Raw genomic sequence first — 57,671 nt, forward strand, 5'->3', positions numbered from 1 at the left:
AACGTGCAGTGGAAGATCGAGGCGGTCGTCGACCCCTCCGGCGGCTCGGCGCCCCCGCCCCCGGCCGGCCCCTCCGGTGGCTACGGCGGACCCGGCGGCGGCTTCGGGGGCGGCGGCTTCGGGAGCGGCGGGGGCGGCGGCGCGTCCGCGCAGCGTCCCGCACCCGCGCCCGCGGAGCAGTCGTCGGCACCCGCGCCGTCGTCCGCGCCCGCCGCACCGGCCCCCGGCCCGGCCCCGGCTCCCGCACCCCGGCCCCCGTCCCCCGAGCGGCGTCCGGTCTCCCCCGAGGACGACATCCCCGAGGACGACGACCCGGACCTCGACGAGTCGGCCCTCTCCGGCAAGGAACTGCTGGTACGCGAGCTGGGCGCGACCGTCGTCGAGGAGATCGCGCACGAGTAGCGGGGTGGCCGGGTGCCGGGTGGCTGACCGGCCGGGTGGCCGGTCCGAGCCGGGCAGGCCGACCCGGTCGCGGAGGTGCGCTGGAGGAAGCCACAAGCCCTCCTGCCCCCTCCCTTCGGAAGGCCGCACAAACCGGCCCGCCCCGTTCCCATTAGGCTGACCCCGTGAAGGTCCTTGTCATCGGCGGCGGCGCCCGCGAACACGCCCTGTGCCGTTCCCTGTCCCTCGACCCCGACGTCACCGCGCTGCACTGCGCCCCCGGCAACGCCGGTATCGCCGAGGTCGCCGAACTGCACCAGGTCGACGCCCTCGACGGCGCGGCCGTGACGGCGCTGGCCAACCGGCTCGGTGCCGAGCTGGTCGTGGTCGGTCCGGAGGCGCCCCTCGTCGCCGGGGTCGCCGACGCCGTGCGCGCGGCCGGCATCCCGGTCTTCGGTCCGTCCGGCGAGGCCGCCCGACTGGAGGGCTCCAAGGCCTTCGCCAAGGACGTCATGGCCGGCGCCGGCGTCCCCACGGCCCGCTCCTACGTCTGCACGAACGCGGCCGAGGTCGACGCCGCCCTCGACGCCTTCGGCGCCCCGTACGTCGTCAAGGACGACGGGCTGGCCGCCGGCAAGGGCGTCGTCGTCACCGACGACATCGAGGCGGCCCGCGCGCACGCGGCGGCCTGCGACCGCGTCGTCATCGAGGAGTACCTGGACGGCCCGGAGGTCTCCCTCTTCGCCATCACCGACGGCGAGAACGTCCGCCCGCTCGTGCCCGCCCAGGACTTCAAGCGCGCGCTCGACGGCGACGAGGGCCCGAACACCGGCGGCATGGGCGCGTACTCGCCGCTGCCCTGGGCCGACCCCAAGCTGGTCGACGAGGTCGTGGAGAGCGTCCTCCGGCCGACCGTCGACGAGATGCGCCGCCGGGGCACCCCGTTCTCCGGGCTCCTCTACGCGGGCCTCGCGATCACCTCGCGCGGCGTCCGCGTCATCGAGTTCAACGCCCGTTTCGGCGACCCCGAGACGCAGGTCGTACTGGCCCGTCTGAAGACCCCGCTCGCGGGCCTGCTGATGGCCGCCGCCACCGGCAACCTCGCCGACCTGGAACCCCTGCGCTGGAGCGACGACGCGGCCGTCACCGTGGTCGTCGCCTCGCACAACTACCCGGGCACCCCGCGCACCGGCGACCCGATCACCGGCCTCGACGAGGTGGCCGCCGAGGACGCCCCGCACGCCTACGTCCTGCACGCCGGCACCCGCGGCGAGGGCGGCGCCGTGGTCAGCGCGGGCGGCCGCGTGCTGTCCGTCACGGCCACCGGCACGGACCTCGCCGAAGCCCGCGACCGCGCCTACCGGGCCGTCGCCCGCATCGGCCTCGACGGCTCCCAGCACCGTACGGACATCGCGGCGAAGGCGGCCGCGGAAGCCGCGGCGGGGGCCTAGCCCAGTCCCGGAGGACGCCCTCCGCGCAGAACCCGACAGGCCCCGGTTCCGTCTCAGGAACCGGGGCCTGATCGTTGCTGTCCGTCATCCACCTTTCCCCAAAGCCATTCCATCGAGTGACCGATGGTCCATACGGCTGACGGGCGCGAAGGCCCCAACTATGGTGCCGCGCAAGCGTTCCGGCACTTGGCCCACCGGCATTGCGATGTCAGTGGCGGGTGCCACAGTGGGGAAGTGAGCAAGCACGGAAGAACAGCAGGACAGCCCGGAACAGACAGGACAGCGAGGAGGGGGTGAGGTCCGGCCGTGACCGTCACCGGTGGTGTGGAGATGGGCGCGCAGGCCGCGCGCTCCCGGGCTCTTGCCGTGCTGCGCGTCCGCAGCCGTGCGCTGGCCGTCGCCCTGTTGCCGGCCGCCGCCGCCGTGATCCTGTTCGTCGGCGACTCCACCGGGCACCTCACGGGCGGTGGCTGGGCGGTCGTCCGCTGGGCCGCCCTCGTGCTCACGCTTCTCGTCCTGCCGGCCGCCGCCGGTGTCGCGCTGGTGGTGGCCCGTTCCCGGCCCGCCGTGACCCCCACGGTCACGATCGCCGAGGAGTCCGCTCCGGACCTCTACCGGATGGTGCGTGACCTGGCCGACCGGCTGGACGTGCCGGCCCCCTCGGCGATAGCGCTCACACCGGACTGCGACAGCTGGCTGGAGGACCGCACCCACCCGGCCCACGGCCCGCCCCCCGCCGAGAAGCACGACGACGTCACCGGTGTCGACGCGTCCGCCTCCCGCCGGACCGTCGCCGCCCCCGTGCTGGTCATCGGCTCGCCCTTCCTCTGGTGGATGCGCGTCGGCGAGCTGCGCGCCGTCCTCGCCCCGGTCGTCGCGGGCACGGGACCGTCCGCGCACCCCGACATAGCCGCGGCCCGCCGCTTCATACGGGGCCTGGACGCCGCGGTCGCGGTGGCCTCGGCGGACCGGCGCGAGCCGTTCTCCCGCGCGGTGTGCGCGGGGATCGGCCGGGTGTGCCGGCTGCTGCTGCGCAGCTGTCGCGTGCACGCGGCGGAGATGGAGCGCGGAGTCGCCGCGGCGGCCGCCGAGCGCGCGCAGGCCGTCGACTACGGCCTGCGGATCGTCGCGCAGGACCAGGTCGGGCTCGCCTACGCGGGCTGGGACCGGCTGCTGACCCGGGTGGCGCTGCCCGCCTGGCGGATGGGCCGCTGGCCCTCCCGGCTGGACGTGGGCGTCGTCGCCGCCCTCACGGAGCTGTCCCGCCGCGACCGTCTGGCCGAGGGCTTCGCCTCCCGTCTGGGCGAGCGCCCCGCCTGCGACCTGCTGGAGGAGCCCGGGGTGATGGACGAGGCGGTCTCCCTCCTCGCCGCGCGCCTCTTCCACGGAGGGCCCGCCGAGACCGGCGCCGACTGGTCGCCGGTCGGGTGGGACGAGTATGCCGAGGAGGTCGTCGACCGCACCTGGCGCACCGACGCGGCCCGCCTCCACCGTGTGCTGGACACCCTGGGCGTCCGCCGCGCCACCGAGGACGCCGCACCGGGCGCCGAGGGCCCGACCCTGGCCCGCGTCCTGGACCACCTCACGACCACCCCGGCCCCGCCCCCCGACTCCCCGCACGCCGGACCCGGCCCCCGTGACGGGACGGACGGCCCGTACCCGGCGCACACCGAGCGGGACACGCACCCGGGCCATCCCGGCCATCCCGACCACCCCGACCTCCGCACCCCAGGCCCCGGCGGCCACCCGGACAGCCCGGACCACGTGGATCATCCGCACCATCCGCACCACCCGCCGCATCCGGACCAACCGAACCTCGCCACCCCCGACGACGATGACGACCTCGCCGGCACCACCGCCCGCGGCGCCGCCCTGGCGGCCGGGCTCAGTGCCCAGCTGGCCCGCGAGGAGGCGGAAGCCCGGCCGGCCGGAGCAGGGCCCGCGGCCACCGCCCCCGGAGCAGCCGTGGCGCCCCCCGGCCCCGACGCGGCCGCCCTCTGGGACGACCGCGCGCTCCCGCTCCTCCCCCTGCAACCCCCGCGCACCGCCCGCGAGATCCTCACCGCCCACGTCACGGCGATGGTGTGCTGCGCGGCCATGGACACCGCCGGCGCGGCCCCGGGCCTCGACTGGCTCGACGGTCCCTCCCTGCTGATCGACGGCGCCCGAGCCGCCGAAGTGGCCCCCTGCGTCAGGAGCCTCGTCGAGACGGGCGACCCGGGCCCCCTGCGCACCTGGATGACCGAGCGCGGCATCCGTCCGGAGAAGCCGGTGCGTCTGGTCTGACCCCTGACCCCTGAGCCCTGACCCCTGACCCCTGAGCCCTGAGCCCTGACCCCTGCCCCCTGCCCGGTGCCCCCGCCCCCTGCCCCCGGCTCGGCACGCCGTGCGACCCCCGCCCATCAACGAAGCGGACACCGCGATTCCACTTTCGGCCACTTCGCAACGAACAGTGACAGCACGCGCGCGAAATGTGATGTGCTGGAGACCGAATCGCGCACATGGCAAAGGCGTTCGTCATACGCACGACCACGGGGGCACGAGGGAGGGGACTGTCCCATGGGGCCCGAGCAGATCCGCCGCTGGGAGTCGGGAGCACTCGCGCACGCCGTGACGGACCCCTTCGGACAGGGGCCCGTCCCCTGGCTGCGCGGCGGCGAGACCTACTTCGGCGACACCGGCCAGGTCGTCCCCTGGTACGCGGACCCGGACGCCGTACCGGACCCGGACGGCAGGCCCGGCACGCGGACCCGCCCGCGCGCCGACGGCGGCGGCCCGCGCGCGGCCGACGACGTCCGCCGCCAGATCAAGGGCTTCACCGCGACCGGAGCCGCCGCCCCCGGCGAGGCCATCGACTTCCACATCACCGTCGACCCGCCGCAGGAGTTCAGCGTCGACGTCTACCGGATCGGCCACTACGGCGGTGACGGCGCCGCCAAGATCACCACCAGTCCCCGCCTGTCCGGCATCGTCCAGCCCCCGCCGCTGACCGCCGACCGCACGGTCTCCTGCCACCACTGGTGGCTGTCCTGGCGGCTGCAGATCCCGTCGTACTGGAACATCGGCGCGTACGTCGCCGTGCTCACCACGGCCGACGGCTACCGCTCCCACGTGCCGTTCACGGTCCGCGACGGCCACCCCGCCGACCTGCTGCTCCTGCTGCCGGACATCACCTGGCAGGCGTACAACCTCTACCCGGAGGACGGCCGCACCGGCGCCAGCCTCTACCACGCCTGGGACGAGGAGGGCCGGCTGCTCGGCGAGTCGGACGCCGCGACGACCGTCTCCTTCGACCGGCCCTACGCGGGCGCGGGCCTGCCCCTGCACGTGGGCCACGCCTACGACTTCATCCGCTTCGCCGAGCGCTACGGCTACGACCTCGCCTACGCCGACGCCCGCGACCTGCACTCCGGCCGCATCGACCCGACCCGCTACCGCGGCCTGGTCTTCCCGGGCCACGACGAGTACTGGTCCGCCGCCATGCGCCGCACCACGGAAGCCGCCCGCGAGCACGGCACGTCGCTGGTCTTCCTCTCCGCCAACACCATGTACTGGCAGGTCGAGCTGGCCCCCTCCCCGTCCGGAGCCCCCGACCGCCTCCTGACCTGCCGCAAACGCCGGGGGCCCGGCCGGCCGGCGCTGTGGCGGGAGGTCGACCGCGCCGAACAGCAACTGCTCGGCATCCAGTACGCCGGCCGCGTACCCGACCCGCACCCGATGATCGTCCGCAACGCCGGACACTGGCTCTGGGACGCCACCGGCGCCCACGAGGGCGACGAGATCGAGGACCTGGTCGCGGGCGAGGCCGACCGCTACTTCCCGCGCACCCCGCTGCCCGAGCACGAGGAGCGGGTCCTGCTCGCCCACTCCCCGTACACCGACGTGGACGGCGCCCGGCGCCACCAGGAGACGTCGCTGTACCGGGCGCCGTCCGGCGCCTGGGTCTTCGCGTCCGGGACGTTCGCCTGGTCCCCGGCCCTGGACCGTCCGGGCCACGTCGACCCGCGTGTCCAGCGCGCCACGGCCAATCTCCTGGACCGCATCTGCAAACGCGACTGACGGCGGACGCGACCGCCCCGCTGTCCCCGGCGACCCCTCCGTACGGGACAATCGGAGGCATTGGACAGAACCACGGGGAGGAACCGTGTCCGGATTCGTCGAAAAGCCCGAGCCGCTCCAGGTTCCGGGTCTGGTGCATCTGCACACCGGCAAGGTGCGCGAGCTGTACCGGAACGAGGCGGGCGACCTCGTGATGGTCGCCAGCGACCGCATCTCCGCCTACGACTGGGTGCTGCCGACCGAGATCCCCGACAAGGGCCGGGTCCTCACCCAGCTCTCCCTGTGGTGGTTCGACCAGCTCGCCGACCTCGCCCCGAACCACGTCCTGAGCACCGAGCTGCCCCCCGGCGCCCCCGCCGACTGGGAGGGCCGCGCCCTGGTCTGCAAGTCCCTGCGGATGGTCCCCGTGGAGTGCGTGGCCCGCGGTTACCTCACCGGCTCGGGCCTGGCCGAGTACCAGCAGACCCGCACCGTCTGCGGCCTCGCCCTGCCCGAGGGCCTCGTCGACGGCTCGGAGCTGCCCGCCCCGATCTTCACCCCGGCCACCAAGGCCGAGGTCGGCGAGCACGACGAGAACGTCTCCTACGAGGAGGTCGCCCGCCAGGTGGGCGCGGACACCGCGGCCGCCCTGCGCCAGGCCACGCTCGCCGTCTACTCCCGGGCCCGGGACATCGCCCGCGAGCGCGGCATCGTCCTGGCCGACACGAAGTTCGAGTTCGGCTTCGAGGGCGAGGACCTGGTCCTCGCCGACGAGGTCCTCACCCCGGACTCCTCCCGCTTCTGGCCGGCCGACCAGTGGCAGCCGGGCCGCGCGCAGCCGTCGTACGACAAGCAGTTCGTGCGGGACTGGCTGACCTCGGCGGAGTCCGGCTGGGACCGGAAGAGCGAGCAGCCCCCGCCGCCGCTGCCCGAGCAGGTCGTGGACGCCACCCGCGCCAAGTACGTGGAGGCCTACGAGCGCCTGACCGGACTCAGCTGGTCGTAGGGCACCGGTTCGCGCACACGAAGAAGCCCCCGGCCGGAACCGGGGGCTTCCTCATACGGAGCGAACGACGAGGTTCGAACTCGCGACCTCAACCTTGGCAAGGTTGCGCTCTACCAACTGAGCTACGTTCGCACTGCGCCGTGCGGGTCCTCGACCGGAGTCGCGGGCTTCGCCGTGGCGCGAGAGCCACTATACCCAACCGCGCTCCCGGGCGAGCCGCACGGCCGCGTGCCGGTTCTCGGCTCCGAGCTTGCCGACGGCCGACGAGAGGTAGTTCCGTACGGTCCCCTCGGCCAGCGCGGCACGCTCGGCGATCTCCGCGACGGACGCCCCGTCGGCGGCGTGCTCCAGCACCTCGGCCTCGCGCGCGGTCAGCGGCGAGTCCCCGGCGGAGATCGCGTCGGCGGCCAACTCGGGGTCGACGTACCGGTTTCCGGCGTGCACCGTGCGGATCAGCTCGGCGAGCCGCTGGGCGCTGACCGTCTTGGGGACGAACCCCCGCACCCCCGCCGCGAGCGCCCGCTTCAGATGGCCGGGCCGTCCGTGACTGGTCACGATCAGCACCTTGCAGCCGGGCAGCTCGGCCCGCAGGGATGTGGCGACCTTCACACCGTCCGCGCCGGGCATCTGGAGGTCCAGGACGGCCACGTCCGGCGCGTGGGCGCGGGCCATCGCCAGCGCCTCCGGACCGGTGGCCGCCTCGGCGACCACGGTGAGGTCCTCCTCCAGGGACAGCAGGGCGGCCAGCGCCCCGCGGATGAGGTGCTCGTCGTCGGCGAGCAGCACCCGCACCGGGGTCGTCACGACGCGGCCTCCCGCACGGTCGCGGCGGCGGGGGGCAGCGGCACCTCGGCCGTGAGCCGGAACACGCCCTTGCCGGGCGACCCGGTCCGCAGGGTGCCGTCCACGGCGGACAGCCGCTCCCGCAGCCCCGCGAGCCCGGACCCCCCGCCGGAGGGAACCGGCCCGGCCCCCTCGGCCACCCCGTCGTTCTCCACCGTCAGCACCACACGTCCTTCCGACAGCCTCACCGTCACGGAGCACCTCTCCGCGTCACCGTGCCGCAGCACGTTGGTCGTCGCCTCCCGCACCACCCAGCCGAGCGCCGACTGCACCTCGGCGGGCAGGCCCGCCGTCTCACCCGTGACCCGGGCGTCGATGCCGGCCGCCGAGAGCACACCCCGGGCGCCGGCCAGTTCGACCTCGAGCACGACCTCCCGGTACCCCCGGACGACGTCCCGGACCTCGCGCTGCGACTCCTGCGCGATGCGCTGCACCTCGATCATCTGCTCCACCGCCTCGGACCGCCCGCGCCGGGACAGCTGCACGGCCAGCTCGCTCTTGAGGGCGATCACGGCCAGGTTCCGCCCCATCACGTCGTGCAGGTCCCGCCCGAAGCGCAGCCGTTCCTCCGCGACCGCGAGCCGGGTTCGGGTCTCCTTGGCCTCGTCGAGCGCGTAGACGGCGTTGAGCAGCCAGACCGAGAAGACCGAGGTGAAGGCCATGAACGCGCCGGCCACCAGCACGGCGCAGGCCATCGCGAGCGCGGCGAGGGCGGGCGTGCCCACCGCGATGGACAGGAGCCCGGCGCCGAGGGCGAAGCCGCCGACGACAGCGGCCACCCGCAGCCGGCTCCGCACCCCGAGCGAGATGACGCCGGCCCCGAAGCACAGCACCACGCTGAAGGTCGTGCCGGCCACGGTCTCCACCGCGTCGCCCCCCGGACCGCGTTCCGCGAGACCGATCGCGCCGAGGGCGATCACCGAGGTGAAGGCGGCCAGCCCCCACAGCAGCCGCACCGGCTGCGCCCGTCGGCCCAGGGTCCAGTCCAGGGACCGGGAGGCGACCAGCATGCAGGCCGAGGCGTGCGCCACGACCACCAGGGACGCCCCGGCGGCGAGCCGCGGTCCACCCTGTTCGACGCCGGTCAGGAGGATCACGAGAAGTTCGATGACCCCGAAGAAGTGGAACGACCACCGCGTGTACGTCTCCACCTTCGCCGGTGTGCTCTTCCGGCCCCACCAGCGCGTCGGCCTGCGCATGTCCCCGTTCGCCCCGCTCTCCCTGGTCCTGGCCCCGGTCCGGGTCCTCCCGTACGTCAGTGCCGCGGCTCCCAGCGGAACCACCGCCGTACAGCAAACACCGACACCACGGTCCAGGCCACCGCCGTGGCCACGGCGCCCAGGGCCTCGTAGGCCGACAGGTCACCGGTCCAGCCGCCGCGCACCAGCGTGATGACGGGCGTCAGCGGCAGCAGCTCGCACACGGAGGCGAGCCGGTCCGGGAGCAGCTCCAGCGGGATGAACAGGCCGGAGCCGAACAGCGCGACGAACATGAACGGCAGCGGGGTGACCTGCGCGCTCTCGCCGGTGCGGGTGAAGCTCGCGGTGACCGCCGCGAGCGCGGCGCACATCACGAGGCCCAGCAGCAGTCCGAGGACGGCGAGGTGGGGGGCCGAGGGCGCGGAGAGGTCCAGCAGGACGAAGCAGCCCACCGTGAGCAGCACGCTCTGGACGAGCCCGCTGAGAACGGCCGGCAGCGCGGACCCGCTCAGGATCTCCACGTCCCGCAGCTCGCCGGTGCGCAGCCGCTTGAGGACGAGTTCCTCGCGCCGGACGACGAAGACGCCGACGAGGGCGGAGTAGACGGCGAAGAGCAGGGAGAAGCCGATCGCGGCGGGCAGCACGAGGGTGCCGGTGGTCAGCCCGGCCGACGCGAGGTCCATCTCCTTGGACGCCTGCTGCACGCTGAACGGCAGCATCAGCGGTACGAACAGGGCGGCGAAGAGGGTGCCCTTGTTCCGTCCGAGCAGGATCATCTCGGCGCGGGCGAGGGCGGCCATGCGCCGTGTCGGCGTGGTGGCCGGCGCATGCGCGGCGCGTGCCGGGGGGTGCTCCGTGGCCGTGGTGTTCATGCCGCGTACTCCTTGGTCGTCGTTCCCTCGGCCGTCCTCGCGGACGCCTCCCGCGCGATCCCGAGGAACGCCTCCTCCAGGGATGCCGACCGGACGTCGAGGCGGTGCAGTTCCACGCCGGCCTGTGCGGCCCACACGAGCAGCCCGGTGGCCGCGCGCTGCAGTTCACGGGTGCGCAGCCGGACGATCCGGCCGTCGATCTCGTGGTCGCTCACTCCCAGCTCGCCGAGCGGCGGCAGGTCACCCACGAAGTAGCCCGCGGGCAACTCGAAGGAGATCCGGGAGGGCTGGGCGGCGGTCACCTCGGCAGGGGTTCCGGTGGCGGCGATCCGGCCCTCGTGCATGATCGCGAGCCGGTCGGCCAGGTTCTCGGCCTCTTCCAGGTAGTGCGTGGTCAGCAGCACGGTGGTGCCGCCGTCGCGCAGCGCGCTCACCAACTCCCAGGTGTCCCGGCGGCCTTCGGCGTCCAGTCCGGTGCTGGGCTCGTCCAGGAAGAGCACCTCGGGGTCGCCGAGCAGCGCGAGCGCCAGGTCCAGGCGGCGCCGCTGGCCCCCGGAGAGCTGCTTCACCCGGGTGCCGGCCTTCGTCTCCAGGCCGACCACGGCCAGCACCTCGGCCGGCGGCCGGGCCCCGCTGACGCACCCCGCCCACATCCGGGCGGTCTCGGCGACGGTCAGCTCGGAGGGGAAGCCGCCCTCCTGGAGCATCACGCCGGTGCGGGAGCGCACGGCGGCCCGCTCGGTGTACGGGTCGTGCCCGAGGACGCGCACCCGCCCGCCCGCCGGAGCGGCGAGGCCCTCCAGCAGTTCCACCGTCGACGTCTTGCCCGCGCCGTTGGTGCCGAGCAGCGCGAAGACCTCGCCGCGGCGCACGGAGAAGTCGATTCCGCGCACGGCCTCGAACCCGCCCCCGTACACACGCCGCAGGCCGGTGACCTCAATCACGTGTTCGTGTCCGTCTGATCGCATGGCTCAAGCATTCCGGCGCCCCGGGCCGTGCGGCAGTGCGGCGCGTCATCACCCGGCATGACAAATGTCAGGAGGGCGGGGCCCGGGTGGGGGATCCGCCCGGCTCCCGGACGCGGACACGCGACCCGAGCGCGGACGCACGAAAAGACCCCGGTCCGTGGAGGACCGGGGTCTGATTCCCGAGCGGACGACGAGGCTCGAACTCGCGACCTCAACCTTGGCAAGGTTGCGCTCTACCAACTGAGCTACGTCCGCATTGCCTCCGACCGGCCTTCACCGATCGGTGCGAGCACCAGCCTACCTGATCGAATACGCTGATCGGTACGGCGATGCAGAGCGGGTGACAGGAATTGCACACTGCGCCTTCCCCCTGGAAGGGGGATGTTCTACTACTGAACTACACCCGCATGTTCCGTGAGCTGGGCCTTTCGGCCTCGCCCCTCGGCGTGCTCCGAACTTTAGCTGATCACCCGGGGTGCTGCGCAAGTCGGTTGCCGCGAGGGGCGGCTGAGCGGCCGTCGGCCCGCGCGCGGGGAGCGGCCGCGACCCGCTCCCCGGCGAAAGCGGCGCGAGCGCCGCGCCCGGCTCACTGCGCCGCGGCGAACGCCTCGTACACCTTCTTCGGGATCCGGCCCCGCGCGGGCACGTCCATCTTGTTGGCCTGGGCCCAGGCCCGGACCGCCGCCGGGTCGGGGGCGACCTCCGTCTGCCGGTACGCCTTGCCGGAGCGCGACCGCTTGCGGCCGGCCGACACGTACGGCTCGAGGGCCGTGCGCAGTTTCCGGGCATTGGCTTCGTTCAGGTCGATCTCGTACATCCGGCCGTCGACACCGAAGGCGATCGTCTCCGCCGCTTCCGAGCCGTCGATGTCGTCAAAGAGAGTGACCACGACACGCTGCGCCACGAATATCGGTCCCTTCGTGCGGCATCTCCGCGGTGACGTGCCAGGACGTCGCGATGATGCCGACTGTTCGCCTGTAATTGGGCAAAGTATCGGCTAATCACATTTCATTTGTACAGTGCCCGGCATTGCAATGGGAAGCTCGACTAAATCCTCCCGCGTGTCCCCGCGCAATAGGCCACCGAGCCCGATCCGGGATCTTTCCCGAAGTTTTTCGAAGACGCCTCCTTCCGATGCTCGATCGTGATGGGGCTCACGTAGTTTCCTACAATGCTACGCGCGTAGAAATTTTGTACGGGTAGTCTGAAGGGACCTGCTCAGCACCACACACCGGGAGTGCCAGTGGCACGCGTCGTAGTCGACGTCATGCTCAAGCCGGAGATCCTCGACCCCCAGGGCCAGGCGGTGCAGCGCGCACTGCCGCGGCTGGGTTTCGAGGGGATCTCGGACGTACGTCAGGGAAAGCGATTCGAACTGGAAGTGGACGGGCCGGTCGACGACGCCGCCCTCGTCCGCATCCATGATCTTGCGGAATCCTTCCTCGCCAACACCGTGATCGAGGACTTCACCGTCAAGGTCGAGTCCGATGACGTAGTCGCGGGAGCCGCGAAGTGACCGCTCGTATTGGCGTCGTCACTTTCCCCGGCAGTCTCGACGACCGGGACACGCAGCGCGCGATCCGCGTCGCCGGCGCGGAACCCGTCGCCCTCTGGCACAAGGACAAGGACCTCAAGCAGGTCGACGCCGTGGTGCTCTGCGGCGGTTTCTCGTACGGCGACTATCTGCGGGCCGGCGCCATCGCGCGCTTCTCGCCGGTGATGGACACCCTCATCGACCAGGCGAAGGCCGGCCTCCCGGTGCTCGGCATCTGCAACGGCTTCCAGATCCTCACGGAGGCCCACCTGCTGCCCGGCGGGATGCTGGGCAACGACCACCTGCACTTCATCTGCCGCGACCAGAAGCTGCGGGTGGAGAACGCGGACACGTCCTGGACCAGCGACTACAGCGCCGGTCAGGAGATCCACATCCCGCTGAAGAACATGGACGGGCGGTACGTCGCCGACCGGCGCACGCTGGACGAGCTGGAGGCCGAGGGACGGGTCGCCTTCCGTTACGTCGACTTCAACCCGAACGGCTCGCTCAACGACATCGCCGGCATCACCAACGCCGCCGGGAACGTCGTCGGTCTCATGCCGCACCCCGAGCACGCCGTCGAGCCGCTGATCGGCACCGGCCGCACCGACGGCCTCCCGTTCTTCACGTCGATCCTCAAGAAGCTGGTCAACGCATGAGCCGGACGCCTCTGGACACGGTCGAGCACGCGGCCGAGACCCCCGACGTCGAGCTGCCCTGGGCCGAGCTGGGCCTGAAGAAGGACGAGTACGAGCGGGTCGTGGAGATCCTCGGCCGCCGCCCCACCGGGGCGGAGCTGGCCATGTACTCCGTCATGTGGTCCGAGCACTGCTCGTACAAGAGCAGCAAGGTGCACCTGCGCCAGTTCGGCGAGAAGGCCCCCGAGTCCGACGCGATGCTCGTCGGCATCGGCGAGAACGCCGGTGTCGTCGACGTCGGCCAGGGCTACGCGGTCACCTTCAAGGTCGAGTCGCACAACCACCCCTCCTACGTGGAGCCCTACCAGGGCGCGGCCACGGGCGTCGGCGGCATCGTCCGCGACATCATCGCGATGGGCGCCCGCCCGGTCGCCGTCGTGGACCCCCTGCGCTTCGGTGCCGCCGACCACCCCGACACCAAGCGCGTCCTGCCCGGCGTCGTCGCCGGCATCGGCGGCTACGGCAACTGCCTGGGCCTGCCCAACATCGGCGGCGAGGTCGTCTTCGACGCCTGCTACCAGGGCAACCCGCTGGTCAACGCCGGTGCCATCGGCGTGATGCGGCACGAGGACATCCACCTCGCCAAGGCGTCCGGCGCCGGCAACAAGGTCATCCTGTACGGGGCCCGCACCGGCGGCGACGGCATCGGCGGCGCCTCGATCCTGGCCTCCGAGACCTTCGACGACGCCAAGCCCTCCAAGCGCCCGGCCGTCCAGGTCGGTGACCCCTTCCAGGAGAAGCTCCTCATCGAGTGCACCCTGGAGGCGTTCGCCGAGAAGCTGGTCGTCGGCATCCAGGACCTGGGAGCCGCGGGCCTGTCCTGCGCGACCAGCGAACTGGCCTCCAACGGCTCCGGCGGCATGCGCGTCACCCTGGACGACGTGCCGCTGCGCGACTCCACGCTCTCGCCCGAGGAGATCCTCATGAGCGAGTCGCAGGAACGCATGTGCGCGGTCGTCGAGCCCGGCAAGGTCGACCGCTTCCTGGAGATCTGCGAGAAGTGGGACGTCATCGCCACCGTCATCGGTGAGGTGACCGACGGCGACCGCCTGGAGATCTACTGGCACGGCGGCAAGATCGTCGACGTCGACCCGCGCACGGTCGCCCACGAGGGCCCGGTCTACGAGCGCCCCTACGCCCGCCCCGAGTGGCAGGACGCCCTCCAGGCCGACGACGCGAACAAGCTGCCCCGGCCGGAGACGGGCGAGGAGCTGAAGGACCAGGTCCTGAAGCTGGTCGGCTCCCCGAACCAGGCGTCCAAGAAGTGGATCACCCAGCAGTACGACCACTTCGTGCAGGGCAACACCGTCCTCGCCCAGCCCGAGGACTCCGGCATGATCCGGGTCGACGAGGAGACCGGCCTCGGCGTCGCGATCGCCACGGACGGCAACGGCCGCTACGCCAAGCTCGACCCGTACACGGGCGCCCAGCTGGCCCTCGCGGAGGCCTACCGCAACGTGGCGACGACCGGCGCCAAGCCGCTCGCCGTCTCCGACTGCCTGAACTTCGGCTCGCCGGAGGACCCGGCGGTCATGTGGCAGTTCGCGGAGGCCGTGCGCGGTCTGGCGGACGGCTGCCTCCAGCTCGGCACCCCGGTGACCGGCGGCAACGTCTCGCTGTACAACCAGACCGGCGAGGCCGCCATCCACCCGACGCCGGTGGTCGCGGTGCTCGGCGTCATCGACGACGTGGCGCGCCGCACGCCGGTCGCCTTCCAGGAGGAGGGGCACCTGCTGTACCTCCTCGGCGACACGCGTGAGGAGTTCGGCGGCTCGGCCTGGTCCCAGGTGATCCACGACCACCTCGGCGGCCTGCCCCCGAAGGTCGACCTGGAGCGCGAGCGGCTGCTCGGCGAGATCCTGATCTCCGCCTCACGCGACGGCATGATCGACTCCGCGCACGACCTGTCCGACGGCGGTCTCGTCCAGGCGGTCGTCGAGTCGGCGCTGCTCGGGGAGAAGGGCGCGCGTCTGGTCGTACCGGACGGGCTCGACGCCTTCACCTTCCTGTTCTCCGAGTCGGCGGGCCGCGCGGTCGTCGCCGTCCCGCGCTCGGAGGAGCTCCGTTTCACCGACATGTGCGGCGCGCGCGGCCTGCCCGCCACCCGCGTCGGTGTCGTGGACGGGGACGCGGTGGAGGTCCAGGGCGAGTTCTCGCTCCCCCTGACCGAGCTGCGCGAGACCCACGAGGGCACGATCCCGGCGCTGCTGGCCTGACGTCGTCCCTCCGCACCGAAGCCCCCGCCCGGTCCACGGGCGGGGGCTTCGGCGTTCCGGTGCGGAACGCTTGCGCGGGATTACGTAATTACGTAATCTCATCCAAGTGGAGGAACTGGAGCACCGCGTAGCCGATCTCGAACGGCGCCTCGCCGCGCTGGAGTCCGCCGACCGGCCCGCACCCCACCTGGGCGCGGGCGACTTCTGGGCCCTGGAGGGCCTCAAGGAGCAGCTCGCCCGGATGCGGGCCGCCGACGGCGGCGTCCTGTTCACGGGTGCCGTCCGGCTGCCGGCGGGCGAGCAGTACGAATGGCAGCACGGCGCGCTCACCGACGGCCTGATGGACGCCGACTGGGCCGAATCGGCCGACGTGTTCGCCGCGCTCGGACATCCCGTCCGGCTGAGGCTGCTGCGCGAGATCCTCGGCGGCCGGCGCACCGCCACCGAACTGGCCGAGCTGGAGGAGGTGGGCACGACCGGCCAGATCTACCACCACCTGCGCCAGCTCACCGGCGCCGGCTGGCTGCACGCCGCCGGCCGGGGCCGCCACGAGGTGCCGCCGGGACGGGTCGTACCGCTGCTGGTGGTGCTGTCGGCGGCCCGCGGCTGACCGGAACCGGCACACGCGACCAAGGGGGAACCATGTCCGCACGCAAGCTCGCCATGATCACCTTCCGGGCCCTGCAACTGGGCTTCATCGCCCTGGTGACCGCCCACATCATCTTCGGCTTCGGGTATCCGATCCTCTGGAACCTCCTGCCACTGGCCGCGGCCTACGGCCTGATCACCGTCGTCAACCGCTGGGGCGGCGGCGCCCCGGGCACCCCGCGCACCGCCCGCGAGCCCGTCGAGGTCGGCCCGCCCGTGACCGGCCGCTGGTCCGCGCTGAACAGTCCGGCGAACCGCACTCCGAGCCACGGCGTCCACGCCTACGGCCAGACCTACGCCATCGACCTGGTCGCCGAACCGGAGCCCGGGGCACGCCCCGGCTTCCGCCTCCTGTGGCCGCCGGCCCGCCGCAACCGCGACTTCCCGGCGTTCGGCGCCCCGTTGCACGCGGTGGCCGACGGCACGGTCGTCCGGACCGACGACGGCCAGCGCGACCACCTCAGCCGCACCTCGCTGCCCGCGCTGCTGTACCTGATGCTCGTCGAGGGCTCGGTGCGCGAGATGGGCGGTGTCCGCCGGATCGTCGGCAACCACCTCGTGCTGGACCTCGGCGACGGCACGTACGCGCTGTACGCCCATGTGCGGCGCGGCTCGTTCGCCGTGCGCGAGGGCGAGCGGGTGCGCGCCGGCCAGGTGCTGGCCCGGTGCGGCAACTCCGGCAACTCCACCGAGCCGCACGTCCACTTCCAGCTGATGGACGGCCCCGACCCGGACACCGCCCGGGGCGTTCCCTTCACCTGGCGCGGCATCGGCGTCCCCCGCAACGGCGAGATCCTCGACGTACCCGAACCGGCGGACCACGCGGCGCACCGCGGCTGTTAGCTTCGTCGGGCCTCCTCCGTCTGTGACGGCCGACCGCAGATCCACACCATGACCCTCGCCCTCGGGTACCACAGGCTGGTGACCCCCCAGGCGGAGCAGCTCTTCCGCGCCTACGTCGACGACGTCACCGCCCGCCGCCACTGCACGGACCTCGTCCTCCCCGAGGGCTCCGCCTTCCGCGCCGACTAGGCTCGCCGCCATGCCGCCCGCCAGGAGACGCGCCCGCGCCTACGACCCCGCCCGGACCCGCACCGCCGTGCTGGCCCAGTTCGCCCACGTACGGGCGGCCGCCCGCGGCCTCACCCCCGAACAGCTCGCCCTGCCGACCCGGCTCGGCGACTGGACCGTACGGGAACTGCTCGCGCACATCGGCACGGCGCTCTCCGCCGTGCCCCGGCTGCTCGACGAGCCCGAACCCGCGCGCCAGGACGCCCGCCTGCTCGACTGGCCGTTCGCGACCGCCGCCGCCGCGGACACCGTCGCCGCCACCGCCCGGCGCCTCGCGGCGGACCACCCCGACCTCGACGCCCACCTCGCCGACGTGGAGCGGCGCTTCACCGACGGCCTCGCCGCACACCCCGGCACCCGGCTGCTGGCCACCCGCGCGGGCGCCCTGCCGCTGGACGACTACGTCGTCACGCGCACCGTGGAGCTGGTCGTCCACACCGACGACCTCGCCGCGGCCGTCCCCGGCCTCGACCTCCCCTACGACCGGCAGGCCCTGGCCGCCGCGACCCGGCTGCTGGCCGACGCGCTCGCCGCCAGGGCGCCCGGCGGCTCGACCGAGGTGCGGATCCCGCCGTACGCCGTGGTGCAGTGCGTCGAGGGGCCCCGGCACACCCGCGGCACCCCGCCCAACGTCGTCGAGACCGACCCGCTGACCTGGGTCCGACTGGCGTCCGGCCGGCTCGCCTGGAAGGACGCGGTGACCGGGGCGCAGGTGCGGGCGAGCGGCGAGCGGGCCGACCTCGGGGCGCTGCTGCCCCTCCTCGGCTGAGAACGGATCGCTGCCGAGGGGAACCCAACCCTCCGCACGTCCGTCGAATCGGCATGTACAGGCAGAAGCAGCAGCGCAACGTGACCCTGACCGTGGTGGCGCTCGCCGCGCTCGTGCCGCTCGCGGCGGCCTGCGGCGGCGAGAAGGCCGACGGTGGCAGCGGCTCCGTCGGTGCCGGCGAGCCCATCACCGGCGTCCGCTGGAGCATCGACAGCGTCACCGTCGACGGCACCACCCACAAGGCGCCGGACTCGGCGCACGTCCGGATCGAGGAGAGCGGCGAGGCGGTGGGCAGCACCGGCTGCAACACCTTCGGCGCCCGCGCCGCGGTCGAGGGCGGGCGCGTGCGGGTCAGCGACGCCATGTTCACCGAGAAGGCCTGCGACAAGACGCCCGCGGACTTCGAGAAGTCCCTCGGCCGCGCTCTCGCCGACGGCTCCCTCACCACCGAGAACGAGGGCGAACGCCTGACGCTCACCACCTCCGACGGCGACACCGTCAAGCTGAGCCGGCCCGAGGAGGCGTCCCTCTACGGCACCAAGTGGACCGTCACGGCCCCCGGCCAGCGGGGCCCCGCCCACCTCACCTTCGACCGGGACGCGAAGACCGTCGCCGGCCGGCTCCCCTGCAACCACGTCAACGCCAAGGCCACCGTCAGCGACGGCAGTATCACCCTCGGCGCCCCGTCCACCACCCGAATGATGTGCGAAGGCTCACTCATGGCCGCCGAGAAGCGCCTGCTGGGGCTCTTCGGCGGGACGGTCGAGTACCGGATCGACCACGAGACCCTCACGCTGACCAGCAAGGACGGCGTGACCGTCCGGGCCTTCGCCGATCGGTGATCCCCGGGTGAGCCGCCGTACCCAATTCGGACCAGTGGTCGACCTCGCCTACACTCGGAGACGTGCCACGTGGTGACGGTCGACTCAATCACGATCTGCTTCCGGGCGAGAAGGGCCCCCAGGACGCATGCGGCGTCTTCGGTGTCTGGGCTCCCGGTGAAGAGGTCGCAAAACTCTCCTACTTCGGGCTCTACGCCCTCCAGCATCGAGGCCAGGAATCCGCGGGAATCGCGGTCAGCAACGGCTCACAGATCCTCGTCTTCAAGGACATGGGACTGGTCTCCCAGGTCTTCGACGAGACCTCGCTCGGTTCGCTCCAGGGTCACATCGCGGTCGGACACGCCCGCTACTCGACCACCGGTGCCTCCGTGTGGGAGAACGCCCAGCCGACGTTCCGTGCCACCGCGCAGGGCTCCATCGCGCTCGGGCACAACGGCAACCTCGTCAACACCGCCCAGCTCGCCGAGATGGTCGCCGACCTGCCCAAGCAGGACGGCCGCTCCACCCGGGTCGCGGCGACCAACGACACGGACCTGGTCACCGCGCTGCTCGCGGGCCAGGTCGACGACGACGGAAAGCCGCTGACCATCGAGGAGGCGGCCGGCAAGGTGCTGCCCCAGGTGCAAGGCGCCTTCTCCCTCGTCTTCATGGACGAGCACACCCTCTACGCCGCCCGGGACCCCCAGGGCATCCGCCCGCTGGTCCTCGGCCGGCTGGAGCGCGGCTGGGTGGTCGCCTCGGAGTCCGCCGCCCTCGACATCTGCGGCGCCTCCTACGTCCGCGAGATCGAGCCGGGCGAGTTCGTCGCCATCGACGAGAACGGCCTGCGCACCTCGCGATTCGCAGAAGCGAAGCCCAAGGGCTGCGTCTTCGAGTACGTGTACCTGGCCCGCCCGGACACCGACATCGCCGGCCGGAACGTGTACCTCTCGCGGGTCGAGATGGGCCGCAAGCTGGCCGCGGAGGCCCCCGCCGACGCCGACCTGGTCATAGCGACCCCGGAATCCGGCACCCCCGCCGCGATCGGGTACGCCGAGGCCTCCGGCATCCCCTTCGGCAACGGCCTGGTGAAGAACGCCTACGTGGGCCGCACCTTCATCCAGCCCTCGCAGACCATCCGCCAGCTCGGCATCCGCCTGAAGCTGAACCCCTTGAAGGAAGTCATCAAGGGCAAGCGGCTGGTCGTCGTCGACGACTCCATCGTCCGCGGCAACACCCAGCGGGCCCTGGTCCGCATGCTCCGCGAGGCAGGCGCCGCCGAGGTCCACATCCGGATCTCCTCCCCGCCCGTGAAGTGGCCCTGCTTCTTCGGCATCGATTTCGCCACCCGCGCCGAGCTGATCGCCAACGGCATGAGCATCGAGGAGATCGGCACCTCGCTCGGCGCCGACTCCCTGGCCTACATCTCCATCGACGGCATGATCGAGGCGACCACCATCGCCAAGCCGAACCTGTGCCGCGCCTGCTTCGACGGCGAGTACCCGATGGAGCTCCCCGACCCCGAGCTGCTCGGCAAGCAGCTCCTGGAGACCGAGCTGGCCGCCGGGCCCGCCGCCACGGCCGCCGCCGACGCCATCCGTCGCCCGTAGCCGTCCGCAATACCTGCCGTACGACACGAAGGTTCTCATCGTCATGCCTGACACAACTGGTGCCAGCAGCGCAGCAGCCTCCTACAAGACCGCAGGTGTCGACATCGAGGCGGGCGACCGCGCCGTCGAGCTCATGAAGGAGTGGGTGAAGAAGACGCAGCGCCCCGAGGTCCTCGGCGGCCTCGGCGGCTTCGCCGGTCTCTTCGACGCCTCCGCCCTCAAGAACTACGAGCGCCCCCTGCTCGCCTCCGCCACCGACGGCGTCGGCACCAAGGTCGACATCGCCCGGCAGCTGGGCGTCTACGACACCATCGGCCACGACCTGGTCGCCATGGTCATGGACGACATCGTGGTCTGCGGTGCCGAGCCGCTGTTCATGACCGACTACATCTGCGTCGGCAAGGTCCACCCCGAGCGTGTCGCCGCGATCGTCAAGGGCATCGCCGAGGGCTGCGTACTGGCCGGCTGCGCCCTGGTGGGCGGCGAGACGGCCGAGCACCCCGGCCTGCTGGGCGCGGACGACTTCGACGTCGCCGGCGCCGGCACGGGCGTCGTGGAGGCCGACCGGCTGCTCGGCCCGGATCGCATCCGTACGGGTGACGCGGTGATCGCCATGGCCTCCTCCGGGCTTCACTCGAACGGGTACTCGCTCGTCCGCCACGTCCTGCTGAACGAGGCCGGACTGGCCCTGGACGCGCACCTGGACGGCCTCGGCCGCACCCTCGGCGAGGAACTGCTGGAGCCGACCAAGATCTACTCGCTGGACTGCCTGGCCCTCACCCGCACCGCCGAGGTCCACGCCTTCAGCCACGTCACGGGAGGCGGTCTCGCCGCCAACCTGGCCCGGGTGATCCCCGACGGCCTGCACGCCGTCGTGGACCGCTCCACCTGGGCCCCGGGCGCGATCTTCGACCTCGTCGGTACGACGGGCCGGGTGGAACGCCTGGAGCTGGAGAAGACCCTGAACATGGGCGTGGGCATGATCGCGATCGTGCCCGAGGAGTCGGCGGACGTGGCCCTGACGACCCTGGCCGACCGCGGTGTGGACGCCTGGGTGGCCGGTGAGATCACCGACCGCGGTGACCACGCGACGGGCGCCGCGCTCGTCGGCGACTACGCCGGCTGAGAGCCCGACGACCGTGCGGGTAGCACTAAACCCGGTCGGTGACCTGAGTCACCGACCGGGTGAGTGTTCCGTGCAGGGTCAAGCGCCGCGTCGCTGTTGCGGGGACTGGCCGTCCTCGTCCTGGTCGTCGTCCCCATAGAGGTCGGCGTACCGCGCGTACACGTCATCGTCCTGCTCATCGTCCTCGAATTGCTCGCCATTCGGCGGTTGCGAATTCGACGGCGATGCGCCCAGCTCCTCGGCCAGGCGGGAGAGATCAGTCCCACCGCTGTTGTACTTCAGCTGGCGGGCGACCTTCGTCTGCTTGGCCTTGGCCCGGCCGCGCCCCATGGCTCGACCCCCTCAACGACGGGGCTCGACGGCCCCAGAGTCTTGACACGCGTTCATGGTCCGGCACGGACTCTCCGCGGAGAGTCCGGTCCGTAGGGCTTCCACGGTACCTGAGCCCACGCCCATACGGTACGTCGCCCGTGGGACGTGGCTACGCCCAGGACCTTCGAGGCGCCCCGTCCTCGCTGGTCAAAGGCGATTTTAACCACCTTTCGGCGGTCGACCCGCCGGGAGAAGTGAGAGTTCTCTCCAAGTGCCCCCCGGCAGGTACCGCTCACAGCGTCGAAACGCCTTCCCGATCACCGCGGGATCACACCCGGGAGCGTGCCTCCGCCATCCGCTGCTCGGCGATCCGGTCGGCCGCGGCGGCCGGCGGGATACCGTCCTCATTCGCACGTGCGAAGATGGCCAGCGTGGTGTCGAAGATCTTCGCCGCCTTCTCCTTGCACCGCTCGAAGTCGAAGCCGTGCAGTTCGTCGGCGACCTGGATGACACCGCCGGCGTTCACCACGTAGTCCGGCGCGTAGAGGATGCCGCGGTCGGCCAGGTCCTTCTCCACGCCCGGGTGGGCGAGCTGGTTGTTGGCCGCGCCGCACACCACGCGGGCGGTCAGCACCGGCACCGTCTCGTCGTTCAGCGCGCCGCCGAGCGCGCAGGGGGCGTAGATGTCGAGGTTCTCGACCCGGATCAGGGCGTCGGTGTCGGCGACCGCGATCACCGACGGGTGCCGCTCGGTGATCGCCCGCACGACGTCCTTGCGTACATCGGTGACGACCACGTGGGCCCCCTCGGCGAGCAGGTGCTCGACCAGGTGGTGGCCGACCTTGCCGACGCCCGCGATGCCGACGGTGCGGTCGCGCAGCGTCGGGTCGCCCCACAGGTGCTGGGCCGAGGCCCGCATGCCCTGGTAGACGCCGAAGGCGGTGAGCACGGAGGAGTCCCCCGCGCCGCCGTTCTCGGGTGAGCGGCCCGTCGTCCAGCGGCACTCGCGCGCCACGACGTCCATGTCGGCGACGTACGTGCCGACGTCGCAGGCGGTGACGTACCGGCCGCCGAGCGAGGCGACGAACCGGCCGTAGGCGAGCAGCAGCTCGTCCGACTTGATCTGCTCCGGGTCGCCGATGATCACGGCCTTGCCGCCGCCGTGCTCGAGGCCGGCCATGGCGTTCTTGTACGACATGCCGCGGGCGAGGTTCAGCGCGTCGGCGACGGCCTCCGCCTCGTTCGCGTACGGGTAGAAGCGCGTACCGCCGAGCGCGGGGCCCAGGGCGGTGGAGTGGAGGGCGATGACGGCCTTCAGGCCGCTGGCACGGTCCTGGCAGAGCACGACTTGCTCATGGCCCCCCAGCTCCGAGTGGAACAGGGTGTGGAGGACATCAGCAGGTGCGCCGGTTACGTCGGTCACGGTGGTGACTCCTGTGTAGGTGCGGCGGGTGGAGACGGGTCCCCGTGCGGGTGGCGGGGACTGTGGCACGAGATTAGGGCCTGACGGTGGCCGCCCGCCGCACAGTGCTCAGGATCACCTCCGCACGGAGTACACGCGTGCGACGATTTGCAGAGGTTCCCGCGCGTTTGTGATCGACTGACGCAGGTTTTCCCAGCGTCGCGCGGGGGAGGGAGCAGGCGTGCCCAAGGTGTCCTCGGTGATCGTCCCGTACGCGGCGTACCTGCGCGTGTACGAGCCGCTGACCGCCTTCCCGGAGGAGGAGCGCGGCCACTGGACCCGGTACGCCCGCCGCACCGACCTGCCCACCTACCAGGACGAGCTGCGCCGCTCCCTCGCGGACCTGCTGCCCGTCCCGCCGGTCCCCGTGCCGGTGCACGAGAGCGCGGACGCGTTCGTGACCGAGGTCGACGGGGTGGTCTGCGTCTGCCCGTGGCGGACCCGGCTGCGCGGCTGGCAGGCCCTGGAGGAGCTGTCCGAGGACTTCCCCGAGCCCGTCCTCGACGCCCTGCTGCCCCCGGTCGTGCGCCGGCAGAGCGCCCAGGACTACGAGCGCTGGCTGCGGCGCAACCCGGACGCCCGCCCCTGGATCCGCACCGCCACCTGGCAGGTGCCGATCAACTGGTTCGTCCTGGTCTCCGACGCGGAGCGGGAGTACGAGAAGGCCGGCGACGGCGAGGGGGCGGCCGCGCCGGTGCTGCGCTACCGGACGCCGATGGTGCAGGCCCGCCGCCGGGTCGCCCGGGGCCTGCGGGCGCTGCGCGAGGCCATGGACGAGGGGCCGCTCATCGACGGTCTGGTGGACGTGGGGCGCTGGCTGGAGGAGTTCCACCCGCGCTCCCTGGTGGAGCTGGACTACGGAGGGCTGGTGCACGCGGTGCCGTCCGGTGAGCTGGAGGACGACCACTCGGCCGCCGACGTGGCCGAGGGCATAGAGGCGCTGCGCCACGGCGACGGGGCCGCGGCGGGGGCGGCGTACGGGCGGCTCGTGGAGCGCTGGCGGGCGGTGCGGGACCGGCGGTCCGCGAACTGACGTTTGACGTACCGCCCGATGTGGGGTTTCGTCTTCCGCTCCGACACGTGCCCGGGGTGGGCTGATGTTTCGTCAACAAGGGACGTAGGTCCCGATCCGGGCGTAAGCGTCAAGCGTGACGGACCGCACGTACATCACTCTTGCGCCCCTTCCCCCTCCTCATGCCAAAATAGGACAAGGAGTCCGGGGAGGGCTCCGTCCGTCCTGCTGTGATGCACTGTGGGCGGAATCGCAGCATTGCACGCTTTGGGGGGTCTGGTGACTCCTGATCGCCCTGTGACTGATCGTCACAGCGGCGTGACTGTCCGCTATGGCATGGTCCATCGGCTTCCGTCGCTGATGAACACCTGGGAGGGCAATTCCATCGGTTTGGCCGACGCGGCTGGACGGATGGTGTAGTTGTAGTGCCGAGGACAAGCCGTTCGTCCTATAACCGACTCGACCCGTGTCCGCCATTTCGGGCAACGCGGGTCAAGGTGCAGAATTTAAAGGAAAGAACCGAGAAGGTTCGGTTCTCCCGAGGAGGCCGCTCATGACCGCTCGCACCCCTGATGCCGAGCCGCTGCTGACCCCGGCTGAGGTCGCCACCATGTTCCGCGTCGACCCGAAGACGGTCACGCGCTGGGCGAAGGCCGGCAAGCTCACGTCGATCCGCACGCTCGGCGGGCATCGCCGCTACCGCGAAGCCGAGGTCCGCGCTCTGCTCGCGGGCATTCCGCAGCAGCGCAGCGAGGCCTGAACAACTGAATAACCGGGCAGAACGGCAGGTCCCCCAACCCGCCGAGGTGCTCGGAACCACAGCTCCACACGATGCCGTTCCTGCCCCAACAGGGGTGCGTCGTGGATCGCGCTGGACTCCGCCGGGTCCAGCGCGATCTTTTTTGTGTGCGGTCCTGTGGCTGGGGGAGGGCCGTCGGCCGGCTCTGTGAGCGGCCATGTCGGAGTCTGGGGAGGGGTGTCGGATCATCTGCGCGAGGGCCGCGTAGAGGTGGTACAATTGCACATATTAAATGGAGCTGTTGTAGGGGAGCCATAAGTGCCACGGTTCCAGAAACTCATGCGGTGACACCCGTCACACGGTTCCCCGCTTGTTGGTCCCGGCATCCGTGCGCTAAAGGAGACGTGAGCTCCAGCAGGGCGGCGTGGCAAGGGTGTTGGGAGCGGCGCCCCTCAGGCGGTGGGAGCGCTCTCCTCCTCGAGGCCCTCTTGACGCTCCGTCGGAGACTGTGGGGCGGACGAGTCCAGCGCCAGTCGCAGCAGCCGGTGGCAGATCGGGCAGTGGCGCGTCCGGTGGCGGTACGACGACGCGGCCGCCAGATGCGCGCGGAGCAGGGCCCGCGTCTCGTGCCTGACCGATGCCGCCATACGCCACCTCCGGGAACCGCGCGGAGAACGTGCCCTGTCTCTGAAGTACCGAGGGAATGTGACGCCGTCAAGGCCGCCAGGGGGCGCTGAGGGCCCCCGGTGGGCGTGGGGCGGGGCGGGACGAGTGATGAGGACCGGCGGCGGTCCCACGGGGCCCTTGGGCGCCGCGGGCGCGTGGCCCTCGCCCGGACCGGACCGGACCGCATCGGACCGGACCGGATCCGGGGCAACGAAAAGGGCCCGCACCGATCGGTGCGGGCCCTTGCTGCGGTCCTGACGGGATTTGAACCCGCGGCCTCCACCTTGACAGGGTGGCGAGCACTCCAAACTGCTCCACAGGACCAGGATTTGCGGCGCTTTTTCTTGCGTTGCGCTGCGAGAAGAGACTCTACAGGAGGGCGAGCCCCTGGGTCGAACTCACCCTCCGTACGGCCGTGGTCACGGTGCGAGTGCGTCGATGGCCTTGACGATCCGCTTGTCGGAGACGGGGTAGGCCGTGCCCAGCGCGTGCGCGAAATAGCTGACCCGGAGCTCCTCGATCATCCAGCGGATCTCCAGCACCTGCCGCGGCACCGGCCGCCCCTGGGGCATCTGCTCCAGCAGCCACGCGTACTCGTCCCGCATCTCGTGGACCTTCTCCATCCGGGACGTGTCCCGCTGGACCCCGGTCGGCATCTGCTGGAGCCGCCGGTCCGCGGCGACCAGATACCGCATCAGGTCCGGCAGGCGCTTGATGCCCGCCTCCGTGACGAAACCGGGCTTCACCAGCGCGTCCAGCTGCCCGCGCACGTCCTGGAGGTTGGCCAGCAGCGCGGGGCTCCGTACGGCCTTCAGGCGGCGCTCGCAGGCCTGCCAGGCCGCCAGTACCTGCTGCACCTGGCCCACCGTGCGGACGGTCGTGTCGACGATCTCCGCGCGGACCTTGTCGTAGAGCTTCCGGTACGACTCCTCGTCCCACGCCGGTCCGCCGAAGTCGGCGATCAGCCGGTCCGCCGCCGCCGTGGCGCAGTCGTCGAACAGCGCCTGGATCGAACCGTGCGGATTGGCGGACAGCCCGAGCTTCTGCTGGTTGGTCAGCTTCTCGGACGCGAACTTCGCCGGGTTCACCGGGATGTTGCGCAGGATCAGCCGGCGCGTGCCCTTCCACATCGCCTGCGCCTGCTCGGCCTCCGTGTCGAAGAGGCGTACGGAGACGGTGTTCGCCGTCGGTCCGTCGTCCACCAGGGCCGGGTAGGCCTTCACCGGCTGTCCGGCCCGGCGCGTCTCGAAGACGCGCGTCAGGGTGCCGATCGTCCAGTCCGTCAGCCCCGTGCGCTCCAGGGACTCGCCGCCGCTGCGCTCCGCGGTGGCCGCGGCGGCCTGCGACAGCGCCTTGCGCGCCTTGGGCCTCAGCCGCAGCTTCAGGGCCTCCAGGTCCTTGTCCTCGGCCAGTTTGCGGCGCCGCTCGTCGACGATCCGGAAAGTGATCTTCAGGTGGTCCGGGACCCTCGACCAGTCGAAGTCCTCCGCGTCGAACGGCACTCCGACCATCCGCCGCAGCTCGCGCGCCATGGTCACCGTCAGCGGCTCCTGGAGGGGCACGGCCCGCCGGAGGAACTTCTGCGCGTAGTCCGGCGCCGGTACGTAGTTGCGGCGGACCGGCTTGGGCAGGGAGCGGATCAGCTCCGTGACGACCTGCTCGCGCAGACCGGGGATCTGCCAGTCGAAGCCCTCGTCCGTGACCTGGTTGAGCACCTGGAGCGGAACGTGCACGGTCACGCCGTCGGCGTCCGCGCCCGGCTCGAACTGGTAGGTCACCCGGAACTTCAGCTGCCCCTGGCGCCACGAGTCCGGGTAGTCGTCCTTGGTGACCGCCCCCGCCTTCTCGTTGATGAGCATCTCGCGCTCGAAGTCGAGGAAGTCGGGCTGCTCGTGCCGCTTGTGCTTCCACCAGGAGTCGAAGTGCGCGCCGGAGACGACGTGTTCGGGCACCCGCTGGTCGTAGAAGTCGTAGAGGGTCTCGTCGTCGACCAGGATGTCCCGGCGCCGGGCGCGGTGCTCCAGCTCCTCGACCTCGGTGAGCAGCCGGCGGTTGTCCGCGAAGAACTTGTGGTGCGTGCGCCAGTCGCCCTCGACCAGGGCGTTGCGGATGAACAGCTCCCGGCTGGCCTCCGGGTCGATGCGCCCGTAGTTCACCTTGCGCTGGGCCACGATCGGCACGCCGTACAGCGTGACCTTCTCGTAGGCCATCACGGCCGCCTGGTCCTTCTCCCAGTGCGGCTCGCTGTAGGTGCGCTTGAGGAGGTGCTCGGCGAGGGGCTCGACCCACTCCGGCTCGATCTTCGCGTTGACGCGGGCCCACAGGCGGGAGGTCTCCACCAGCTCGGCGGACATCACGAACCGCGGGGGCTTCTTGAAGAGCGCGGAGCCGGGGAAGATCGCGAACTTGGCGTTCCGGGCGCCCAGGTACTCGTTCTTGCCCGTGCTCCTCCCGGCCTCGCCTCCGGTTTCCTTCACGTCCTTCATGCCGACGTGGGAGAGGAGCCCGGCCAGCAGCGACACGTGGACGCGGTCCTCGGGGGCGTCCTCCTCGTTGAGGTGGATGCCCATCTGCTTGGCGACCGTGCGCAGTTGCGTGTAGATGTCCTGCCATTCGCGGATGCGCAGGAAGTTGAGGTACTCCTGCTTGCACATCCGGCGGAAGGACGACGAGCCGCGCTCCTTCTGCTGCTCCCGCACGTAGCGCCACAGGTTCAGGAAGGCCAGGAAGTCGCTGGTCTCGTCCTTGAAGCGAGCGTGCTGCTGGTCGGCCTGGGCCTGCTTCTCGGACGGCCGCTCCCGCGGGTCCTGGATGGACAGCGCCGCCGCTATGACCATGACCTCGCGGACGCAGCCGTTGCGGTCGGCCTCCAGGACCATCCTGGCCAGCCGGGGGTCGACGGGCAGCTGGGCCAGCTTCCGGCCGGTGTCGGTGAGCCGCTTGCGTACGTCCTTCTGCGCCGGGTCCAGCGCGCCCAGTTCCTGGAGGAGCTGCACGCCGTCGCGGATGTTGCGGTGGTCCGGCGGGTCGATGAAGGGGAACTTCTCGATGTCACCGAGGCCGGCGGCGGTCATCTGCAGGATGACGGAGGCGAGGTTGGTGCGGAGGATCTCCGCGTCGGTGAACTCCGGCCGCGCCTCGAAGTCGTCCTCGGAGTACAGCCGGATGCAGATGCCGTCGCTGGTCCGCCCGCAGCGGCCCTTGCGCTGGTTGGCGCTGGCCTGCGAGACCGGCTCGATCGGCAGCCGCTGGACCTTGGTGCGGTGGCTGTACCGGGAGATCCGGGCGAACCCGGGATCGATCACGTACTTGATGCCGGGCACGGTCAGCGAGGTCTCGGCGACGTTGGTCGCCAGAACGATCCTGCGTCCGGTGTGCTGCTGGAACACCCGGTGCTGTTCGGCGTGCGACAGCCGCGCGTACAGCGGCAGCACCTCCGTGAACCGGTACTTCTTCTTCTCCAGGGCGTCGGCGGTGTCCCGGATCTCCCGCTCCCCGGAGAGGAAGACGAGGATGTCGCCCTTCCCCTCCGCCATCAGCTCCTCGACGGCGTCGGTGATCGCGGTGATCTGGTCCCGGTCGGCGTCGTCGCCGTCCTCCTCCAGCAGCGGCCGGTACCGCACCTCCACCGGGTACGTCCGTCCGCTCACCTCGATGATCGGCGCGTCGCCGAAGTGCCGCGAGAAGCGCTCCGGATCGATCGTCGCCGACGTGATGACGACCTTCAGGTCCGGCCGCTTCGGCAGCAGCTGGGCGAGGTAGCCCAGCAGGAAGTCGATGTTGAGGGACCGCTCGTGGGCCTCGTCGATGATGATCGTGTCGTAGGCGCGCAGCTCACGGTCGGTCTGAATCTCGGCGAGCAGGATGCCGTCCGTCATCAGCTTGATGAACGTGGCGTCCGGGTTCACCTGGTCGGTGAAGCGCACCTTCCAGCCGACGGCCTCGCCCAGGGGCGTGTCCAGCTCGTCCGCCACGCGTTCGGCGACGGTGCGCGCGGCGATCCGCCGCGGCTGGGTGTGGCCGATCATGCCGCGCACACCCCGGCCCAGCTCCACGCAGATCTTCGGGATCTGGGTCGTCTTGCCGGACCCGGTCTCACCGGCGACGATGACCACCTGGTGATCACGGATGGCCTCCGCGATCACGTCCTTCTTCTGGCTGACGGGCAGCTGCTCCGGGTAGCTGACGGCGGGCACACGGGACCGGCGTTCACCGATGCGCTGCTCGGCCTTGGCCACCTCTGCGTCGATCTCGGCGAGGACCGCGGCGCGGGCCTCCGGCTTGCGGATCTTCCGCGCACCTTCGAGCCGCCGGCCGAGCCGGTGCGCGTCGCGCAGGGACAGCTCGGTCAGCCGAGGGGCGAGGGTGCCGAGGGCGGGGGCGGGGTGCGTAGACATACGGGTTCCAGGATCTCATCCCCGAGAAAAACCTGGCGAACGATTTCCGCCCGGTCTCCGTCGTCCACCCGTGGCGGCGACACAAAACCCCCGTCGATGATCTCGACGGGGGTTGAATGTGGCTGGGGCCGGGGTCGAACCGGCGACCTATCGCTTTTCAGGCGATCGCTCGTACCAACTGAGCTACCCAGCCGAGAGGTTTCACGTGAAACCTCAGCGGTCCTGACGGGATTTGAACCCGCGGCCTCCACCTTGACAGGGTGGCGAGCACTCCAAACTGCTCCACAGGACCAAGCTCGTGTACGACAGTGTCGCACACCGTACTGCGTGCCCCCAACGGGATTCGAACCCGTGCTACCGCCTTGAAAGGGCGGCGTCCTAGGCCGCTAGACGATGAGGGCTATCGGCCCGCCTGGGCGCTTCGCAGCGCGTCGGGGACGTGAGAAGCATATGGGATGGCGGGAGGTATCGCCAAAACGGTTTACGGCGGGGTGGGGGTGGGGCCGGTCGGGGACGGGCCGGTGCGCGAGGGCGAGGGGCTCGTGCCGCTCGCGGACGGGCCCGTGCCGGTGGGTGAAGGGGTCGCGCCGGGCTGGTTCTCCTTGGGGAGGTGCCGGCTGACCTCGGCCGTCGTCAGGCCCAGGCCGCCCAGTTCGATCTCGTCCCAGGCCTGGAGCCGCCGGCTGTCCCGGTCGAAGTACAGGATCGACGCCTGGATCGGGTCGGGGTGCTTCCCCTCGACCGCGCGCAGGCCGCTGCCGCCGGTGGAGCCCTCGATGCGCAGGCGGGTGCCGTACTTCATGACCTCCATGTCCTCGCGGTGGACGTGCCCGGCGAGGACCAGCGGGACCTCACCGTCGACCTGGCGCGCCGCCGACGGTTCGTGGGCGACGGCCACGTCGACGGGGGTGCCGGCCGCGCGCTGGTCGCGCAGGGCCGAGGCCAGGCGGGCGCCGGCCAGTTCCTGGGACGCCTCGGCGCCTTCCGGCCGGGAGCGGTCGGGGGTGAACTGGGGGTCGCCGATGCCGGCGAAGCGCAGCCCCGCGATGTTCCGCGCCAGGCCGTCGTCCAGGACGTGCGCGTTCTTCAGGCCCTTGAGGTACTCCTGGGTGACGCGGGAGTCGTGGTTGCCGCGGACCCAGACGTAGGGGGCGCCGAGATCCTCGACGGGGTCCAGGAAGCTGTTCTCCGCGGCGGTGCCGTGGTCCATGGTGTCGCCCGAGTCGACGATCACGTTCACCTCGTACTGCTCCACCAGCGAGGCGATGATCTTCCAGCTCGCCGGGTTCAGGTGGATGTCCGACACGTGCAGCACGCGGATCGTGGTCGGGTCGGGCTGGTAGGCGGGGAGGGTGGAGGTGACGTCGTAGAGCTTGGTGACGTTCGTGACCAGGCGGGCCAGTTCCTTCTGGTAGATGTCGAACTCGGTCACGATGCTGCGCGCGTTGCCGACGAGGGAGGGCGCGGAGGAGAGCAGGCCGGAGAACTTCGGCTCCAGGACGGAGTCGGGGTTCAGGGTCGCGTAGGCGGTGCCGCCGGAGGCGACCAGCAGGGTGAGGGCCATGCCGCCGGCGGCCAGCGCGGGGCGCGGGCGGCGGTAGACCGCCAGTCCTAGGGCGGTGGCGCCGGTGACCACGGCGACGCAGGAACGGACGGCGAGGTCGAGCGTGCCGTGCGCGACGTCCCGCGCGACCTCGTCCTGGAGACCGGAGAGGCGTTCGGGGTGGTCGACCAGGGCCTGGGCGCGGTCGGGGTCGAGTTGGTCGACGTTGACGTCGAGGCGGACCGGGGCGATGTGGCTGTCGAGCCGGAGAGCGCCCAGCGGGGAGACGTTGATCTTCGTGCCACCGCTGACGGAGGGGCGCAGCGTCATGGTCGTGTTCATGGGGCCGACGGGGACGCGGACGTCCCCCACGACCAGCAGGCCCAGCCAGGCACCGAGCAGCACGACGGCGACGAGACCGGCGGCGCGGGTCCAGGGACGCGACCGGGGGGCGAGTTCCGGCGCCGCGGCCGCCCGGCGGGTCCGGGGGCGGCGGCGGAACAGGGCGCGCGGGGCGTTGCGGATGGAGTTCATCACCTCGGCCAGGACGTGCAGGACGGCGGCGGGGACGCGAGCCATTGGGCCCGTATGCCCAAGCCCCGGGGCGGGTATGCGGACGCCGGCTCGCGGCCGCCGCGCGGGGCGGCCGCGGACGGCTGTGTCGTACTCCACGGTCGTACCCGACAATGGGCCTGTGCTGGAGATGACGCGCGAGGAGTTCGAGGAACTGGTCGCCGAGGCCCTGGACCGGATTCCGCCGGAGTTGACGCGGCTGATGGACAACGTCGCCGTGTTCGTCGAGGACGAGCCGCCGGCGGACGACCCCGAGCTGCTCGGGCTGTACGAGGGGACACCGCTGACGGAGCGCGGGGAGTGGTACGCCGGCGTGCTGCCGGACCGGATCACCATCTACCGGGGGCCGACGCTGCGCTTCTGCGAGACCCGTGAGGACGTGGTGGCGGAGACCGAGGTGACGGTGGTCCACGAGATCGCGCACCACTTCGGGATCGACGACGCGCGGCTGCACGCCCTCGGGTACGGGTGACGCGCTCGGGTCAAGGTCCACGGTGCGCGGCGCGTGTCCTCTTGTGGGTGACGGGAGTTGGGCACGGCGACTCCTGACCCCCGGAGGTGGCCGCCCGTGCGCCCCTTGAACGTTCCCGTCCGACTGGCCGCCACGGCCGTGGCCGTCGCCGCCGCCGCCGGCTGCATGAGTGTCGGCGACGGCGCGTCCGGCGGGGGCGCCAGGCCGTCGCACTCCACCGGGGAGCGGGGCGACGAGGCACCCGGCGGCGGTCCGGCGCTGACGGGCGGGAACGCCGGGTACGGCGCGGCGGCGGCCGACGAGGGGCGTGGGCGCGGCAAGGGGAAGAAGGGCAAGGGCGACGGCGCGGACGCGGGCGGGGGCAAGAGCGGGGACAAGGGCCGGAAGGGTACGGACGCCTCCTCGGCGACCGTGCCGCCCGGACGGGCGACCGGGGCTCCGCCCGCGCAGGGCGGGGGCGAGGAGCCCGCGCCCACCCGGACGCCGCCCCCGGAACCCACGCGCACGGCCGAGCCGGAGCCGACACCGACCCCGGAGCCGCCGGTCTCGCCGACGCCCGAGCCGACCCCGGAGCCGTCCTCGTCGGCGCACGAGCCGCCGGGGACGCAGCTGGCGCAGCGGGAGCCGGCCCCCGAGGCCGGGGCACCGGCGTAGGGGACACGGGTGGCGCCAGAGGACGGACGCGACAGCGTCACCGGGGCCGCGGACGGGTGGGCCAGCTGGTCGGCAACCGGGGCTGCGAGCTGGTCGGCAACCGGGGCCGGAGCCGGGTCGGCAACCGGGGCCGCGGCCGGGTCGGCAACCGGGCTGAGCTGGGCATGTGCTACCCGGTTTGCCTTCGGGGGTGGAGGGTGCGTATGGTGGTAGATCGTTTGATCCCATTTGCCCGGCGCCACCGCAGAGCGCGCCGTGTGGCGCGTACTCTCCTTTGCCGTGGTGGACCGCATCGAGGCGGTCGTATTGCGAATCGCGATTCACGGAGTTGACGGGCGCGTGCCGACGAGAGACTCCGGAAGGTTTCGCATTCGCATGTCCATCACCAGTACTGATCACGTCGTCGTGCCCGAGAACGCCGAAGGCGTGGAAGGCACGCCGGAGGCCGTCGAGGCCCCCACGACCCCCGAGGCTCCCGAGGCCACCTTCGCCGACCTGGGCCTGCCCGAGGGCGTCGTGCGCAAGCTCGCGCAGAACGGCGTGACCACCCCCTTCCCGATCCAGGCCGCGACCATCCCGGACGCGCTGGCGGGCAAGGACATCCTCGGCCGGGGCCGCACCGGCTCCGGCAAGACCCTCTCCTTCGGTCTGCCGACCCTGGCCACGCTGGCCGGCGGCCGCACCGAGAAGCACAAGCCGCGCGCCGTCATCCTGACGCCGACCCGTGAGCTGGCCATGCAGGTCGCCGACGCGCTCCAGCCGTACGGCGACGTCCTCGGCCTGAAGATGAAGGTCGTCTGCGGCGGTACCTCCATGGGCAACCAGATCTACGCCCTGGAGCGCGGCGTCGACGTCCTCGTCGCCACCCCGGGCCGCCTGCGCGACATCATCAACCGCGGCGCCTGCTCCCTGGAGAACGTGCAGATCGCCGTCCTCGACGAGGCCGACCAGATGTCGGACCTGGGCTTCCTGCCCGAGGTCACCGAGCTGCTCGACCAGGTCCCGGCGGGCGGCCAGCGCATGCTCTTCTCGGCCACGATGGAGAACGAGATCTCCACGCTGGTCAAGCGCTACCTGACCGACCCGGTCACGCACGAGGTCGACAGCGCCCAGGGCAACGTGACGACCATGTCGCACCACATCCTGGTCGTGAAGCCCAAGGACAAGGCGCCGGTCACCGCCGCGATCGCCTCCCGCAAGGGCCGCACGATCATCTTCGTCCGCACCCAGCTCGGCGCCGACCGCATCGCCGAACAGCTCTGCGACGCCGGTGTGAAGGCCGACGCGCTGCACGGCGGCATGACGCAGGGCGCGCGCACCCGGGTCCTGGAGGACTTCAAGAAGGGCTACGTCAACGCGCTCGTCGCCACCGACGTCGCCGCGCGCGGCATCCACGTCGACGGCATCGACCTGGTGCTCAACGTCGACCCGGCCGGTGACCACAAGGACTACCTGCACCGCGCGGGCCGCACCGCGCGCGCCGGCCGTACCGGCACGGTCGTCTCCCTCTCCCTGCCGCACCAGCGGCGTCAGATCTTCCGGCTGATGGAGGACGCGGGCGTCGACGCCACGCGCCACATCATCCAGGGCGGCGCGGCCTTCGAGCCGGAGGTCGCCGAGATCACCGGTGCCCGGTCGATGACCGAGGTCCAGGCCGAGTCCGCGGGCAACGCGGCGCAGCAGGCCGAGCGCGAGGTCGCCCAGCTCAACAAGGAGCTGGAGCGGGCCCAGCGGCGCGCGACCGAGCTGCGCGAGGAGGCGGACCGGCTGGTCGCCCGCGTCGCGCGGGAGCGTGGCGAGGACCCGGAGACCGTGCTGGCCGAGGTGGCCGCGGCGGTGACCGAGGCCGAGGTCTCGCTGCCCGAGCAGCCGGGCGCGCGGGACGTCGAGAAGGTCGAGAGGGCCGAGCGGAGCGGCGGCAACGGCCGCGACCGCTTCGCCGACCGCGACCGTTCCTTCGAGCGTCGTGACGACCGGGGCGGCGACCGTGGTGGCCGTTCGTTCGAGCGTCGTGACGACCGGGGCGGCGACCGCGGCGGCTTCCGTCGTGACGACCGGGGTGACCGGGGCGGCGACCGTGGTGGGCGTTCGTTCGAGCGTCGTGACGACCGGGGCGGCCGTTCCTTCGAGCGCCGTGACGACCGTGGCGGCTTCCGCCGTGACGACCGGGGTGACCGGGGCGGCGACCGTGGTGGGCGTTCCTTCGAGCGTCGTGACGACCGGGGCGGCGACCGTGGTGGCCGTTCGTTCGAGCGTCGCGACGACCGCGGTGGTGACCGCGGCGGCTTCCGCCGTGACGACCGGGGTGACCGGGGCGGCGACCGTGGTGGGCGTTCCTTCGAGCGTCGTGACGACCGCGGTGGCGACCGTGGCGGCTTCCGCCGTGACGACCGCGGCGGACACCGCGGCAGCGACCGTCCGTTCAACCGCGACCGCCAGGGCGACCGCCCCGGCAGCGACCGTCCGTTCAACCGTGACCGCCAGGGCGACCGCCCCGGCTTCCGCTCCGGCGGCCACGACCGCCCGTACGGCCGTCGTGACGACCACCGCGGTTCCTCCTCCTCCTTCGGCCGCCGTGACGACAAGCCGCGCTGGAAGCGCAACGGCTGACGCCGAGCAGTACTGAGCGCCGTGGCCTCCACCCCCTGGGGTGGAGGCCACGGCGCTTTGTTCCCGGCGCCTCACTTCCCGCCATGGAGTGACGCATGTCACGTCGCCCCGAAGGGAATTGCTGGGGGCATGACAGATGACGCCAAGGTGAGTGGGCTGTCGGACGAGGAACGGCTGGCCCAGCTCGGCTACACCCAGGTTCTGGCCCGCCGCATGTCGGCGTTCTCCAACTACGCGGTCTCCTTCACCATCATCTCGGTCCTCTCCGGCTGCCTGACCCTCTACCTGTTCGGTATGAACACGGGCGGTCCGGCCGTCATCACGTGGGGCTGGGTCGCCGTCGGACTGATGACCCTCTTCGTCGGCCTGGCGATGGCCGAGATCTGCTCGGCGTACCCGACGTCGGCGGGCCTGTACTTCTGGGCGCACCGTCTCGCGCCGCCCCGCACGGCCGCCGCCTGGGCCTGGTTCACGGGCTGGTTCAACGTGCTGGGCCAGGTCGCGGTCACCGCCGGCATCGACTTCGGCGCCGCGTCCTTCCTGGGCGCCTACCTGAACCTCCAGTTCGACTTCGAGGTCACCCCCGGCCGCACGATCCTCCTCTTCGCCGCCATCCTGGTCCTGCACGGCCTGCTCAACACCTTCGGCGTCCGCATCGTCGGCCTGCTGAACAGCGTCAGCGTCTGGTGGCACGTCGTCGGTGTGGCGGTCATCGTCGGCGCGCTGACCTTCGCGCCCGACCAGCACCAGTCGGCGTCCTTCGTCTTCGGCGAGTTCGTCAACAACACCGGCTGGGGCAGCGGCGTCTACGTCGTCCTGATCGGCCTGCTGATGGCCCAGTACACCTTCACCGGCTACGACGCCTCCGCCCACATGACCGAGGAGACGCACGACGCGTCCACGGCCGGTCCGAAGGGCATCGTCCGCTCCATCTGGACCTCCTGGATCGCCGGCTTCGTCCTCCTCCTCGGCTTCACCTTCGCCATCCAGTCCTACGACGGCGCCCTCGCCTCCCCGACCGGGGCGCCGCCCGCGCAGATCCTGCTCGACGCGCTCGGCGCCACCGCCGGCAAGCTCCTGCTGCTGGTCGTCATCGGGGCTCAGCTCTTCTGCGGGATGGCCTCGGTGACGGCCAACAGCCGCATGATCTACGCCTTTTCCCGGGACGGCGCGCTGCCCTTCTCCCACCTCTGGCACACCGTGAACCCGCGTACCCGCACGCCGGTCGCGGCCGTCTGGCTGGCGGCGCTGGCGGCGCTGGTCCTCGGCCTGCCCTATCTGATCAACGTCACGGCGTACGCGGCGGTGACGTCGATCGCCGTCATCGGCCTCTACATCGCCTACGTCATCCCGACCCTGCTGCGGCTGCGCAAGGGCGACGACTTCGAGCGCGGGCCCTGGCATCTGGGCCGCTGGTCGCGGGCGGTGGGCGTGGTGGCGGTGACGTGGGTCGGCGTCATCACGGTCCTGTTCATGCTTCCCCAGGTCTCCCCGGTGACCTGGGAGACCTTCAACTACGCGCCCGTCGCCGTCCTGGTGGTCCTCGGCTTCGCCGCGACCTGGTGGCTGGCCTCGGCCCGGCACTGGTTCCTCAACCCCGACCACGCACGCACCCGGGCCCGTACGGCGGCCCGGGCGAACACCCCCGAGCCGGTGGACCCGTAGCCGCCGGACCGCGCGACCGAGGCCGACGCGGCCGTGTCTCCGATACCCGATCGGCGTCCCGGCCGCGTCGGGCTATGCTCGGTGTGGCAACATCACGCATCACCGTGCACCACCCCCTGGGCCCTTAGCTCAATTGGCAGAGCAGTGGACTTTTAATCCATTGGTTGTGGGTTCGAGTCCCACAGGGCCTACCGGTGGCGGGCGGGCCGCGAGCCCCCTGCCCGATCACGCAGCGTCCGAGTCGGCACCGTCCGCTCGGACGCTGCCGCGTTCTCGGCCCGGACCGCCTCCGCCTCCCCGTCTTCGGCGGAGAACAGGGCCTGGTGGTGTGACTATGGTTTATATGGATATGCGAGCCAGGAATCACGTGATCGTCACGGGCCGGGCGGACCGGCCTGTGGTGATGCCGAGGCACGGGTTCGGGTGTGAGCAGACCATGGGGCGGCTGGTGGTGCCGGTCCTGGAGCCCGACGCCTCGACGCTCAGCGGAGGACGGGCTGGAGATCTGCCGTGAGCTGGAGGCAGGGGCAGGGGCAGGAGCTGGGGCCGGTGGTCTTCGTGGGGCATTCGGTGAACGCGACGACGGGAGTGCCGGCCGCCGCCCGGGAGCCCGAGCGCTTCGCCGGCGCCGGCGACCTCGACGAACCGATGGGGCCGATGGGGCCGATGGGGTCGATGGAGTCCCTCCCCGCCCCCGGGCACTGCCCCCGGCTGAGCGCACCCGGTGCGACCGCCGCGCCGATCGCCTCCTTCGCCGCCGAGGTGGGCCGGTGACCGGCGCCTGCCACGACGGGCACGGCGACGGCGGCGGCTCGGGCGTCGGCAAGGGCTCCGGCGACGGCGGCGGCTCGGGCGGTGCGTGGCCGCCCGGCTCCGAGCTGCCGGAGGACAGCGTGGAGGACCTCTACGAGAACGCGCCCTGCGGCTACCTCTCCACGCTGCCGGACGGGCGGATCACCAAGGTCAACAAGACGCTGCTGGACTGGCTCGGCCACCGGCGCGACGACCTCGTCGGGCGCCTGCGCTTCGCCGACCTGCTCACCGTCGGCGGCAGGCTCTACCACGAGACCCACTTCGCTCCCCTGCTGTCCATGCAGGGGGAGGTCCGCGGCATCGCGCTGGAGCTGAAGGCCGCCGACGGCTCGCGCCTGCCGGTCCTGGTGACCTCCACCGTCAGGACCGGCGAGGACGGGCGGCCGCTGCTGATCCGCACCACCCTCCTCGACGCCCGCGACCGGCGTGCCTACGAGGACGAGCTGCTGCGGGCCCGGCAGGAGGCCGACACCGAACGCGACCGCCTCAGAACCCTGGCGACCACGCTCCAGCGGACCCTGCTGCCCCCCGCCCTGGACGACGTGCCCGGTCTGGACGTCGCCGCCCACTACCACATCGCCTCCGTCGACGAAGTCGGCGGCGACTTCTACGACTTGTTCCCCCTCACCCAGGGGACCTGGGGTCTGTTCCTCGGAGACGTGTGCGGCAAGGGCGCCGCCGCCGCCGCGATCACCTCCCTGGCCCGCTACACCCTGCGCGCCGCGGCGGTCTACGACCCCGACCCCGCGGCCGTGCTCCGCAACCTCAACACCGTCCTGAACCACGAGTACAACGGCTACGACCCGCGGTTCTGCACCGTGATCTTCGGGCTGCTGACCCCCGTCGGCGAGCAGGGCGCCTTCCGGATCACCCTGGCCAGCGGCGGGCACCCGCCGGCCCTCCTGCTGCGCGCCGACGGCAGCGCCGACTACCTGCCCACCCCCGGCGGCCAGCTCGTCGGGGTCCTGCCGGACGCCCACATCGCCACCACCACCGTCCGCCTGGACCCCGGCGACACCCTGCTCCTCTACACGGACGGCCTCACCGAGGCCCACACCGACCAGCCCGGTGGACGCTACGGCGACGAGGCGCTCGTGGACTTCGCCCGATCACTGGCCCCCACCACCGCCTCCGGCACGGTCCAGGCACTGAGCGACCTGCTCGACGCCCTCGGCACCGGCGTGGACGACGACACCGCCGTCCTCGCCATCAACGTGCCCCGGCCGCCCGGCGGAGAGCGACGCGGCGCCTAGGGTTGCCCCGCCGGAACCCGCCGCCCCGCCCCACCGGAGTACGCCCATGCCCCTCCCGTACGTCCTGCTCTCCGCCGCCGTCTCCCTCGACGGCTGCCTGGACGACACCGGCCCCGAACGGCTGCTGCTCTCCTCCCCGGCCGACTTCGACCGGGTCGACGAGGTGCGGGCGTCCGTCGACGCGATCCTGGTCGGTGCCGGCACGATCCGGGCCGACAACCCGCGGCTGCTGGTGAACTCGGCCGAGCGGCGAGGCGCCCGGATCGCGGCAGGGAAGGCCGAGTACCCGCTCAAGGTGACGGTCAGCGCCACCGGGGAGCTGGACCCGGCGGCCGCGTTCTGGCACACCGGGGGCGAGAAGCTGCTGCTCACGACGGACCGGGGCGCCCGGCGGGCCCGGGCCCTCGGACTCGCCGCCGACGTGGTGCCGCTCGGCGAGGCGCTCGACTGGCGGGCGGCGCTGGAGCACCTGCACGACGAGCGGGGAGTGCGGCGGCTCATGGTCGAGGGCGGGGGGACCGTGCACACCCAGTTGCTGCGCCAGGAACTCGCCGACGAACTCCAGCTCGTCCTCGCCCCTCTGCTGGTCGGCGACCCGGACGCGCCCCGTCTGTTCGGTCCCGGGGCCTACCAGCGCGGCCGGCTGCGGCTGGTGGAGTCGCGGCGCATCGAGGACGTCGTACTGGCGCGGTACCTGCCGACCGCCCCGGGCGCCGGAGGCCGGGTGACCGCCGCCGACCGGCACTGGCTCGCCCTCGCCTGCGAGCTGGCGCAGCTGTGCCCGCCGTCCGGGACGGCGTTCAGCGTGGGGGCGGTGGTGGTCGCCGCCGACGGGACCGAGCTGGCGCGGGGGCACTCCCGCGAGGGCGGCGACCCCGTCGTGCACGCCGAGGAGGCCGCACTCGCCAAGGCCGACCCCGCCGACGCCCGGCTGTCGACCGCCACGGTGTACAGCAGCCTGGAACCCTGCGCCCGCCGCGCCTCCCGGCCCGCGCCCTGCGCCCGGCTGATCCTCGACGCCGGGGTACGCCGCGTGGTCACGGCCTGGCGGGAACCGGACACCTTCGTGCCGGGCGCGGACGGCGGCGGGGTGCTCACCGCCGGGGGCGCCACCGTCGTCGTCCTGCCCGAGTACGAGGAGCGCGCGAAGGCTCCCAACCGCCATCTGGAGGGGTAGCGGGATACGGATGTGCATGCAGCCCCCGCGATGACGTACAGTGGAGACACAACGGCGCGGGGTGGAGCAGCTCGGTAGCTCGCTGGGCTCATAACCCAGAGGTCGCAGGTTCAAATCCTGTCCCCGCTACTGAAACCGAAGGCCGGAATCCCTTGAGGATTCCGGCCTTCGGTGCGTTCAGGTGTGTTCACCCGGTCGGCCCTCACGGCTCGCCGCCCGCCCCCGATCCGGGAAACCTGGAGACGGGACGGCAAGCGGCGCGGAGGTTCGGGGCGGCGGGAGACGAGTGGTGCGGCCAGGTCACGTGGACGACGAGGGAGCGTACGCCAGGGCCGGCGGCCGGCTCCCCGGCGACCCCGCGCCCGACCCGGGCCTCGGCACCGAGGCCATGGCGCCGCCCACCCCGGCCGAACGCCCGCCGCGGACCCCGTACGGGCGCCGCCTGGTGCGCCTGCTCCCGGTCCTGCTCATCGTCGTCGCCATCCTGTACGACATCTTCACCCCGAGATACTTCACGGCCGGCCCGCTCTACACGGCCGCGCCGCTGGTCGCCGCCCCCCTCTACTCGCGGCGGGGCACGGCGCTCACCGGTGTCGCCGTGGTCGCCGCCGTCGTCGGGCTGCAACTGAGCAAGGGCGTCGCCCACTACGTCGACTCCCTCACGGAGCTGATCACCATCGCGACGGTCGCCGCCCTCGCGGTCTTCGTCAACGCCTTCGTCCGCCGCACCGGTGAGCGCCTCGTCAGCGTCCGCGAGATCGCCGAGGCCGCCCAGCGCGCCGTGCTGCCCGAGCCCGCCGAACGGATCGGCGGCTTCGAGATCGCCGCCTGCTACGAAGCCGCGCAGGCCGACGCCTTCATCGGCGGGGACCTGTACGCGGTGCAGGACAGCGCGCGCGGCGTCCGGCTCATCGTCGGGGACGTGCGCGGCAAGGGCATGGGCGCGGTGGCCGCCGTCGCCGTCGTGATCGGCGCCTTCCGCGAGGCCGCCGAGCAGGAGGCCACCCTGGAGGCGGTGGCCCAGCGCCTGGAACGGGCGCTGGCGCGCGAGGGCACCCGGCGCAACGGACTGGACGCCTTCGAGGGGTTCACCACCGCCGTCCTCGCCGAACTCCCGCACGGCGACGGGGTCGTGCGGATCGTGAACCGGGGTCACCCGCCCCCGCTGCTGCTGTACGCCGACGGCACCCTGCGTCCGCTCCCCGCCCGGGAGGCGGCGCTGCCGCTCGGGATGGGCGAGCTGGGCGTGTGGCCCGACCGGGCCCAGGAGGACGCCTTCCCGGGCGGAGCCACGCTGCTGCTGCACACCGACGGCCTGTCCGAAGCCCGGGACGCGCGGGGCGAGTTCTACGACCCGCACGAACGGCTCGCCGGCTGCGTCTTCCGGCACCCGGGGAAGCTGCTCGCCGCCCTCGCCGAGGACGTGCGCCGGCACTCCGGGGGCGGGATGGCGGACGACATGGCACTGCTCGCCGTACGCCGTCCCGCGCGCGAAGACCTTGATCATTGTCACGAACGGTGACCCGGCGAGCGCCCTGCGCATAACGACTGACACTCTGTCAGAAACTTGTGGTGTGAAGGGGAATACTGAGGGGCGGTCAACTCGCCCGGATTTCACCGATCCTGAGGCGTACGTCCCGTCCGGATTCGTTAATGATCAAGAGGAACAGCTTGGAATCCCCGCCCCGCGTCTATTAACGTTCGATAACGCAGCGCGGTCGTCCCAGCCGTCACAGAAGGCGGCTCCGTGCGCACGCGCCGAATCCCGCGAGGGAACCGGGGAACCACCACCTTGGGGTGAATCGCTCGTACGACGCCGTGGAGACACGGTGGATATACGCGCGTAGGAGACCTTCCTGCTCCGAACCCGTCAGCTAACCCGGTAGGCGGAAGGAAGGAAAGGAGTACGCCCACGTGGCGTCCAACCGGCCTGCCCCCGAGGCCCCGTTCGTGCCCAGCGCGCACGACACCGACACCTTCGGCTACGACGGCCACCGCACCGAAGAGGGCCCCTGGGAGGAGTGGAATCCCACCGCGGAATCCATCCGCCCCGTGCGCGGCCGGCACCGCGTCGCCAAGCAGCGCGGCGGACTCGCCCGCAGCTCCACCGTCCTCGGCGTCGGTGTCATAGCCGCGGTCGGCGCGGGCGGCATGGCCAGCGCGCAGACCGGCAAGCCGCCGGTGTCCATCTCCATGCCCGACCTGCCCAACGTCGGCTCGCTCATCTCGGACGACGAGGAGCCGGAGCCGCAGGGTTCCACCGCCCCGCTCAGCGGCATCGGCGTGGCCGCGACCGCCGACACCGCGCAGGACGCCCCCGACGCCGGTGAGACGCTGCGCGCCCGGATCATGGCGCAGGCCGAGCAGCAGCAGGCCCAGGTCGAGACGAAGGCCGCCGCCGAGGCCGCGGCCGCCGCCGAGAAGAAGGCCGCGGAAGCCGCCGCCAAGGCGGAGAAGGAGGCCGAGGCCAAGGCCGCCGCCGCCAAGAAGAAGGCGGAGGAGGAGGCCGCGAAGAAGGCCGAGGCCGAGCGGCTCGCGAAGCTGGCCAAGCAGTACACCCTGCCGACCTCCTCGTACACGATCTCCTCCAGCTTCGGCCAGGCCGGCGCCTACTGGTCCTCCGGCTACCACACCGGCCTCGACTTCGCCGCGCCCACCGGCACGCTGCTCAAGGCGGTGCACAGCGGCACCATCACGTCGGCCGGCTACGAGGGCTCCTACGGCTACAAGACCGTGCTGACCCTCGATGACGGCACCGAGATCTGGTACGCCCACCAGTCGTCGATCAGCGTCAGCGTCGGCCAGAAGGTCACCACCGGTGATGTCATCGGCCGCGTCGGCGCCACCGGCAACGTGACCGGGGCCCACCTCCACATGGAGGTCCACACCAGCGACGGCGGCGGGATCGACCCGATGGCCTGGCTGCAGAGCAAGGGCCTGACCCCCTGACCGAGGCCGTGCACGGCCCCGCCGGTCCCCGGCGGTCCTGACGGCGACCCCCCGACGCCAGGGCTGCCGGTTTGCGGGATTTTTGCCCCGCTCCCGGAATCACCGGCTCCGTCGTGGCCGTTGACGCAGGACATGACTTCTCTGCGCAAGCTCGGCTCCTCGGACCTCGAGGTCTTCCCCCTCGCCCTCGGTGGCAACGTCTTCGGCTGGACCGCCGACCAGGACACCTCCTTCGCCGTCCTGGACGCCTACACGGCCGCGGGCGGCAACTTCGTCGACACCGCCGACTCGTACTCCGCGTGGGTCGACGGCAACAGCGGCGGGGAGTCCGAGACCATCGTCGGCAAGTGGCTCGCCTCCCGCGGCAACCGCGGTGACGTCGTCCTCGCCACCAAGGTCAGCCAGCACCCCGAGTACCCGGGCCTGTCCGCCACGAACATCAAGGCGGCGGCCGACGCCTCGCTGCGCCGCCTGGGCACCGACCACATCGACCTCTACTACACCCACTTCGACAAGCCCGAGGTGCCGGTGGAGGAGATCGTCGGCGCGCTCGACGAGCTGGTGCGGGCGGGCAAGGTCCGGCACATCGCCGCCTCCAACATCTCCGCCGAGCGGCTCGCGGCGTCCCTGGAGTTCTCCGACCGCGAGGGCCTCGCCCGGTACGTGGCGCTCCAGCCCCACTACAACCTCGTCTCGCGGGACACCTACGAGGGCGGGCTGCGCGACCTCGCGGAGCGGGCCGGCCTGGCCGCCGTGCCGTACTACTCCCTCGCCTCCGGATTCCTCACCGGCAAGTACCGGGCCGGCTCGGCCGTCGACAGCCCCCGTGCGGGCGGCGCGGCGAAGCACCTGGAGACCGAGCGGGGCCGGCGGGTCCTGGCGGCCCTGGACGAGATCGCCGAGGCCCACGACGCTCCCGTCGCCACGGTCGCCCTGGCCTGGCTGGCCGCGCAGCCGACGGTGGCCGCACCGATCGCCTCCGCCCGCACGGTCGAGCAGCTCCCGGCGCTGCTGGGGGTGGCCGAGCTGTCCCTCACCCCGGACGAGGTCGCCCGGCTGGAGCGGGCGTCGCTCTGACGGCCGGAACCCGGGGCCCCGCGGCCGGTGGGGCGGACCGGGGCTACCCGCGGTGGGGGTGGGGCGGGGCGTACGGAAGGTAGCCGTGAGGGGCGTGGTACTGCCCCGGCGAGGGCGCGGGGAGCGGGGCGGCGGGGGCGTACCCGTAGGGCCCGTGGCCGGGGTGCGCCCCGTACGCCCCGTACGTCCCGTACACCCCGTAGCCCGGCCAGGGCGGTAGGGGCGGTACGGGCGGCGCGGTGGCCCGGGCCGCGTAGTCCAGCGCCGGGCGGGCCACGGCGCGCCGCTGCCACAGGGCCTCCAGCAGCTCCCGTTCCCGTACGGCGAAATCGGCGCCCGCCCTGCCCCGGCGTCCGCGGTGCCGCAGGAACGCCAGCGAGGTCGCGTACGCCTCGTACCGCGCCACCGTCCGCGCCGCCTCCTTCCCGGCGTGCCGGCGCGCGTGCTGCCGGGCGATACGGCGGGCGCGCATCGAGCCGAGCGCGTGCGGTTCCGCGGGCGACAGCCATCCGGCCAGGACGTACACGGGCAGCTCGGCACGCACGGCGCCCAGTTCGCGCTGCCGGGTCCAGATCGCCAGCCAGGTCAGCAGGCCGAAGGACGGGACCATGAAGGCCGCGTACACGGCGAAGAAGCCGTACTCGCCGAACGCGGCCGAGCCGTTCCACAGGGCGTGCACGCCCATCGCGAGCAGCAGGCCGGCCAGCGGGAGCAGGGCCCGGCGCAGGCGGTGCCGGCCCGCGGAGAGCGCCGCGATGCCGAAGCCGATGCCGGTGAGCACGGTGAAGAGAGGGTGGGCGAAGGGCGACATCACGATGCGGACGAAGAAGGTCGCCGCGGTGACCGACGCGATGCCGCTGCCGCCGGTGAGCTGGTCGGTGCCGAAGGCGGTGCCCAGGTAGAGGATGTTCTCGGTGAAGGCGAAGCCGGTGGCGGTGACGCCGGCTATGACGACACCGTCGACGATGCCGCTGAAGTCGCGCCTGCGGAAGAGGAAGACCAGCAGTACGGCGGCGGCCTTGGCGGACTCCTCGACGACCGGGGCTATGACGGTGGCGCCCAGGGTGTCCGCGCCGGACGGGTCCGCGGTGGCGGTGGCTATCCACCGCGTCGCGAAGCTGTTGGCGACGATGGCTATCAGCGCCGCCGCGCAGGCGCCCCAGGCGAAGCAGAACAGCAGGTTCCGCCAGGGCCCGGGCTCGACCCGGTCCAGCCAGCGGAAGGCGGCCAGGAGCAGCGGCACCGGCAGCACCGCGAGGCCCAGCCCGACCAGGAAGCCCTGCGTGCCGGTCTGTTCGCGCACCAGGGCCAGGATGACCAGGCCGGAGAGCGCGAGCAGGGTGACGAGCGCGCCGTAACGCACCCAGGCGCGCTGCCACCAGTGCGGATGCGTCCGGGGACGGGCGGGCGGACGCGTCGGGTACGGGGGACAGGTGGCCACGGCATGGACCCTAACCGGTGGGGGGCTGCTGCTCCTTGTGCTGATCGCGCTGCTGTACGCGGCGGAAGAGCAAGTCGTTCACCACATGTCCCTTGTCCAGTCCCTGGCCCTCGAAACGGGTCCGGGGCCGGTGGGCGGGGCGCGGCGCGAAACCACCGTCCGGCACGGTGTTCTCGAAGCCGGGGTGCGCGGTGAGCACCTCCAGCATCTGCTCGGCGTACGGCTCCCAGTCGGTGGCGCAGTGCAGGACGGCCCCCGGGGCCAGCCGCGTCGCCGCCAGGGTCAGGAACTCGGGCTGGATCAGCCGGCGCTTGTGGTGCCGCTTCTTCGGCCAGGGGTCGGGGAAGTAGACGCGCAGCCCGGCGAGCGAGCCGGGGGCGAGCATCTCGCGCAGGAGGATGATCGCGTCGCCGTTGCCCACCCGGATGTTGGACAGGCCCTCCCGCTCCGCGAGACCCAGCAGATTGCCCTGGCCGGGGGTGTGCACGTCCACCGCGAGGATGTTGGTCCCCGGGTCGGCGGCGGCCATCCGGGCGGTGGCCTCGCCCATGCCGAAGCCGATCTCCAGGACGACGGGCCGGTCGTTGCCGAACAGCTCGGCGAGGTCGATGACCCGCTGCCCGTCGATGTCCAGTCCCCACTGGGGCCACAGCCGCTGCAGCGCGTCCGCCTGCCCGGTGGTCACCCGGCTCCGCCGGGGCTGGAAGCTCCGGATCCGCCGCTCGAAGTGCGATCCGGCCGGGTCGGCCTTGGGTCCGTCGGGGAAGCGGGGCTCGCCCCTGGCACGGGTGTGCCTCAGGTCGTCACCGGCGTGGGGGGCGGCGGGCTGGGAAGCGTCGGAGGCGCTGCGGAAATCAGACACAGTGCCCTCGATTTTACGGTCGGTCGCGCCGGTCACGACGCTCCCAGCGCGGCCAGGGCCCTGCGTCCCACCTCCCGCCCGATCGGCAGCGCCGCCGTCGCGGCGGGGGACGGCGCGTTCAGCACGTGGACCGCGTGGGCGCCCTCGCGGATGAGGAAGTCGTCCACCAGCGTCCCGTCCGCCAGCACCGCCTGCGCCCGCACTCCCGCGGGCGACGCCACCAGGTCGCCCTCCGTCACGGCGGGCAGCAGCCTGCGCACGGCCGTGGTGAAGGCTCCCTTGGACAGTGACCGGCGCAGCTCGCCCGCGCCGTACCTCCAGTGCCGTCGGGCTATCCGCCACGAGCCCGGCCAGGCGAGGGTGGCGCCCAGCTCGCGGGGCCGCACCACGTCCCAGCCGTAGCCCTCCCGGGCGAGGGCCGGCACCGCGTTCGGCCCGACGTGGACGCTGCCGTCGATGCCTCGGGTCAGGTGCACCCCGAGGAAGGGGAACGCCGGGTCCGGCACCGGGTACACCAGGCCCCGCACCAGCTCCGGACGGGCCAGCTCGTAGTACTCGCCGCGGAAGGGGACGATCCGCATGCCCGGGTCGTCGCCGGTCAGGCGGGCGATCTCGTCGCACTGCAGCCCGGCGCAGTTGACCAGGACGCGGGCGCGGAGCACGTCTCCGGAGCGGGTGCGCACGGCCACCCCGAGGCCAGGGCGCCGGTCGATGTGCCGGACCCGCGCGCCGTAGCGGATCTCGGCGCCCGAGGCCAGGGCCAGCTGCCGGGCCACCGCCACGTAGTCGCAGACGCCGGTGGTGCCGACGTGGATGGCGGCCAGGCCGCGCACCTCGGGCTCGTACTCCGGGATCTGGGCGGCGCCCAGCTCGCGGACCGGTATGCCGTTCTCCCGGCCGCGCTGGACGAGGGCGTGCAGGCGGGGCAGCTCGGAACGGTGGGTGGCGACGATCAGCTTGCCGGTGACGGCGTGCGCGATGCCGTACTCGGCGCAGAACTTGACCATCTCGGCGGAGCCCCGCACCGCGTAGCGGGCCTTCAGGGAGCCCGGACGGTAGTAGACGCCGCTGTGGATGACGCCGCTGTTGCGGCCCGTCTGGTGCCGGGCCGGGCCCGGCTCCTTCTCCAGGACCATGACCCGGGTGCCGGGCGCGGCGCGCGTGATCGCGTACGCCGTCGACAGGCCGACGATCCCGCCGCCGATCACCAGCACGTCGCAGTCGTACGCGACGCGCCGCGCGGCCGCCGTCCGCACTCGTTCCATCTCCCGGTCCACCTCCCGCCTCCGATAGTGCACTGCGCCACTGACAATGCCCTCAAACCCGGGAGGCGCGGCGGATCAGGCCGTGGTCATCAGGAGCGGCCGGGCGCGCTCGCGCAGCTCGACCACGCGCGGCTCGTCGCCGTACGGCTCGAGGCGGTGCAGGAGGTCCTTGACGTACTCGGTGGTGCGGGCCGAGGAGATGCGGCCGGCGACCTCCACCGCCCGCACGCCCTGCTCGCAGGCGGCGTCCAGATTGCCCGACTCCAGCTCGGCCACGGCCGAGACGACGAGCCTGAGGCCGTGCGAGCGTACGAACTCCTCCGTCGGTTGCGACAGGGCCTGCTCGGTGAAGCGGCGGACCTGGCGTGGTGCCTTCAGGTCGCGGTAGCACTCGGCGGCGTCGGCGGCGAACCGGTCGTAGGAGTAGAAACCCAGCCACGACGGGTCGCTGTCGCCGGGCCGGGCGCGCTCCAGCCAGCTCTCGGCGGCCTTGAGGGCGGCCCCGGCCGCCGGGGCGTCGCTCGCGCGCGCGTGGGCGCGTGCCTCCACCAGCCGGAAGAAGCTCATGGTGCGGGCCGTGGCGAGGCCGCGGTTGCGCTCCAGGGCGGCCTGGGCCAGGTCCACGCCCTCGTCGCCGAAGCCGCGGTAGGTGGCCTGGAGCGACATGGAGGCGAGCACGTAGCCGCCCAGAGGCACGTCGGCCGCCGCGCGGGCCAGGCGCAGGGCCTGGATGTAGTACCGCTGGGCCGCCTCCTGCTGGCCGGTGTCGAAGGCCATCCAGCCGGCCAGGCGGGTCAGTTCCGCCGAGGCGCCGAACAGGGCGCGGCCCACCTCGTCGGAGTAGGAGCCGAGGAGCAGCGGGGCCGCCTCCACGCGTAAGCACTCCGGGACCATCGACGAACGCCAGTCGCCGCCGCCGTACTTGGAGTCCCAGCGGCGCGCGTCCTCGGCGGCCTCCCGCAGCTTCCGTACGTCACTGTGGCCGACTCTGAGCGGTGCGCCGGAGCCCTCGGCCGGGCTCGCGTCGCGCGCCACCGAGCTGTCGGCCGGGGTTATCAGCCATCGCGAGGCGGGTGTCGCGTACGCGCTCACGGCGAACGATCCGGCGAGGGACTGCCAGATGCCGCCGCCCGTGCGGCGTCCGGCGAGGTCGAGGCGGTACAGCTCGGTGGCGGACCTGACGGCCTGCCCGACGTCCCGGGGAAAGGCGAGGCCCACCTCGGGGGCGGGATCGGCGTCCGCGAGGCCGATCTCGTGCAGCGGCACCGGGCGGCCGAGTTTCTGGCCGATGGCGGCGGCGATGAGGTGCGGCGCGGCACCCTGCGGCACCATGCCCTTCGACACCCAGCGCGCCACCGACGTCTTGTCGTAGCGCAGCGTCAACCCGCGTTGGGCGCCTAGGTCGTTGACCCGCCGGGCGAGGCCGGCGTTGCTGATTCCCGCGAGGGCGAGAACGGCGCCGAGCTTTTCGTTCGGCCCGCGTTGCTCCCTGGACATGCGCCACCCCTCGACACAGACGGCTGCCGTGCTGGCATAACCACGCGGCATTCGTAAACCCAGCGTAGTTCGCCGGATCCCATGCGTTAAGAGGCATTGTTCCGGATGGCGGGATTGTGGTCCGTACGGAAGTGCGGTGCCTGTACGGTCCGTTGCCGCGTGCTCCCGGTGTGTGGCCGTGCGCCCGCCCGTGCGCTCTTCTCCGGCCACCGGGGGAGCGGTTCCATGGCTGACGCGTGGGTCGGCCCGCTGTACTGGATCCAGTGGGCTGGGGGACACCGCCGCCTACATCCCCGCGGGCGGCGGACGGGTCCGGGGGGTGTGCCTCGCCTCCCGGACCGCGCACCGCCGGTCGGTGCGCAAAGCCTGTACGGAGCGTGTTCGAACGTGTCCGCGTGACGCCGATTTGGCTGAAAAGCGCCCCTGTCGTTTCCGGGGTTCCGCGGCCCTCACCACGGGAGTTGAGGGCGCGTCGGGGAGCCAAGGGGCGCGTTGCGGGGGCGCATTCGCGTCGTCTTCACGCCCTCCGGACAGGAAGTTGCCCTCCTCGGGCGGACACCCGTGGAGGCGCATTCACGGGAGCACATGCGGCTCCGCCGATGCTCTGCGGCGCGCCCTTCATGGCAGCATGGGACCAGTTCGTACGGTGCACTGGTTGTCCCCAGCCTGTGGAGGCGTCGATGCGGTGGTTGGTGGGGTGGAGCAGCGCCGCCGTGGGAGCAGCGGGGATCGCCGGCGCGGCCGGCTCCGCGGGGGCCACCGGGTACGACGGCGAGACCGTACAGCCCGTGGGCGCCCAGCCGTTGTGGGGCGACCCCGATCCCCTGTGGGCGGTCGGCGACTGGCGCCCCGACGAGGTGCGCGTCGTCACGGTCGATCCGCAGACCCGGCTCGCCGTCCTCGGTATCTGCGGTGCCAGCGACGAGCAGCTGCGCGTCGGCCTGTTCGCCGCGCGCGGAGGGGCACTTCGGCACCTGACGGCGTGGCCCGGCAGCTACACGGCCGTCGTCCAGGTGGGGCGGCGGATCACCGTCTGCGGCGATCTCGCGGGCGCGCGCCCGGTGTTCCACACCCCCTGGGAGCGCGGCACGGCGTACGCGACGGCCGCGCTGCCCCTGGCCGACCTCGTCGAGGCCAACCTCGACTTCGGCTACCTCGCCGCGCTGCTCGCCGCCCCCGACGTGCCGGCCGCGCTGGACGACTCCACCCCGTACGACGGCGTGAAGCGCGTTCCGCCGGGGCATGCCCTGATCCTGCGCGCCGGGGCGCGTGAGATCGCCGGGTACGAGCCGGTGGCCTCGCTCGCCGTGGCGGCGCCCTCGGCCGACCCCGATCGTGCGGTGGACGGGGTGCGGGACGCCCTGGTGGAGGCCGTGCGCACCCGTCTCGCCGCGCCGCGGCACGTCCCCGGCGACGGCATAGACCCCGGCCCGGTGCCCGGCATGGGCCCCGCGGAACGGCGCGCCGCGCGCGGGATGCCGGTCCCGGGGATCGGCGCCGACCTGTCCGGCGGACCCGCCTCGGGAACGCTGGCCCTGCTGGCCGCCGGGCTGCCCGGGATGCCGGGGACCGTGCTCGGGCACGGCACCGGGGCGGGCGAGCGGCTGCTGGCCGTCACCTTCAACGACCTGGCCGTCGGCGGGCAGGAGGCCGAGCTGGAGCGGGCGGGCGCGCTGGCGGCCAACCCGCGGCTGCACCACGTCGTCGTCGCCGGCGACGAGGAGGTACTGCCGTACGCCGCATTGGACGGGCCGCTCACGGACGAACCGGGCTCCGTCCTGGTCGCGGCCGCCCGGCACCGGGCGCGGCTGGCCGCGGGCAGCGCGGACCACTTCACCGGGTACGGGGCGCGTCAGGTGCTGGACGCGCACCCGGCACGGCTGGCCGACCTGCTGATGGACCGCAAGCGGCGCCATCTCGTACGGCCGGTCGCCGCGCTGGCCAAGGCGGACGGCTCGGTGCTGGTCCCCGCGCGGGTGTACGGCGCGGCCCGGCGGCTGGCGCGGACGCCGTACCGCACCGGGCTCGAAGTGCTCGCCGAGCGGCTGCTGCGGCGGCGCTTCGACGCCCCGACGGACGGGGGCGGGGCCATGGAGGCCTCGCTGGCCGTGCTCGCCTGGGCGGGGCCCGGGCCGGCGGCGCGGTGGCTGACCGGGGAGGCGCTGGCTGAAGTATCGGTTCGCCTCCAGACGTCCTCGCAGCGGTCCGGGGTGGGCCCCGGGCAGCGGCCCGGTGACTTCCGGGCGCGGGCGGCGCTGGCCCGGCAGGCGGCGGAGGTGCGGGTGCTGGAGCAGGCCGCCGAGATCCGCTTCCAGCGGCTGCACACGCCGTTCCTCGACAACCAGGTCGTCCGCGCCTGCCGCGCGCTGCCGGAGGCGCTGCGGGTGCAGCCGGGGGCGCGGGCGGCGATCCTGCGGACGGTGCTGGAGGGGGCGGGGGTGAGCGAGTTGCCGAGTGGCTGGGGGGCGCCTTCCCAGGCGGTGGCGGCCTCCGCGGCGCGGACCGGGCTGCGGGTGGCCGCGGACTCGCTGCTCGGGCTGTTCGACACGCCGCTGCTCGCGGAGGCGGGGCTGGTGGAGGCGCGGGTCGTGCGCAAGGCGGTGCGGGGGGCGGCCGCGGGGGAGGCGTTGCCGCTGGCGGGGCTGGCGGACCTGGTGTCGCTGGAGCTGTGGCTGCGGCGGTTGCTCGCGCGGCGGGGGACGTGCTGGACCGGGACGCCGGCGCGGCAGCGGGCGGTGCCGGCGGGGATCGCTCCGCAGCGGGGGGCCTTGGGTGGGGCGGGGGCGGTGGTGCGGCGGGGGTGAGGGGGCCTCCGGCGACGGGGCGGGGGTGCCTGCGGCGGCCTCGGGGGGTTCGGTGGGGGGTGCGGGTGCCTGCGGGCGCCTCGGCGGGGTGCCTGCGGCGGCCTGTGCGGGTTCGGTGGGGGTGCGCGTTTGTGCGTGCGGTGGTCTGTGGGTCGGGGTCGGGCCGGGGGGTGTCCGTCCTCGGAACGGCGTGGAATCGGTCGGGGAACGGGGTGCCGTTCGTTGACGCGCCAACCGCTGCGGGCGGACACCCCCCGGCCCGGCCCCTTCTCGCCGTGCGCGGGTGCGGGTCCTCGTCTCCCGGCTCGCCCCTTCTCGTCGTGCGCGCCTACGCGCAGGTGAACCGTGACTGTGCCCAGTCCGCGAGTGTCAGGGAGTCGCCGGGGGTGTGCGGCTCGACCACCAGGCGTACGGTCTCGCGGCCCGTGAGGTCCACGTGGACCGGTACCGCCGGGGCTCCGCCCTCCACCACGCCCGAGGTCCACAGGCGGGTGCCGTCGGCGTAGACGGAGAAGTGGACCTTGCCCAGCCGCATCGTGAGGTCGTCGGTGCCCACGAGTGCGTCGTACGACGAGCAGGCGGCGTTGAGGGTGATGGTCACGGAGGAGCGGCCCTGCACCGTGACCCCGTGCGCGTACCGCTCGCCGCCGATCGACAGGGCGGACCGCTGCCACACCCAGCTGCTGCCGGCGAGCCTCATCTCGGGGCCGGTGCCGTCGCCGGTGAGGTCGTACGCCAGCTCGTTCCACTGGTGGACGGTCGGGGCGGGCGGTGGGGTCGGGGGAGAAGGCTCGGGGGGCGGAGGGGGAGCAGGGGTGGGAGTGGGGGGTGGCTCGGGGGTGGGAGTCCTGCTCGGGGTCGGGGTGGGTGTGGGGGGCGGTGGGTTGGCGGGCGTGGGGGACGGGGTGGTCGGGCTGGGGGGTGGGGGAGGCGAGGGTTCCGGGGTGGCCGCCGGTGGGTGGGGGCGTGTCGGGGGTGCGGGGGTGTCCGGGGCGGGCTCGGCCACCGGGGAGGAGGCGGGTGGGCCCGCCTGGGGCGCTTGTCCGGCCGGGGCGTCGTCGCCGATCAGCGCGAAGACCAGCGCGGCCGCGGCGGCCACCGCCACCACACCGGCCGCGATCCCGGCCTTCACCGGTGCTCCCAGGCCCTCGGAGGCCGCGGCACCGCCCCCGGCGCCGGACCCGCCCGAGCCGGCCGCCGCGCCCGCGGCACCGGCACCCGCGGCACCGGCACCCGCGCCGCCGGCGACGAGTCCCGCCGCCTTGGCGTACCCGGCGGCGCCGAACCAGCCGATGACCGCGACCGGGACCACGGCCGGGATACCGCCGGCGACCTCCTCGATCTGCGTGGCGGCCAGTCGGCACCTGGCGCACTCCTCCAGGTGCTTACGCAGCCCCCGTTCGGCCCGGGTGCGCAGCCTTCCGCGTGCGTAGGTGCCCAGCTGGTCGGCGTAGCGGGCGCACTGTTCGTCGGCGGCGAGGGTCTCGCTGACGTGGGCCTGGAGGTAGGCCTGCTTCAGGCCCTCGCGGGCGCGGCTGGCGAGCACACGGGTGCCGTTGGCGTCCAGCCCGAAGAGCACGGCCACCTCGCTCGGCGACTCGTCCTCGACCTCGGTGTGCCACAGCACGGCCTGCCACCGTTCCGGCAGGGAACGGAAGGCGCGCATGGCCATCGACTGCTCGGCCTCGTGCAGGGCGCGGACGTCGGCGCCCAGTTCCAGCGTGTCGTCGTCCGGAGTGCGGGGGGTGTGCGCGGACTGCGCGGCGAAGACCGCGAAGTCCTCGACCAGTTGCTCCCGGCCCGCCGACCGGGTCCAGCCGGCGGCGACGCGCCGGACCGCGGTGAGGAGGTAGGCGCGTACGGCGTGCTCCGGGCCCGAGCCGCCGCGCACCGCCTGGAGCATGCGGGCGAAGACCTCCGCGGTCAGGTCGTCCGCGGTGTGGGCGTCACGGCAGCAGGTGCGCGCGTACCGGCGCACCGCGTCCGCGTGGCGCCGGTACAGCTCCTCGTAGGCCGTGTCGTCGCCCGCGCGCATCCGCTGGATCAGCACCGCGTCGGACGACGGCAGCTCGCGCGGCGGGGGCAGCACGCCCTCGTCGTACGGCTCGCCGAGCGGCGGCAGGACGCTGTCCTCGTGCACCTCGCGCTGGGATGGGACGCCGCCTTCCGCAGGGGTGCCGCGGCGCGGGACCCGAGCCGGTCCGCCCTGCCCGGGAACCTGCGGCGGACCGCCGGATCCGGTGCGGTCGTCACCGGGTGAGCCGTTCCACCCGTCATCACTCATCGCGGAAGGCCTCCGCCACCTGCCCAGCCAGTCCCGAACATCGGGTCAGCGTGGCATACGGGCTGTTGGCCAGGCCCCCGCGGAGCGGACCGTCACTCGTCCGTGGGCTTTTCGGGCGAGGGGGTGATGACGCTCAGCCGTTCGGGGAAGGAGGGTCGCCCCGTCCCGGCGAGCGCGGGGCGAGACGCGCGGGTACGCCCGTCGCGGCCCGCCCACCCGTGGCCCCGCGCTCACGCCGGCCGTGACCGCAGCCCCTCCAGCAGAATGTCCAGCAGCCGGGCCGAAGCCGCGGCCTGCTGTGCGGCGTCCGGCAGCGAGGGCGCCGCGGTGGCTATCACCAGCAGCACGTCCGACACCGAGACGTCCGGCCGCAGTTCGCCCGCCGCCCGCGCACGCTCCACCAGCCGGCCCACGACCTCGAGCAGCGCCGCCGCCCCGTCGTCGTCCGGCACGGAAGCCATCGCACCGACCGCACCGACCGCGACGCCGGCGGACGCGGCCGCCTCGGACAACAGCCGCAGTTCCCCGGAGCCCGGCTGGTTCCGCTGCTGCGGCACCCGCGGCTCACCGGACGCGACACCAGCGGGAGCGCCGACACCGGCGCCACCGCTGTCGGCCTCGTCCGCCACCCCGACCCGCAGAACCTGCGGCGGCAGCAGCCGGCCCGCGCCCGAGGCCACCGACGTCCGCAGGAAGCGCGACAGCGCCGACCACGGCTCGTCCTCCTGCCCGAGCGCCGCCCTGGCCTGGTCCGTCAGCCGGGCCGTCTCCTCCTCGGCTATCCGCCGCACGAGGACGTCCTTGCTCGGGAAGCGCCGGTACACCGTGCCGACACCGACCCGCGCGCGCCGCGCCACGTCCTCCATCGGCGCGCCGTACCCCAGCTCGCCGAAGACCTCGCGTGCCGCGCGCAGCACGTGCTCCAGATTCCGCTGGGCGTCCACGCGCAACGGCGCGGTCCGCGCCCCGTCCCCGCGTGCCCCGCCCGTCGTCGCAGTCATCGCACCACCGGGCGCGACGGCTGACGTGGACGACCAATGAGAGTCCTGAACATGCATGACAATCCCCCGGTAATGACGTCTCCCCCCGGAGACTCTCCCCGCCATCGAAAGCCGGAGTGCGTGGAACGGCTCGGCTCCTGGCTCCGCCCGTCGCGGACCCGCTGAGCGCATTTCCCTACACGCCGTGGGAGAGAACATAGTTGAGCGGGGGTCAATTCAGAAGGGGCAGGTTCCGCACGGAGCGCCCACCGATCGGAGTACGGATCGTATACGCCCCGTATGATCCGCCTTCCGCCCTCGAGCCCACCACCGCTGACCTGCACAGTCGTGGCGAGGCACGCCGGTCCCGACCGCCCTGCGCCCCGGTGATCTCCGGTCACACAAATCGACGAGCCTGTGGACAAACGCAAGCGTCGGGTGCGTCATGGGATGGTGAAGGAACGTGCGCGCATTCTCGTTGTCGGCGGCGGCTACGTCGGGATGTACACGGCCCTGCGTCTGCAACGGAACCTGAGAAACGAACTGAGGCGGGGCGAGGCCGAGATCACGGTCGTCACGCCCGACCCCTACATGACGTACCAGCCGTTCCTCCCCGAGGCGGCGGCCGGCTCCATCTCCCCGCGGCACGTCGTCGTGCCGCTGCGCCGTGTCCTCGACCGGTGCCACGTCGTCATCGGTGAGGCGCGGTCCGTCGACCACACGACGCGCACCGCCACCGTCACCACCCTCGCCACCGAGGAGGAGGGCGCGGGATCCCGCCGGCTGACGTACGACGAACTCGTCCTCGCCCCGGGCTCCGTCTCGCGCACCCTGCCCGTCCCCGGCCTCGCCGACCACGGCGTCGGCTTCAAGACCGTCGAGGAGGCCATCGGGCTGCGCAACCACGTCCTGGAGCAGATGGACATCGCCTCCTCCACCCGCGACCCGGCCCTCCGCGACGCCGCCCTCACCTTCGTCTTCGTCGGCGGCGGCTACGCGGGCGTGGAGGCCCTCGGGGAGCTGGAGGACATGGCCCGCTACGCCGCGCGGTACTACCACAACGTCACCCCCGACGACATGAAGTGGATCCTCGTCGAGGCCTCGGGCCGCATCCTGCCCGAGGTCGGTGAGGAGCTGGGCCGCTACACGGTCACCGAACTGCGCCGCCGCAACATCGACGTACGCCTGGACACCCGCCTGGAGTCCTGCGCCGACCGCGTCGCCGTCCTCAGCGACGGCTCCCGCTTCCCCACCCGCACGGTCGTCTGGACGGCCGGCGTCAAACCCCACCCGGTCCTCGCCGCCACCGACCTCCCCCTCGACGACCGCGGCCGGCTGAGGTGCACCCCCCAGCTGTCGGTCGACGGCGCCCCGCACGCGTGGGCCGCGGGAGACGCCGCCGCCGTCCCCGACGTCACCGCCGCTCGGTCCGGCCGGGACTGCGCCCCCAACGCCCAGCACGCCGTCCGCCAGGCCAGGGTCCTGGGCGACAACATCGCCCACGCCCTGCGCGGCGAACCCCTGGACACCTACGCGCACACCTACGCCGGTTCCGTCGCCTCCCTCGGCTTCCACAAGGGCGTCGCGCACGTCTACGGGCGCAAGCTGAAGGGCTACCCCGCGTGGTTCATGCACCGCGCCTACCACCTCAGCCGCGTCCCCACCGTCAACCGCAAGGCGCGCGTGCTGGCCGAATGGGCCCTCGCCGGACTCTTCAAGAGGGAGATCGTCTCCCTCGGTTCACTCGAACATCCGCGAGCGGAGTTCGAACTCGCGGCCGGTGGAAAGCCTTCTCAGGAACCTCCGCGCAACCCGAAGGGGTCGTCCTGACCGGACTCAGGAACTCCACCGGGCGGCCCGGCGTCTGACGGATGTCGGCCCGGTCGGCACCCTGCCAGACTGGGCCCGCACCG

At 72.7% G+C, this 57,671-nt stretch carries 44 protein-coding genes, 9 tRNA genes, 1 pseudogene and 1 riboswitch (1 of these 55 running past the window's edge); of the genes and pseudogenes, 31 read left to right on the top strand and 23 right to left on the bottom strand.

Features of this window, described 5'->3' with window-relative positions:
- The 5 genes from ACGF5T_RS06535 to ACGF5T_RS06555 all read left to right on the top strand — a co-directional run.
- Window positions 1-402, top strand: the end of a protein-coding gene (locus ACGF5T_RS06535; protein WP_366767643.1) for a DNA polymerase III subunit gamma and tau. 1,995 nt of this gene lie to the left of the window's left edge; only the last 402 of its 2,397 coding nucleotides appear in the window; the start codon falls outside the window, past its left edge; its stop codon occupies window positions 400-402.
- Between the two features lie 164 nt (window positions 403-566).
- The gene (gene purD / locus ACGF5T_RS06540; protein ID WP_366767642.1) at window positions 567-1,832 is read left to right on the top strand and encodes a phosphoribosylamine--glycine ligase; all 1,266 of its coding nucleotides are present in this window, start codon (window positions 567-569) and stop codon (window positions 1,830-1,832) included.
- Between the two features lie 306 nt (window positions 1,833-2,138).
- Entirely contained in the window at window positions 2,139-4,118 is a 1,980-nt protein-coding gene (locus ACGF5T_RS06545; RefSeq protein WP_366767641.1) for a hypothetical protein, read from the top strand.
- A 273-nt stretch (window positions 4,119-4,391) separates the two neighbouring features.
- Window positions 4,392-5,891, top strand: a complete 1,500-nt coding sequence (locus tag ACGF5T_RS06550; RefSeq protein ID WP_366767640.1) for a N,N-dimethylformamidase beta subunit family domain-containing protein — start codon at window positions 4,392-4,394, stop codon at window positions 5,889-5,891.
- An 85-nt stretch (window positions 5,892-5,976) separates the two neighbouring features.
- Window positions 5,977-6,876, top strand: coding sequence for a phosphoribosylaminoimidazolesuccinocarboxamide synthase (locus ACGF5T_RS06555; RefSeq protein ID WP_366767639.1), 900 nt, complete (start codon window positions 5,977-5,979; stop codon window positions 6,874-6,876).
- Window positions 6,877-6,935: 59 nt separating this feature from the next.
- On the opposite strand, the gene ACGF5T_RS06560 is transcribed toward ACGF5T_RS06555, so the two are convergent.
- The 8 genes from ACGF5T_RS06560 to ACGF5T_RS06595 form a co-directional block, all read right to left on the bottom strand.
- Window positions 6,936-7,008: transfer RNA gene (locus ACGF5T_RS06560), tRNA-Gly, on the bottom strand.
- Between the two features lie 57 nt (window positions 7,009-7,065).
- The gene (locus tag ACGF5T_RS06565; RefSeq protein WP_356602875.1) at window positions 7,066-7,680 is read right to left on the bottom strand and encodes a response regulator transcription factor; all 615 of its coding nucleotides are present in this window, start codon (window positions 7,678-7,680) and stop codon (window positions 7,066-7,068) included.
- On the bottom strand, window positions 7,677-8,918 hold the full coding sequence (locus tag ACGF5T_RS06570; RefSeq protein WP_366767638.1) for a histidine kinase: 1,242 nt from the start codon (window positions 8,916-8,918) through the stop codon (window positions 7,677-7,679). The genes ACGF5T_RS06565 and ACGF5T_RS06570 overlap by 4 nt, the downstream gene beginning before the upstream one ends.
- 56 nt (window positions 8,919-8,974) lie before the next feature.
- Window positions 8,975-9,790: an ABC transporter permease gene (locus ACGF5T_RS06575; protein WP_366767637.1), complete on the bottom strand. Its 816-nt coding sequence runs from the start codon at window positions 9,788-9,790 to the stop codon at window positions 8,975-8,977.
- Window positions 9,787-10,758 (bottom strand): ABC transporter ATP-binding protein, encoded by a 972-nt coding sequence (locus tag ACGF5T_RS06580; protein WP_356602881.1) that lies wholly within the window; start codon window positions 10,756-10,758, stop codon window positions 9,787-9,789. Before ACGF5T_RS06580 ends, ACGF5T_RS06575 begins: the two co-directional genes overlap by 4 nt.
- Window positions 10,759-10,940: 182 nt before the next feature.
- A tRNA-Gly gene (locus ACGF5T_RS06585) sits at window positions 10,941-11,013 on the bottom strand.
- Between the two features lie 80 nt (window positions 11,014-11,093).
- Window positions 11,094-11,165, bottom strand: a tRNA-Gly gene (locus tag ACGF5T_RS06590).
- A 179-nt stretch (window positions 11,166-11,344) separates the two neighbouring features.
- Window positions 11,345-11,662, bottom strand: a complete 318-nt coding sequence (locus tag ACGF5T_RS06595; protein ID WP_356602883.1) for an Lsr2 family protein — start codon at window positions 11,660-11,662, stop codon at window positions 11,345-11,347.
- Between the two features lie 339 nt (window positions 11,663-12,001).
- Between ACGF5T_RS06595 and purS the strand changes: the two genes are divergently transcribed.
- The 10 genes from purS to purM all read left to right on the top strand — a co-directional run bounded on the left by purS (window position 12,002) and on the right by purM (window position 21,251).
- Complete coding sequence (gene purS, locus ACGF5T_RS06600; protein WP_366767636.1) at window positions 12,002-12,274, top strand: phosphoribosylformylglycinamidine synthase subunit PurS; 273 nt, start codon at window positions 12,002-12,004, stop codon at window positions 12,272-12,274.
- On the top strand, window positions 12,271-12,951 hold the full coding sequence (gene purQ / locus ACGF5T_RS06605; RefSeq protein WP_366767635.1) for a phosphoribosylformylglycinamidine synthase subunit PurQ: 681 nt from the start codon (window positions 12,271-12,273) through the stop codon (window positions 12,949-12,951). Before purS ends, purQ begins: the two co-directional genes overlap by 4 nt.
- Window positions 12,948-15,206 carry a phosphoribosylformylglycinamidine synthase subunit PurL gene (purL, locus tag ACGF5T_RS06610; RefSeq protein WP_366767634.1) on the top strand — a complete coding sequence of 753 codons (2,259 nt, stop codon included), beginning with the start codon at window positions 12,948-12,950 and terminating at the stop codon, window positions 15,204-15,206. The genes purQ and purL overlap by 4 nt, the downstream gene beginning before the upstream one ends.
- 106 nt (window positions 15,207-15,312) lie before the next feature.
- Window positions 15,313-15,816, top strand: coding sequence for a winged helix-turn-helix domain-containing protein (locus tag ACGF5T_RS06615; RefSeq protein ID WP_361018408.1), 504 nt, complete (start codon window positions 15,313-15,315; stop codon window positions 15,814-15,816).
- Window positions 15,817-15,848: 32 nt separating this feature from the next.
- On the top strand, window positions 15,849-16,697 hold the full coding sequence (locus ACGF5T_RS06620) for a M23 family metallopeptidase (protein ID WP_356602891.1): 849 nt from the start codon (window positions 15,849-15,851) through the stop codon (window positions 16,695-16,697).
- A 48-nt stretch (window positions 16,698-16,745) separates the two neighbouring features.
- Window positions 16,746-16,886 carry a hypothetical protein gene (locus tag ACGF5T_RS06625; RefSeq protein WP_361018402.1) on the top strand — a complete coding sequence of 47 codons (141 nt, stop codon included), beginning with the start codon at window positions 16,746-16,748 and terminating at the stop codon, window positions 16,884-16,886.
- Between the two features lie 10 nt (window positions 16,887-16,896).
- Window positions 16,897-17,694: a sterol carrier family protein gene (locus ACGF5T_RS06630; protein ID WP_366767633.1), complete on the top strand. Its 798-nt coding sequence runs from the start codon at window positions 16,897-16,899 to the stop codon at window positions 17,692-17,694.
- A gap of 53 nt (window positions 17,695-17,747) precedes the next feature.
- Window positions 17,748-18,536: an META domain-containing protein gene (locus ACGF5T_RS06635; protein ID WP_366767632.1), complete on the top strand. Its 789-nt coding sequence runs from the start codon at window positions 17,748-17,750 to the stop codon at window positions 18,534-18,536.
- Between the two features lie 62 nt (window positions 18,537-18,598).
- Window positions 18,599-20,125, top strand: a complete 1,527-nt coding sequence (purF, locus tag ACGF5T_RS06640) for an amidophosphoribosyltransferase (protein WP_053133517.1) — start codon at window positions 18,599-18,601, stop codon at window positions 20,123-20,125.
- Between the two features lie 43 nt (window positions 20,126-20,168).
- The gene (gene purM / locus ACGF5T_RS06645) at window positions 20,169-21,251 is read left to right on the top strand and encodes a phosphoribosylformylglycinamidine cyclo-ligase (protein ID WP_356602899.1); all 1,083 of its coding nucleotides are present in this window, start codon (window positions 20,169-20,171) and stop codon (window positions 21,249-21,251) included.
- 78 nt (window positions 21,252-21,329) lie between these two features.
- Here purM and ACGF5T_RS06650 read toward each other — a convergent pair whose 3' ends face one another.
- Both ACGF5T_RS06650 and ACGF5T_RS06655 read right to left on the bottom strand, forming a co-directional pair.
- The gene (locus ACGF5T_RS06650; RefSeq protein ID WP_053133512.1) at window positions 21,330-21,581 is read right to left on the bottom strand and encodes a DUF3073 domain-containing protein; all 252 of its coding nucleotides are present in this window, start codon (window positions 21,579-21,581) and stop codon (window positions 21,330-21,332) included.
- A gap of 310 nt (window positions 21,582-21,891) precedes the next feature.
- Entirely contained in the window at window positions 21,892-22,986 is a 1,095-nt protein-coding gene (locus ACGF5T_RS06655) for a Glu/Leu/Phe/Val dehydrogenase dimerization domain-containing protein (protein WP_356602901.1), read from the bottom strand.
- Between the two features lie 220 nt (window positions 22,987-23,206).
- Between ACGF5T_RS06655 and ACGF5T_RS06660 the strand changes: the two genes are divergently transcribed.
- Together ACGF5T_RS06660 and bldC are read left to right on the top strand one after the other, a co-directional pair.
- On the top strand, window positions 23,207-24,058 hold the full coding sequence (locus ACGF5T_RS06660; protein WP_356602903.1) for a hypothetical protein: 852 nt from the start codon (window positions 23,207-23,209) through the stop codon (window positions 24,056-24,058).
- Between the two features lie 532 nt (window positions 24,059-24,590).
- Window positions 24,591-24,797, top strand: coding sequence for a developmental transcriptional regulator BldC (gene bldC / locus ACGF5T_RS06665; protein WP_003949541.1), 207 nt, complete (start codon window positions 24,591-24,593; stop codon window positions 24,795-24,797).
- Between the two features lie 431 nt (window positions 24,798-25,228).
- Here the strand turns inward: bldC and ACGF5T_RS06670 are convergent, their stop codons facing one another.
- From ACGF5T_RS06670 to ACGF5T_RS06700, 7 genes are all read right to left on the bottom strand, one after another.
- The gene (locus tag ACGF5T_RS06670) at window positions 25,229-25,423 is read right to left on the bottom strand and encodes a DUF6274 family protein (protein WP_356602905.1); all 195 of its coding nucleotides are present in this window, start codon (window positions 25,421-25,423) and stop codon (window positions 25,229-25,231) included.
- A 268-nt stretch (window positions 25,424-25,691) separates the two neighbouring features.
- Window positions 25,692-25,766: transfer RNA gene (locus tag ACGF5T_RS06675), tRNA-Asp, on the bottom strand.
- A 95-nt stretch (window positions 25,767-25,861) separates the two neighbouring features.
- Window positions 25,862-29,839 carry an ATP-dependent RNA helicase HrpA gene (hrpA, locus tag ACGF5T_RS06680; RefSeq protein WP_356602907.1) on the bottom strand — a complete coding sequence of 1,326 codons (3,978 nt, stop codon included), beginning with the start codon at window positions 29,837-29,839 and terminating at the stop codon, window positions 25,862-25,864.
- A gap of 119 nt (window positions 29,840-29,958) precedes the next feature.
- Window positions 29,959-30,032: transfer RNA gene (locus ACGF5T_RS06685), tRNA-Phe, on the bottom strand.
- A gap of 24 nt (window positions 30,033-30,056) precedes the next feature.
- Window positions 30,057-30,131: transfer RNA gene (locus ACGF5T_RS06690), tRNA-Asp, on the bottom strand.
- 36 nt (window positions 30,132-30,167) lie between these two features.
- Window positions 30,168-30,240 (bottom strand) — tRNA-Glu (locus tag ACGF5T_RS06695).
- Between the two features lie 80 nt (window positions 30,241-30,320).
- Window positions 30,321-31,961, bottom strand: coding sequence for a metallophosphoesterase (locus ACGF5T_RS06700; RefSeq protein WP_366767631.1), 1,641 nt, complete (start codon window positions 31,959-31,961; stop codon window positions 30,321-30,323).
- A 115-nt stretch (window positions 31,962-32,076) separates the two neighbouring features.
- Between ACGF5T_RS06700 and ACGF5T_RS06705 the strand changes: the two genes are divergently transcribed.
- From ACGF5T_RS06705 to ACGF5T_RS06760, 12 genes and pseudogenes are all read left to right on the top strand, one after another.
- On the top strand, window positions 32,077-32,427 hold the full coding sequence (locus ACGF5T_RS06705) for a metallopeptidase family protein (RefSeq protein ID WP_043383624.1): 351 nt from the start codon (window positions 32,077-32,079) through the stop codon (window positions 32,425-32,427).
- Between the two features lie 96 nt (window positions 32,428-32,523).
- On the top strand, window positions 32,524-33,081 hold the full coding sequence (locus ACGF5T_RS06710; RefSeq protein WP_361018393.1) for a hypothetical protein: 558 nt from the start codon (window positions 32,524-32,526) through the stop codon (window positions 33,079-33,081).
- A 375-nt stretch (window positions 33,082-33,456) separates the two neighbouring features.
- Window positions 33,457-35,691: a DEAD/DEAH box helicase gene (locus ACGF5T_RS06715; protein WP_356602913.1), complete on the top strand. Its 2,235-nt coding sequence runs from the start codon at window positions 33,457-33,459 to the stop codon at window positions 35,689-35,691.
- Between the two features lie 129 nt (window positions 35,692-35,820).
- Window positions 35,821-37,356, top strand: coding sequence for an amino acid permease (locus ACGF5T_RS06720; protein WP_356602915.1), 1,536 nt, complete (start codon window positions 35,821-35,823; stop codon window positions 37,354-37,356).
- A 118-nt stretch (window positions 37,357-37,474) separates the two neighbouring features.
- A tRNA-Lys gene (locus tag ACGF5T_RS06725) sits at window positions 37,475-37,547 on the top strand.
- A gap of 152 nt (window positions 37,548-37,699) precedes the next feature.
- A pseudogene (locus ACGF5T_RS06730) lies at window positions 37,700-37,983 on the top strand (alpha/beta hydrolase); the annotation flags it as partial.
- Between the two features lie 251 nt (window positions 37,984-38,234).
- Window positions 38,235-39,422, top strand: coding sequence for a SpoIIE family protein phosphatase (locus ACGF5T_RS06735; RefSeq protein ID WP_392887117.1), 1,188 nt, complete (start codon window positions 38,235-38,237; stop codon window positions 39,420-39,422).
- Between the two features lie 46 nt (window positions 39,423-39,468).
- The gene (locus ACGF5T_RS06740) at window positions 39,469-40,599 is read left to right on the top strand and encodes a dihydrofolate reductase family protein (protein WP_366767629.1); all 1,131 of its coding nucleotides are present in this window, start codon (window positions 39,469-39,471) and stop codon (window positions 40,597-40,599) included.
- Window positions 40,600-40,654: 55 nt separating this feature from the next.
- Window positions 40,655-40,728: transfer RNA gene (locus tag ACGF5T_RS06745), tRNA-Met, on the top strand.
- Window positions 40,729-40,888: 160 nt separating this feature from the next.
- Window positions 40,889-42,121, top strand: a complete 1,233-nt coding sequence (locus ACGF5T_RS06750) for a PP2C family protein-serine/threonine phosphatase (RefSeq protein WP_366767628.1) — start codon at window positions 40,889-40,891, stop codon at window positions 42,119-42,121.
- Window positions 42,122-42,345: 224 nt separating this feature from the next.
- Window positions 42,346-42,502: riboswitch (cyclic di-AMP (ydaO/yuaA leader) on the top strand.
- 11 nt (window positions 42,503-42,513) lie between these two features.
- On the top strand, window positions 42,514-43,548 hold the full coding sequence (locus tag ACGF5T_RS06755; RefSeq protein WP_356602925.1) for a M23 family metallopeptidase: 1,035 nt from the start codon (window positions 42,514-42,516) through the stop codon (window positions 43,546-43,548).
- Between the two features lie 132 nt (window positions 43,549-43,680).
- A complete protein-coding gene (locus ACGF5T_RS06760) occupies window positions 43,681-44,625 on the top strand; it encodes an aldo/keto reductase (RefSeq protein ID WP_366767627.1) in 945 nt (314 codons plus the stop codon).
- A gap of 43 nt (window positions 44,626-44,668) precedes the next feature.
- Here ACGF5T_RS06760 and ACGF5T_RS06765 read toward each other — a convergent pair whose 3' ends face one another.
- The 4 genes from ACGF5T_RS06765 to ACGF5T_RS06780 all read right to left on the bottom strand — a co-directional run bounded on the left by ACGF5T_RS06765 (window position 44,669) and on the right by ACGF5T_RS06780 (window position 49,690).
- A complete protein-coding gene (locus ACGF5T_RS06765) occupies window positions 44,669-46,066 on the bottom strand; it encodes a PrsW family intramembrane metalloprotease (RefSeq protein ID WP_366767625.1) in 1,398 nt (465 codons plus the stop codon).
- A 10-nt stretch (window positions 46,067-46,076) separates the two neighbouring features.
- On the bottom strand, window positions 46,077-46,928 hold the full coding sequence (gene trmB / locus ACGF5T_RS06770; RefSeq protein ID WP_392887089.1) for a tRNA (guanosine(46)-N7)-methyltransferase TrmB: 852 nt from the start codon (window positions 46,926-46,928) through the stop codon (window positions 46,077-46,079).
- A 32-nt stretch (window positions 46,929-46,960) separates the two neighbouring features.
- On the bottom strand, window positions 46,961-48,193 hold the full coding sequence (gene lhgO / locus ACGF5T_RS06775) for an L-2-hydroxyglutarate oxidase (RefSeq protein WP_356602931.1): 1,233 nt from the start codon (window positions 48,191-48,193) through the stop codon (window positions 46,961-46,963).
- A gap of 75 nt (window positions 48,194-48,268) precedes the next feature.
- Entirely contained in the window at window positions 48,269-49,690 is a 1,422-nt protein-coding gene (locus ACGF5T_RS06780) for an MFS transporter (protein WP_356602933.1), read from the bottom strand.
- 680 nt (window positions 49,691-50,370) lie between these two features.
- Between ACGF5T_RS06780 and ACGF5T_RS06785 the strand changes: the two genes are divergently transcribed.
- Window positions 50,371-52,494, top strand: a complete 2,124-nt coding sequence (locus ACGF5T_RS06785) for an asparagine synthase-related protein (RefSeq protein WP_356602935.1) — start codon at window positions 50,371-50,373, stop codon at window positions 52,492-52,494.
- A gap of 328 nt (window positions 52,495-52,822) precedes the next feature.
- On the opposite strand, the gene ACGF5T_RS06790 is transcribed toward ACGF5T_RS06785, so the two are convergent.
- The gene (locus ACGF5T_RS06790) at window positions 52,823-54,778 is read right to left on the bottom strand and encodes a sigma-70 family RNA polymerase sigma factor (RefSeq protein ID WP_366767624.1); all 1,956 of its coding nucleotides are present in this window, start codon (window positions 54,776-54,778) and stop codon (window positions 52,823-52,825) included.
- A gap of 230 nt (window positions 54,779-55,008) precedes the next feature.
- A complete protein-coding gene (locus ACGF5T_RS06795) occupies window positions 55,009-55,836 on the bottom strand; it encodes a helix-turn-helix domain-containing protein (RefSeq protein ID WP_356602939.1) in 828 nt (275 codons plus the stop codon).
- 372 nt (window positions 55,837-56,208) lie between these two features.
- Here ACGF5T_RS06795 and ACGF5T_RS06800 point away from each other — a divergent pair, with 372 nt between their 5' ends.
- Entirely contained in the window at window positions 56,209-57,588 is a 1,380-nt protein-coding gene (locus ACGF5T_RS06800; RefSeq protein WP_366767623.1) for an NAD(P)/FAD-dependent oxidoreductase, read from the top strand.
- The last annotated feature ends 83 nt before the right edge of the window (window positions 57,589-57,671 follow it).

Source organism: Streptomyces sp. NPDC047853, assembly GCF_043204535.1.
Classification (GTDB): Bacteria; Actinomycetota; Actinomycetes; order Streptomycetales; family Streptomycetaceae; genus Streptomyces.

Coding starts and splice junctions, on each gene's coding strand:
- ACGF5T_RS06620 (WP_356602891.1), top strand. CDS start 15,849: ATGTCCGCACGCAAGCTCGCCATGATCACCTTCCGGGCCCTGCAACTG.
- ACGF5T_RS06700 (WP_366767631.1), bottom strand. CDS start 31,961: ATGGCTCGCGTCCCCGCCGCCGTCCTGCACGTCCTGGCCGAGGTGATG.
- ACGF5T_RS06575 (WP_366767637.1), bottom strand. CDS start 9,790: ATGAACACCACGGCCACGGAGCACCCCCCGGCACGCGCCGCGCATGCG.
- ACGF5T_RS06630 (WP_366767633.1), top strand. CDS start 16,897: ATGCCGCCCGCCAGGAGACGCGCCCGCGCCTACGACCCCGCCCGGACC.
- ACGF5T_RS06795 (WP_356602939.1), bottom strand. CDS start 55,836: ATGCATGTTCAGGACTCTCATTGGTCGTCCACGTCAGCCGTCGCGCCC.
- hrpA (WP_356602907.1), bottom strand. CDS start 29,839: ATGTCTACGCACCCCGCCCCCGCCCTCGGCACCCTCGCCCCTCGGCTG.
- ACGF5T_RS06670 (WP_356602905.1), bottom strand. CDS start 25,423: ATGGCGGCATCGGTCAGGCACGAGACGCGGGCCCTGCTCCGCGCGCAT.
- ACGF5T_RS06650 (WP_053133512.1), bottom strand. CDS start 21,581: ATGGGGCGCGGCCGGGCCAAGGCCAAGCAGACGAAGGTCGCCCGCCAG.
- ACGF5T_RS06760 (WP_366767627.1), top strand. CDS start 43,681: ATGACTTCTCTGCGCAAGCTCGGCTCCTCGGACCTCGAGGTCTTCCCC.
- ACGF5T_RS06740 (WP_366767629.1), top strand. CDS start 39,469: ATGCCCCTCCCGTACGTCCTGCTCTCCGCCGCCGTCTCCCTCGACGGC.
- ACGF5T_RS06800 (WP_366767623.1), top strand. CDS start 56,209: ATGGTGAAGGAACGTGCGCGCATTCTCGTTGTCGGCGGCGGCTACGTC.
- ACGF5T_RS06720 (WP_356602915.1), top strand. CDS start 35,821: ATGACAGATGACGCCAAGGTGAGTGGGCTGTCGGACGAGGAACGGCTG.
- ACGF5T_RS06635 (WP_366767632.1), top strand. CDS start 17,748: ATGTACAGGCAGAAGCAGCAGCGCAACGTGACCCTGACCGTGGTGGCG.
- bldC (WP_003949541.1), top strand. CDS start 24,591: ATGACCGCTCGCACCCCTGATGCCGAGCCGCTGCTGACCCCGGCTGAG.
- purM (WP_356602899.1), top strand. CDS start 20,169: ATGCCTGACACAACTGGTGCCAGCAGCGCAGCAGCCTCCTACAAGACC.
- ACGF5T_RS06715 (WP_356602913.1), top strand. CDS start 33,457: ATGTCCATCACCAGTACTGATCACGTCGTCGTGCCCGAGAACGCCGAA.
- ACGF5T_RS06550 (WP_366767640.1), top strand. CDS start 4,392: ATGGGGCCCGAGCAGATCCGCCGCTGGGAGTCGGGAGCACTCGCGCAC.
- ACGF5T_RS06785 (WP_356602935.1), top strand. CDS start 50,371: ATGCGGTGGTTGGTGGGGTGGAGCAGCGCCGCCGTGGGAGCAGCGGGG.
- ACGF5T_RS06625 (WP_361018402.1), top strand. CDS start 16,746: ATGACCCTCGCCCTCGGGTACCACAGGCTGGTGACCCCCCAGGCGGAG.
- ACGF5T_RS06790 (WP_366767624.1), bottom strand. CDS start 54,778: ATGAGTGATGACGGGTGGAACGGCTCACCCGGTGACGACCGCACCGGA.
- ACGF5T_RS06780 (WP_356602933.1), bottom strand. CDS start 49,690: ATGTCCAGGGAGCAACGCGGGCCGAACGAAAAGCTCGGCGCCGTTCTC.
- ACGF5T_RS06580 (WP_356602881.1), bottom strand. CDS start 10,758: ATGCGATCAGACGGACACGAACACGTGATTGAGGTCACCGGCCTGCGG.
- purL (WP_366767634.1), top strand. CDS start 12,948: ATGAGCCGGACGCCTCTGGACACGGTCGAGCACGCGGCCGAGACCCCC.
- ACGF5T_RS06570 (WP_366767638.1), bottom strand. CDS start 8,918: ATGCGCAGGCCGACGCGCTGGTGGGGCCGGAAGAGCACACCGGCGAAG.
- lhgO (WP_356602931.1), bottom strand. CDS start 48,193: ATGGAACGAGTGCGGACGGCGGCCGCGCGGCGCGTCGCGTACGACTGC.